General features: G+C 65.9%; 53 protein-coding genes and 1 tRNA gene (2 of these 54 running past the window's edge). 26 read left to right on the top strand and 28 right to left on the bottom strand.

Translation table 11 applies throughout. The features are described from left to right. The 5 genes from ilvA to ACYU98_RS03255 all read right to left on the bottom strand — a co-directional run. On the bottom strand, positions 1-973 hold the 5' portion of the coding sequence (gene ilvA, locus ACYU98_RS03235) for a threonine ammonia-lyase IlvA (RefSeq protein ID WP_460466749.1). Its footprint begins 269 nt before the window's first position; the window shows 973 of its 1,242 coding nt (coding positions 1-973); it begins with the start codon at positions 971-973; its stop codon lies beyond the left edge, outside the window. Between the two features lie 61 nt (positions 974-1,034). Next, positions 1,035-2,189, bottom strand: a complete 1,155-nt coding sequence (locus ACYU98_RS03240) for an alpha/beta hydrolase-fold protein (RefSeq protein ID WP_460466750.1) — start codon at positions 2,187-2,189, stop codon at positions 1,035-1,037. Next, complete coding sequence (locus tag ACYU98_RS03245) at positions 2,158-3,135, bottom strand: type 1 glutamine amidotransferase family protein (RefSeq protein ID WP_460466751.1); 978 nt, start codon at positions 3,133-3,135, stop codon at positions 2,158-2,160. Before ACYU98_RS03245 ends, ACYU98_RS03240 begins: the two co-directional genes overlap by 32 nt. A gap of 4 nt (positions 3,136-3,139) precedes the next feature. After that, positions 3,140-4,354, bottom strand: coding sequence for an ATP-grasp domain-containing protein (locus ACYU98_RS03250; RefSeq protein WP_460466752.1), 1,215 nt, complete (start codon positions 4,352-4,354; stop codon positions 3,140-3,142). Between the two features lie 113 nt (positions 4,355-4,467). After that, on the bottom strand, positions 4,468-5,343 hold the full coding sequence (locus ACYU98_RS03255; RefSeq protein ID WP_460466753.1) for a hypothetical protein: 876 nt from the start codon (positions 5,341-5,343) through the stop codon (positions 4,468-4,470). A 142-nt stretch (positions 5,344-5,485) separates the two neighbouring features. Here ACYU98_RS03255 and ACYU98_RS03260 point away from each other — a divergent pair, with 142 nt between their 5' ends. Both ACYU98_RS03260 and ACYU98_RS03265 read left to right on the top strand, forming a co-directional pair. Continuing rightward, the gene (locus tag ACYU98_RS03260) at positions 5,486-6,004 is read left to right on the top strand and encodes a peptidylprolyl isomerase (RefSeq protein WP_460466754.1); all 519 of its coding nucleotides are present in this window, start codon (positions 5,486-5,488) and stop codon (positions 6,002-6,004) included. Between the two features lie 146 nt (positions 6,005-6,150). Beyond that, positions 6,151-6,846, top strand: coding sequence for a rhomboid family intramembrane serine protease (locus ACYU98_RS03265; RefSeq protein ID WP_460466755.1), 696 nt, complete (start codon positions 6,151-6,153; stop codon positions 6,844-6,846). 149 nt (positions 6,847-6,995) lie between these two features. Here the strand turns inward: ACYU98_RS03265 and ACYU98_RS03270 are convergent, their stop codons facing one another. Then, the gene (locus ACYU98_RS03270; protein ID WP_460466756.1) at positions 6,996-7,400 is read right to left on the bottom strand and encodes a cell division protein CrgA; all 405 of its coding nucleotides are present in this window, start codon (positions 7,398-7,400) and stop codon (positions 6,996-6,998) included. Between the two features lie 79 nt (positions 7,401-7,479). On the opposite strand from ACYU98_RS03270, the gene ACYU98_RS03275 reads away from it, so the two are divergent. Further along, complete coding sequence (locus tag ACYU98_RS03275) at positions 7,480-8,253, top strand: DUF881 domain-containing protein (protein WP_460466757.1); 774 nt, start codon at positions 7,480-7,482, stop codon at positions 8,251-8,253. Positions 8,254-8,260: 7 nt separating this feature from the next. Continuing rightward, positions 8,261-8,896: an aminodeoxychorismate/anthranilate synthase component II gene (locus tag ACYU98_RS03280; RefSeq protein ID WP_460466758.1), complete on the top strand. Its 636-nt coding sequence runs from the start codon at positions 8,261-8,263 to the stop codon at positions 8,894-8,896. A 16-nt stretch (positions 8,897-8,912) separates the two neighbouring features. Here ACYU98_RS03280 and pknB read toward each other — a convergent pair whose 3' ends face one another. From pknB to ACYU98_RS03320, 8 genes are all read right to left on the bottom strand, one after another. Next, the gene (pknB, locus tag ACYU98_RS03285) at positions 8,913-10,799 is read right to left on the bottom strand and encodes a Stk1 family PASTA domain-containing Ser/Thr kinase (protein ID WP_460466759.1); all 1,887 of its coding nucleotides are present in this window, start codon (positions 10,797-10,799) and stop codon (positions 8,913-8,915) included. After that, complete coding sequence (locus tag ACYU98_RS03290; protein WP_460466760.1) at positions 10,799-12,136, bottom strand: protein kinase domain-containing protein; 1,338 nt, start codon at positions 12,134-12,136, stop codon at positions 10,799-10,801. Before ACYU98_RS03290 ends, pknB begins: the two co-directional genes overlap by 1 nt. Then, complete coding sequence (locus ACYU98_RS03295; RefSeq protein ID WP_460466761.1) at positions 12,133-13,587, bottom strand: peptidoglycan D,D-transpeptidase FtsI family protein; 1,455 nt, start codon at positions 13,585-13,587, stop codon at positions 12,133-12,135. Before ACYU98_RS03295 ends, ACYU98_RS03290 begins: the two co-directional genes overlap by 4 nt. Further along, entirely contained in the window at positions 13,584-14,948 is a 1,365-nt protein-coding gene (locus ACYU98_RS03300; RefSeq protein WP_460466762.1) for an FtsW/RodA/SpoVE family cell cycle protein, read from the bottom strand. The genes ACYU98_RS03295 and ACYU98_RS03300 overlap by 4 nt, the downstream gene beginning before the upstream one ends. Continuing rightward, positions 14,945-16,261, bottom strand: coding sequence for a PP2C family protein-serine/threonine phosphatase (locus ACYU98_RS03305; protein WP_460466763.1), 1,317 nt, complete (start codon positions 16,259-16,261; stop codon positions 14,945-14,947). The genes ACYU98_RS03300 and ACYU98_RS03305 overlap by 4 nt, the downstream gene beginning before the upstream one ends. Before the next feature lie 5 nt (positions 16,262-16,266). Beyond that, positions 16,267-16,725, bottom strand: coding sequence for an FHA domain-containing protein FhaB/FipA (locus tag ACYU98_RS03310; protein WP_460466764.1), 459 nt, complete (start codon positions 16,723-16,725; stop codon positions 16,267-16,269). Then, positions 16,722-17,576: an FhaA domain-containing protein gene (locus tag ACYU98_RS03315; RefSeq protein WP_460466765.1), complete on the bottom strand. Its 855-nt coding sequence runs from the start codon at positions 17,574-17,576 to the stop codon at positions 16,722-16,724. Before ACYU98_RS03315 ends, ACYU98_RS03310 begins: the two co-directional genes overlap by 4 nt. Before the next feature lie 131 nt (positions 17,577-17,707). Beyond that, a complete protein-coding gene (locus tag ACYU98_RS03320) occupies positions 17,708-18,823 on the bottom strand; it encodes a DUF2207 domain-containing protein (protein ID WP_460466766.1) in 1,116 nt (371 codons plus the stop codon). Between the two features lie 245 nt (positions 18,824-19,068). On the opposite strand from ACYU98_RS03320, the gene ACYU98_RS03325 reads away from it, so the two are divergent. Continuing rightward, positions 19,069-19,152 (top strand) — tRNA-Leu (locus tag ACYU98_RS03325). 233 nt (positions 19,153-19,385) lie between these two features. Here the strand turns inward: ACYU98_RS03325 and ACYU98_RS03330 are convergent. The 3 genes from ACYU98_RS03330 to ACYU98_RS03340 form a co-directional block, all read right to left on the bottom strand. Then, complete coding sequence (locus ACYU98_RS03330) at positions 19,386-20,753, bottom strand: DUF2079 domain-containing protein (RefSeq protein WP_460466767.1); 1,368 nt, start codon at positions 20,751-20,753, stop codon at positions 19,386-19,388. Between the two features lie 145 nt (positions 20,754-20,898). Further along, complete coding sequence (locus ACYU98_RS03335; RefSeq protein ID WP_460466768.1) at positions 20,899-21,540, bottom strand: hypothetical protein; 642 nt, start codon at positions 21,538-21,540, stop codon at positions 20,899-20,901. Between the two features lie 46 nt (positions 21,541-21,586). After that, positions 21,587-22,498, bottom strand: a complete 912-nt coding sequence (locus ACYU98_RS03340) for a universal stress protein (protein ID WP_460466769.1) — start codon at positions 22,496-22,498, stop codon at positions 21,587-21,589. Positions 22,499-22,627: 129 nt separating this feature from the next. Here ACYU98_RS03340 and ACYU98_RS03345 point away from each other — a divergent pair, with 129 nt between their 5' ends. The 9 genes from ACYU98_RS03345 (at position 22,628) to ACYU98_RS03385 (ending at position 34,296) form a co-directional block, all read left to right on the top strand. Next, entirely contained in the window at positions 22,628-24,394 is a 1,767-nt protein-coding gene (locus tag ACYU98_RS03345) for a sensor histidine kinase (protein WP_460466770.1), read from the top strand. Next, positions 24,391-25,044: a response regulator gene (locus ACYU98_RS03350; RefSeq protein WP_460466771.1), complete on the top strand. Its 654-nt coding sequence runs from the start codon at positions 24,391-24,393 to the stop codon at positions 25,042-25,044. The genes ACYU98_RS03345 and ACYU98_RS03350 overlap by 4 nt, the downstream gene beginning before the upstream one ends. A 39-nt stretch (positions 25,045-25,083) precedes the next feature. Next, positions 25,084-25,527, top strand: a complete 444-nt coding sequence (locus ACYU98_RS03355) for a pyridoxamine 5'-phosphate oxidase family protein (protein WP_460466772.1) — start codon at positions 25,084-25,086, stop codon at positions 25,525-25,527. A 251-nt stretch (positions 25,528-25,778) separates the two neighbouring features. Next, positions 25,779-27,011, top strand: coding sequence for an MFS transporter (locus ACYU98_RS03360; RefSeq protein ID WP_460466773.1), 1,233 nt, complete (start codon positions 25,779-25,781; stop codon positions 27,009-27,011). After that, the gene (locus ACYU98_RS03365; RefSeq protein WP_460466774.1) at positions 27,008-30,688 is read left to right on the top strand and encodes a nitrate reductase subunit alpha; all 3,681 of its coding nucleotides are present in this window, start codon (positions 27,008-27,010) and stop codon (positions 30,686-30,688) included. The genes ACYU98_RS03360 and ACYU98_RS03365 overlap by 4 nt, the downstream gene beginning before the upstream one ends. 22 nt (positions 30,689-30,710) lie before the next feature. Then, positions 30,711-32,396, top strand: coding sequence for a nitrate reductase subunit beta (gene narH / locus ACYU98_RS03370; protein WP_460466775.1), 1,686 nt, complete (start codon positions 30,711-30,713; stop codon positions 32,394-32,396). After that, positions 32,393-33,112, top strand: coding sequence for a nitrate reductase molybdenum cofactor assembly chaperone (gene narJ / locus ACYU98_RS03375; RefSeq protein WP_460466776.1), 720 nt, complete (start codon positions 32,393-32,395; stop codon positions 33,110-33,112). Before narH ends, narJ begins: the two co-directional genes overlap by 4 nt. Beyond that, positions 33,112-33,861: a respiratory nitrate reductase subunit gamma gene (gene narI / locus ACYU98_RS03380; RefSeq protein ID WP_460466777.1), complete on the top strand. Its 750-nt coding sequence runs from the start codon at positions 33,112-33,114 to the stop codon at positions 33,859-33,861. The genes narJ and narI overlap by 1 nt, the downstream gene beginning before the upstream one ends. Positions 33,862-34,008: 147 nt before the next feature. Then, on the top strand, positions 34,009-34,296 hold the full coding sequence (locus ACYU98_RS03385; protein WP_460466778.1) for a DUF1330 domain-containing protein: 288 nt from the start codon (positions 34,009-34,011) through the stop codon (positions 34,294-34,296). Positions 34,297-34,306: 10 nt separating this feature from the next. Here the strand turns inward: ACYU98_RS03385 and ACYU98_RS03390 are convergent, their stop codons facing one another. Both ACYU98_RS03390 and ACYU98_RS03395 read right to left on the bottom strand, forming a co-directional pair. Next, positions 34,307-34,963, bottom strand: coding sequence for a response regulator (locus ACYU98_RS03390; protein ID WP_460466779.1), 657 nt, complete (start codon positions 34,961-34,963; stop codon positions 34,307-34,309). Next, the gene (locus ACYU98_RS03395) at positions 34,963-36,549 is read right to left on the bottom strand and encodes an ATP-binding protein (protein ID WP_460466780.1); all 1,587 of its coding nucleotides are present in this window, start codon (positions 36,547-36,549) and stop codon (positions 34,963-34,965) included. Before ACYU98_RS03395 ends, ACYU98_RS03390 begins: the two co-directional genes overlap by 1 nt. Positions 36,550-36,727: 178 nt before the next feature. Here ACYU98_RS03395 and ACYU98_RS03400 point away from each other — a divergent pair, with 178 nt between their 5' ends. From ACYU98_RS03400 to ACYU98_RS03410, 3 genes are read left to right on the top strand one after another with little or no spacing between them, the layout of a single operon-like run. Then, entirely contained in the window at positions 36,728-37,528 is an 801-nt protein-coding gene (locus ACYU98_RS03400; RefSeq protein ID WP_460466781.1) for an ABC transporter ATP-binding protein, read from the top strand. Between the two features lie 25 nt (positions 37,529-37,553). Continuing rightward, positions 37,554-38,396, top strand: a complete 843-nt coding sequence (locus ACYU98_RS03405; protein ID WP_460466782.1) for an ABC transporter permease — start codon at positions 37,554-37,556, stop codon at positions 38,394-38,396. Between the two features lie 26 nt (positions 38,397-38,422). After that, positions 38,423-39,472, top strand: coding sequence for an ABC transporter substrate-binding protein (locus tag ACYU98_RS03410; RefSeq protein ID WP_460466783.1), 1,050 nt, complete (start codon positions 38,423-38,425; stop codon positions 39,470-39,472). 231 nt (positions 39,473-39,703) lie between these two features. Here the strand turns inward: ACYU98_RS03410 and ACYU98_RS03415 are convergent, their stop codons facing one another. After that, entirely contained in the window at positions 39,704-39,934 is a 231-nt protein-coding gene (locus tag ACYU98_RS03415; protein WP_460466784.1) for a hypothetical protein, read from the bottom strand. On the opposite strand from ACYU98_RS03415, the gene ACYU98_RS03420 reads away from it, so the two are divergent. From ACYU98_RS03420 to ACYU98_RS03430, 3 genes are all read left to right on the top strand, one after another. Next, positions 39,912-40,331 (top strand): DUF6318 family protein, encoded by a 420-nt coding sequence (locus tag ACYU98_RS03420; protein WP_460466785.1) that lies wholly within the window; start codon positions 39,912-39,914, stop codon positions 40,329-40,331. The two genes, ACYU98_RS03415 and ACYU98_RS03420, sit on opposite strands and share 23 nt — an antisense overlap. Positions 40,332-40,489: 158 nt before the next feature. After that, positions 40,490-41,260, top strand: a complete 771-nt coding sequence (locus tag ACYU98_RS03425) for a hypothetical protein (RefSeq protein WP_460466786.1) — start codon at positions 40,490-40,492, stop codon at positions 41,258-41,260. Further along, positions 41,257-41,874, top strand: a complete 618-nt coding sequence (locus ACYU98_RS03430) for a hypothetical protein (RefSeq protein ID WP_460466787.1) — start codon at positions 41,257-41,259, stop codon at positions 41,872-41,874. The genes ACYU98_RS03425 and ACYU98_RS03430 overlap by 4 nt, the downstream gene beginning before the upstream one ends. A gap of 103 nt (positions 41,875-41,977) precedes the next feature. On the opposite strand, the gene ACYU98_RS03435 is transcribed toward ACYU98_RS03430, so the two are convergent. From ACYU98_RS03435 to ACYU98_RS03470, 8 genes are all read right to left on the bottom strand, one after another. Beyond that, positions 41,978-42,442, bottom strand: a complete 465-nt coding sequence (locus tag ACYU98_RS03435; RefSeq protein WP_460466788.1) for a superinfection immunity protein — start codon at positions 42,440-42,442, stop codon at positions 41,978-41,980. Between the two features lie 122 nt (positions 42,443-42,564). After that, positions 42,565-43,065, bottom strand: coding sequence for an FBP domain-containing protein (locus tag ACYU98_RS03440; protein WP_460466789.1), 501 nt, complete (start codon positions 43,063-43,065; stop codon positions 42,565-42,567). 103 nt (positions 43,066-43,168) lie between these two features. Further along, positions 43,169-43,615, bottom strand: coding sequence for a nucleoside deaminase (locus ACYU98_RS03445; RefSeq protein ID WP_460466790.1), 447 nt, complete (start codon positions 43,613-43,615; stop codon positions 43,169-43,171). Continuing rightward, complete coding sequence (locus tag ACYU98_RS03450; RefSeq protein WP_460466791.1) at positions 43,615-44,358, bottom strand: IclR family transcriptional regulator; 744 nt, start codon at positions 44,356-44,358, stop codon at positions 43,615-43,617. Before ACYU98_RS03450 ends, ACYU98_RS03445 begins: the two co-directional genes overlap by 1 nt. A gap of 81 nt (positions 44,359-44,439) precedes the next feature. Then, entirely contained in the window at positions 44,440-45,690 is a 1,251-nt protein-coding gene (locus ACYU98_RS03455) for an aminopeptidase P family protein (RefSeq protein ID WP_460466792.1), read from the bottom strand. A gap of 23 nt (positions 45,691-45,713) precedes the next feature. After that, a complete protein-coding gene (locus ACYU98_RS03460; RefSeq protein WP_460466793.1) occupies positions 45,714-46,652 on the bottom strand; it encodes a polysaccharide deacetylase family protein in 939 nt (312 codons plus the stop codon). Beyond that, positions 46,649-48,178, bottom strand: coding sequence for a purine-cytosine permease family protein (locus ACYU98_RS03465; RefSeq protein ID WP_460466794.1), 1,530 nt, complete (start codon positions 48,176-48,178; stop codon positions 46,649-46,651). The genes ACYU98_RS03460 and ACYU98_RS03465 overlap by 4 nt, the downstream gene beginning before the upstream one ends. Before the next feature lie 251 nt (positions 48,179-48,429). Then, positions 48,430-49,074, bottom strand: a complete 645-nt coding sequence (locus ACYU98_RS03470) for a GntR family transcriptional regulator (RefSeq protein WP_460466795.1) — start codon at positions 49,072-49,074, stop codon at positions 48,430-48,432. 162 nt (positions 49,075-49,236) lie between these two features. Here ACYU98_RS03470 and glyA point away from each other — a divergent pair, with 162 nt between their 5' ends. The 6 genes in view from glyA to ACYU98_RS03500 are tightly spaced (at most 19 nt apart) and all read left to right on the top strand, a layout consistent with a single transcriptional unit that may run on beyond the window. Further along, on the top strand, positions 49,237-50,508 hold the full coding sequence (gene glyA, locus ACYU98_RS03475; protein WP_460467406.1) for a serine hydroxymethyltransferase: 1,272 nt from the start codon (positions 49,237-49,239) through the stop codon (positions 50,506-50,508). After that, positions 50,508-51,728, top strand: coding sequence for a sarcosine oxidase subunit beta family protein (locus tag ACYU98_RS03480; protein ID WP_460466796.1), 1,221 nt, complete (start codon positions 50,508-50,510; stop codon positions 51,726-51,728). Before glyA ends, ACYU98_RS03480 begins: the two co-directional genes overlap by 1 nt. A 19-nt stretch (positions 51,729-51,747) precedes the next feature. Next, positions 51,748-52,071: a sarcosine oxidase subunit delta gene (locus ACYU98_RS03485; RefSeq protein ID WP_460466797.1), complete on the top strand. Its 324-nt coding sequence runs from the start codon at positions 51,748-51,750 to the stop codon at positions 52,069-52,071. Continuing rightward, positions 52,068-54,986, top strand: a complete 2,919-nt coding sequence (locus tag ACYU98_RS03490; RefSeq protein WP_460466798.1) for an FAD-dependent oxidoreductase — start codon at positions 52,068-52,070, stop codon at positions 54,984-54,986. The genes ACYU98_RS03485 and ACYU98_RS03490 overlap by 4 nt, the downstream gene beginning before the upstream one ends. Further along, complete coding sequence (locus ACYU98_RS03495; RefSeq protein WP_460466799.1) at positions 54,979-55,587, top strand: sarcosine oxidase subunit gamma; 609 nt, start codon at positions 54,979-54,981, stop codon at positions 55,585-55,587. The genes ACYU98_RS03490 and ACYU98_RS03495 overlap by 8 nt, the downstream gene beginning before the upstream one ends. Next, a protein-coding gene (locus ACYU98_RS03500; RefSeq protein WP_460466800.1) for an L-serine ammonia-lyase crosses the window boundary here: on the top strand, positions 55,587-56,259 show its start. The gene runs 719 nt beyond the window's last position; 673 of the gene's 1,392 nt are visible here — the first part of the coding sequence; its start codon is at positions 55,587-55,589; the stop codon falls past the right edge of the window. Before ACYU98_RS03495 ends, ACYU98_RS03500 begins: the two co-directional genes overlap by 1 nt.

The raw sequence follows: 56,259 nt of genomic DNA on the forward strand, positions 1-56,259 counted from the left end.
GGATCAGGGCCCGCTCGACCACCTCGCCATAGCGGGAGACGTCGTTGTTGCCGCCGGAGATGATGCAGACGACAGTTTCGCCACTCCGCAGGTCGAGTTCCTTAGCGGCCGCGGAGGCCAGCGCTCCTGAGGGCTCGGCGATGATCCCTTCGGTTTGATAGAGCGCCAGCATCTCCACACAGATCGCGCCCTCTTCGACGGTGCGGACCTCGGTGTCGGACCCCGCGATGATCGGGAACGTACGGTCCCCGACGCGGCGCACCGCGGTTCCATCGGCGAAGCCGTCGATCTCCTCGAGGGTGACCGGTTCGCCCGCAGCGAGCGCCGCGGTCAGCGACGCTGCTCCCGTCGGCTCGACGGCGACGACCCGCACCTTCTCGAGCGAATCACCAAGCGCGGCAAGGATTCCGGCGAGCAGCCCGCCGCCACCGACCGGGACGATGACCACGTCGGGCAGCCCGCCGAGTTGGTCGACGATCTCGCTGACGACGGTGCCCTGACCGGCGATGATCCGTGGGTCATCGAACGCCGGAACGACGGTCGCGCCGGTCCGCTGCGCGTCGGCGTACGCAGCTGCAGCGGCTTCGTCGTAGGTCTCGCCGCCGAGCACCAGTTCGACTCGGTTGTCGCTGAAGGCAACCACCCGGTCGCGCTTCTGCCGCGGGGTGCCGGCCGGCAGGTAGATCCGGGCCGCGACGCCCAGATCGGCGCAGGCGAGAGCGACACCCTGCGCGTGGTTCCCGGCGCTCGCGGCCACCACTCCGGCAGCCTTCTCGACGTCGGTCAGTTGCGCGATCAGGTTGAGCGCGCCACGCAGTTTGTAGGAACGGACAGGCTGCAGATCCTCGCGCTTGAGCAACACGGTCGCGCCGGTCGCGGCCGACAGCCGGTGGCTGTGGGTCAGCGGGGTGCGGATGACCTGCTCACCGATCCGCTCGGCGGCAGCGCGTACGTCGGCGGGAGTCACGGACATGCGCAGCAGCGTACGCCGGGCGTCCGGATGGCGGGACGAGTGCCCACCAACGAACACAAGGTCACTCGTAGTAGTACTGCTGCTCGCCGGGGAACAGCCACGACAATCCCTCGCGCAGCCGGTCGCGCCAGTCCTCCCACGAGTGACCGTCGCGCGCCTCGGAGTAGCGAACCTCCATGCCGGTGCCCCGGAAGACGTTGACCATCGACCGATTCGGCACGATCAGCGGCTCGTAAATGCCGCAGGAGACGTACATCCGATCGACGACTCGGGTGGGGTTGCGGCGATAGCGGTTCATGAACCGTACGACCGGGTCGAACGCCGGCCCGCCGCCGTGATCGTCGCCGATGTCGGTGAAGACGAACGACCCGGACTGCAGCAGCAGCGAGCCGAAATGATCGGGGTATCGGTACGCCGTCGACAGGCTGGCGATCGCGCCGAAACTGGCGCCCATCAGGGCGCGGCCGGCGGGAGTTTCGAGCAGCGGCAGGTCCGCCTCGAGCCGGGGAATCAACTCGGCCACCAGGAAGCGGGCGTGTTGGGCGGAGTTGGCGTATTCGCGGGTCCGATCGCCGGGGTTGGTGAAGGCGACGATCGTCTCGGCCATGTCGCGGCGATGGATCAGGTTGTCGAGCACGTTCTTCATCGCCGCGAAGTTCAGGAAGTCGTCGCCATCGTGGACGACCAGCAGCGGATAGCGGTGGGTGGCTCGATAGCGGGCAGGCAGATAGACGCGGCAATGGGATTCGCGACGGAGCGCACCGCTGGGCAGGCTCATCTCCAGCAACTCACCGGGCCGGGCCTCAGGGTCGTAGCGCGCCCACTCCGGCTCGGTGTATCCGCTGGCCTGACACACCGAGGAGGACCCAACCGGGCTGTGCGCGAGTTTGGGGTTCAACGGATCGTTGAACCGCTCGTACTGCTCGCCGCGGCGCACCTCGATCTGATATTCGACTCGGGAGCCAGCCGGCAGTTCGAAGATCGTGAACCACAAGGTGCTGTTCGGGATGCGCTTCATCGGCACCCGATCCGGCTGCCCCACGATCCGATGACACACCCACACCTCATCGACCGCGTCGTGCGCGCTGCCCCGGAACAGGAAGGTGCACTTCACGCCTTCGACGATCGGCACCGGATGGCGCTGCAGGAAGCGGTCGATCCGCGCGTCGTCCAGCGGCCCGCGATCACGCAGTCGGTTGATTGCCAGCTTGGCCATGCCCACCCCCTGTCGAAACCAGTGCCGCCTCGGAGAGCGGACCCATCGCGCCGGCTACGTCGATCACCGTGGCGTCGGCCGGCGGTCGCCCGTCAGCGCCGAGCTCGACTCGAGTCCCTGGGTCGAGCGGCAAACAGATGGACGGCGCGAACCGTTGCGCCAACCAGCCCAGGTTCTCCCGATCGTTGGTGCGCAGTCGCTGGTGCGCGGCCGGGAAGACGGCAAGCCCAGGCAACACACCAAGGCCCTGGTCGAACACCTCGGCGCAACCCGGGCCTCGTACGGCGTGTTCATCGAAGAGCACCACCGCAGAGGTGAGCGCCATCGCGCCGGCCGACCAAGCGATGATCGGCAGGTGGTCCAGCCCGCCGGCGACGTTGAACAGGTGCAACGCGTCCAGCAGATCGACGACATGCCCACCGGCGATCACCACCGCGGATGCCTCGGCCATCAAGGCGGCGACCTCGATGCGGTGCTGGGCGATCGCCGGGCGTTCGTGCGGTGGATAACTCGCGTAGAACTCGCCTTGGATCTCCCGCACCCGCGAAATGTGTTGCCGGTCCATGCCGCGGAAGACCCCGACCGCGTCCTGCACGGCGGACTCCCGCAGCGCGGGCGAGCCGATCGTACGGTGGCGCAGTTCCTCCAGGAATTGCACGGTGTGGGACAGACCGAGTCGATAGAGCTCCTGCATTTCGAGCAGGCGCGCGCGGCGCACTTGGTGGGCCTGGGCGTAGGCGGGATCGTTGTCAAAGACGTGCTGCATCCGGTGCCAGAGGTGCAGGTTGCGCGAGCGGCCGCCGAGGTGCAGGTCGATCTCACGATCGTCCTTCTCGCGCTCCTGCCAGCCGGCGGTGATGGTGACGAAGGGGCCGTCGAGACCCAGCTCGGCGACAAGACGATCCAGCGACGGCCGGCGTTGCGGGCCGAGGAGAACAACGCTCATGTGGTCAGGATGCGCGCACCTGCACGATGCGGCCGACATCGTCGAGCATCTCGCGCAGGGTGTCGAAGTCGGGGTGGCGCAGGCGGATCCACGCGTTGGCCATGTAGCCGGCCTCGATCGGCTGAGTGCCCTCGCCATAGGGCAGGCGCTCGTCGATCAGGAAGTCGCCGTACTTGTGGTGCACCTCGGCCACCCCATCGATGTCGTAAATGACGCCGTCCTGGTCGGGGCGCAGCGCAATGATGCCGGCGGCGTACGCACGACTGGGGACGTGCCACACCTGCCCGTGGACGATCGCGTCAGCCCACGCGCGGTAGATGTCCATCTCGTTGCCTGCGGCGTAGAGGTCCCAGCAGCCGACGCCCGGCGGGCGGGCGCCGATTTCGCTGAACCGCAGGCCTTTGGGTGAAACGAAGTACTCCATGTGGGTCGCCGAGGTCTCGATCCCCAGCGTGCGGTTGACCGCTTCGCCGAGCTCGCGCAGTTGGCCGTAGAGCTCGCCCTGATCGATCCGGTTCGTCGAGATGTACTGCGGGCTGATCCACCGCGTACGCATGGCTTCAAGGACGCCGGGGTAGTAGTGGCAGGCGAAGTCGAGCGCGATCGAACCGTCGACGCTGATCGTGTCGTAGAACCCCTCGTGACCCTCGATGAACTCCTCGACCGCGACCGAGGCGGCGTCGCCGAGCCCGTCGATCACCGCCTGCAGTTCGGTGTCGTTGCTGACTTTGTGGGTGCCGGCGGCCCCGGCGCCATCGCGCGGCTTGATGATGATCGGGTAGCCCTCGCGGGCCACGAACTCGCGGATCTCATCGGCATCGGATGCCCCGATCGAGGCGGCCGTCGGAATTCCGGCGGCACGCAACGCTTCCTTCATGCTCGGCTTGTCACGGCACAACCACGTCGTTCGTACGGAGGTGCCCGGGATCCCGCAGCGCTCGCGGACGATCGCAGCGGGCAGGGTGTGGGACTCGATGGTGGCTTCGAGCGCGTCTATCCAGCGGCTGTCCTGGAAGTGGCGGACGGCCTGCTCGAGTTGGTCGACGTCGGTCACCGAACCGACCTGGTAGTAGTGGTCGATCCAGCTGCGCAGCTCCTCGTCGAGCCACTCCCACGGGCTTTCACCAATCGCGTGAACAGTGGCACCGACCGCCTTGAGCGCTCGGGGGAATTCACGCTGGTAGTGCGGGAAATTGGGTGCCAGGAAGACAACGTTCACGTCGCGAGCCTAGTGGCGTACGCGCGGGTAGGGCGCTGGGTCGTGGCCCGAACGCATGAGACCCCCGGCGCGATGCGCCGGGGGTCTCAACTGCGAAAGACGGGTTTTGAACGTCAGTGACGCGAAATGCCGTCGGTCTCCGAGGCGATCGGGTTGCGCAGGCTCTCGTCTGCCGCAGCCTCTTGGTTCGCGCGAACCAGCGCCTGGCTCTCCTGCGTCTGCTGCTTCTTCTTCGCGGAGTAGATCAGGTAGCCACCGGCACCGACCCCGGCCAGACCGAGAACGATGAGCAGGCGGCCCTTCTTCTTGCGCTTCTTGGCGGCGGCGGGCACCACCTTGTCAACGACATCCTGCGCCTGCGGCGGCAGGTTCAAGTAGGCCTGCGTGGCGCCCTGCTGGGCCTGAGCACCGGCATTCTGCGCAGCGGCGGAGGCCGACGCGATCGCCGACTGGATGCGCGGCATCCATTCGTCGCTGAACAGGCTGTGGGCCTGTTCGCGGGTCAGCCCGGCGAACTCCTGCACCTTGGGGGCAGCAGCGTCCTTAGCGGCCGACGCCTGAGCGGCAGCGGCTGCGAAGGCCGGAGCCGCCGCTTCACGCGCCTGCTTCACCTGCTTGCGCAGGTCCTTCTTCGAGGGCGCGGCGTTCTTGAGGTCTGTCCTCGAGGGTGCAGCGTCCTTCGCGGCCGACGCGTGGTCAGCGAAGCTGCTCTTGGCAGACGCGACCTTCGGCGCGACGGCCTCCTTGGCGGCGTCGACCTTGGGGGCCGCTGCCTCCTTGACCGCGTCGAACTTCGGCGCTGCAGCCTCCTTGGCCTGATCGATCTTGGGGGCGATGGCTACCTTGGCGGCCTCGACCTTGGGGGCGGCCGCGTCAGCCGCGTCGCTCACGATGCCAGCGGCCGCGGACAGAGCGTCCAGCGCAGCCGACTTGAGGTCGCCAGCATGACCCTTGGCCTTGTCGGCGGGGGAGGGATTAATCCTCAACACGTGCGATCTCCTTTTTTCTGCAGGGTTCATCGACCCCGACTTCCGTCCCCAGCCTAACGACAGCGACGCGGCGGCGAGTTCCTCCCCACAGGTGAATACCTGCACCCCTGCGATCGCGGAACGCGCGTGCGAGACTTGCCCCATGAACGCAACGCTGCACACCAACCACGGTGACATCAACGTCACTCTGTTCGAGAACGATGCCCCGACGACGGTCAAGAACTTCGTCGGTCTGGCCAAGGGCGACATCGACTACAGCGATGACGCAGGCCGCTCGAACCCGGAGCCGTTCTACGACGGTCTCTCCTTCCACCGCATCATCCCGGGCTTCATGATCCAGGGTGGTTGCCCGCTGGGCAGCGGAACCGGTGGCCCCGGCTACACCTTCGACGACGAGATCTCGCCGGACCGCAACTTCAACTCGCCCTACATCCTTGCGATGGCCAACGCCGGCAAGCAGCGCGGCAAGGGCACCAACGGTTCGCAGTTCTTCATCACCGTCGGTGCGACGACCTGGCTGCAGGGCAAGCACACCATCTTCGGTGAGGTCGCCGACCAGGCGAGCCGCGACGTGGTCGACAAGATCGCCGGTGTCCGCACCGGTTCGGGCGACCGCCCGGTCGAGCCCGTCGTGATCGAGAAGGTCACGGTCGGGGAGTAACGCTCCTGACCAACACGACTCCGGACGCGCCCACCTGCCCCAGACATCCGGGGCAGGTGGCCTACGTCCGCTGCCAACGCTGCGACCGACCGACGTGCCCCGCTTGTCAGCGGCCGGCGGCGGTCGGCATTCAGTGTGTCGACTGCGTGAAGGCGCAGGCGAAGGCCACCCCGCGCGCAGCCGTCCGCCGGTCAGCCGGGATGCCGGTGGTCACCTACGGCCTGATCGGGCTGTGCGTGGTGCTCTGGCTCGGGCAGGAGTTCAGCAATGAGCTGACCTACCGGTTGATGTTCGCGCCGGCGCTGGCCCAAGACGAGCCGTGGCGTTTCCTGACCGCCGCGTTCGTCCACGACAACGGCAGCCCGCTGCACCTGCTGTTCAACATGCTGGTGCTGTTCATGCTCGGTCAGATCCTGGAGCCGGCCCTGGGCCGGGCGCGCTATCTGGCGATCTATTTGGTCTGTGCGCTCGGTGGATCAGTGGGTTATGAGGCGGTCACCAGCCTGCAAGGTGGGAACGCCTGGTTCACCGGCACCGTTGGCGCCTCGGGCGCCATCTTCGGGCTCTTCCTGGCCATGCTGCTGGTCAACATCCGGCTGCGCCGCGATGTCAGCAACCTGATCGGCCTGATCGTGATCAACACGATCCTGTCTTTCGTCATCGCCAACGTGGCCTGGCAGGCCCACCTCGGCGGTGCCATCACCGGCGCCCTCTGCGGACTGGTCGTGACCCGGATCGAGGCGCGCCGCAGCCAATGGTTCGCGCTCGGTGCGATCACCGTGGCGCTGGCCGTGGTCGCGTACGTCGTTTTCGCGTCCCACACGCCCGTCGCGCCGTTCTGACTGCGCCGCGCGTTCCTGCCTGACCCGGCTCGTACAGCAGTTCGAAGTTACACGCCTGTAGTTATCCCCAGCTGTGGAAAAGGTTGGGGATAACAAGAGAACCCGCCCCGATCTGCGCGATCGGGGCGGGTTCTCTTGGTCTGCTGGGGCTATTTCCAGCGGGTGGTCATCACGAAGCCGGCCATGATCAGCACGAAGCCGACGCCGAGGTTCCAGTTTTTCAGCGCCGGGACGGGGTAGTAGTTGCCACGCGACAGGTAGGTCACGACCAACCAGACCAGGCCGGCAACCATCAGGCTGAGCATGGTCGGCACCCACCAGCGCGGGTTCTCGCCACTCTCCAACTTCACAGCCTGCGGCGTACGGCGGCGCAGGGCCTCGCGCTGCTCCTCGTCCGCAGCCTCCTGCTTCTCGGCATCGCGCTGGGCCTTCGACTTCTTCTTGATGCCTAGCGTGCCCGCGTCGTCGGCCTCCGCCTGCTCGCTCGAGACGGCTTCGTCGGGTGTGATGCCCTCCGAGTTCTCGTCGGTCGGCTTCTTGCTGGACTTGCTCACGTTTTCTCCCGGTATGTCCCGAATGCGGCGGCGGTTAGGCTAGAGGGTAGTTCACGCCGTACCGCCGAAAGCCGCCCCGATGAAGCGACGCACACCCTGGACCGCGATGGTCACGGTCGTTGCCGTGTCCGCGGGCCTCATGTTCGGTGTCTCCGCGCGGGCCGCGAAGGGCACCGACCTGCGTCCCGGACAGCGCGATTTGGTGCAGGTCGTGCAGGAAGCCGACCGTCGGGTGAAGGAACGGGCCACGACCGTACGCAGTCTGCAGACCGAGGTCGACACGCTCAGCAAGGGCAAGGCCGCCCCGGGTGCTGCTTCGGTTGGAGCCGCCGCCGACGCGCAGGCGCCTGCGGCCGGCTTCACCGCCGTCAAGGGTTCGGTGGTCACCGTCTCGCTCGACGACTCCCACCGCGACCCGTCGACGTTGCCCGCCGGCGGCAACCTCAACTGGATGGTCGTCCACCAGCAGGACGTGCAATCAGTGGTCAACGCGCTGTGGCGCGGCGGGGCCACGTCGATGATGCTGATGGACCAGCGCGTGATCTCGACCTCGGCCGTACGCTGCGTCGGCAACACGCTGATCCTGCAGGGCCGCGTCTACTCGCCACCGTTCACGATCTCCGCGATGGGTGATCCGACGGCGCTCAAGGCTGCGTTGCAAGATGACCCAGACGTGTCGAACTACCGCGACTACGTCGATCTTGTGGGCATCGGCTACGACGTCAAGACCAAGTCCGAGGTAACCTTCCCGGCCTACGAAGGCTCCCCAAAACTGCAATACGCGAAGCCGATTCCGGCGCCCGGGTCCGCTGGTTCGGCCTCAGCGTCGTCCTCATCCACCACCACACCGTGAGGCCCGCATGACTCGCATTCTCGTCGTCGACAACTACGACAGCTTCGTATTCACGATCGTGGGCTACCTCGAGCAGCTCGGTGCGGAATGCGAGGTGCGTCGCAACGACGAGGTCACGACCGAGGACGCCGTCGGCTTCGACGGAGTGCTGATCTCACCCGGCCCCGGAACGCCGGAGGAGGCCGGTGTTTCGATGGAGATGATTCGTGCCTGCGCCGACCGCGCGCAGCCGATGTTCGGGGTTTGCCTCGGCCACCAGGCGCTCGGCGTCGCTTATGGCGCAGTCGTCAGTCGCGCCCCAGAACTGCTGCATGGCAAGACCTCGCAGATCGTCCACGACGGCAGCGGGGTTCTGGCCGGACTGCCCTCCCCGTTCACCGCCACCCGCTATCACTCGCTGGCGATCGAATCGGCCACCATGCCGACCGAACTGGTGGTCACCGGCCGCACCGATTCGGGCGTCATCATGGCCGTACGCCACATCGACCTGCCGCTTCATGGTGTGCAGTTCCACCCCGAGTCGGTGTTGACCGAGGGCGGCCACCGGATGCTGGCGAACTGGCTGGTCGACGCCGGGATGGTCGACGCGGTTGAGCGTTCGGTAGGCCTCGCCCCGCTGGTGCACACCGCCGCTGCGGGCTGACCAACGGGGCCGCGACCTACTGAGCGTTCGGCGGGGACGACGTCGGGGTCGTGGCCAGGGACGGCGTGGTGATCGGCGAGCTCGGCGTGGAGGACGGGGACGTCGAGGTGCTCGATGAACTCGAGGTCGACGATGGCGAGCTCGAGGGTGAGCTCGAGGGTGAGCTACTCGGTGAGCTCGGTTCGACGGTTGTGGTGACTGTCGACTGGTATTCGTACATCGTCAGGGTCACCGTCGAATTGACGTCGACCTTCTCACCGGACCGCGGCGACGCGGACCGAACGTGGCCTGCCAGGTTGCGGTCGGTCGTGAACACCGGGTTCGACGACTGCGCCACCTGCAGGTGGGCGCCGGTCAGCTTCGCGTAGGCCTCCCCATAGGTCAGCCCCTTCAGCCCGTCCGGAACCGTCACCTTGCCACTGCTCACGACCAGGTGGATGACCGTCGTCGGTTTCTGCGTCGTGTTCGCACCAGGTGAGGTGGAGGCCACCTGACCTGCACCAAATTCAGTGTCATCCTGTTGTTTCTGATTCACCTGGACATTCGCAAACCCGCTGTCGGACATCAGCTTCTTTGCCTGATCGACCGTCTTGCCCGACACATCAGGCACGATCTTTGTTCCCGGCCCGGCCGAGATACTCACGGTGACCGTGGATCCCACCTTCGCCTCGGCGCCACCCTTGGGATCCTGATCGATCACGGTGCCCTGGGTCTGATCGCTCACGACCTGGGTGAACTTCGGAACGAAATTGGCATCGCGCAAAGTCTGGTCAGCGGCGGCCTGAGTCTGACTCTGCACCCCGGGGACCCTCGCCAGCTTCGGCCCATTGGAACCGTTCATCAGCAGGTATCCGATGCCGAGAATGGCCAACAAGGCAGCGATCGCGGCGACAACCCACAGCCCGGTGTTGTTCGAGCGGTGGTGACGGTCGTTGATCTCGCGCGTGCTGTCACGGCGAGCAGGTTCGCTGGTGACGGCCTCATTGCGGGCAGCAGCGGCCGCCCCCCCGGCGCCGGCGAGGCTGGCCATCGCCTCCTCGGAGAGCGGGGAGTGCGTACGGGCTGCTTGCACGTCGGCCCGGAAATCAGCCGCGCTCTGATAGCGGGTGTCGCGCGGCTTCTCCAACGCGTGCAGCGCGACGGCGTCCATGTCTTGCGGAACCGACGGCTCATAAACCGACGGCGGAGCGGGTCTGTCACTGATGTGCTGATAGACCAGCGAGACTGGCTCACCGACGAACGGTGTTCGGCCGCAGAGCAATTCGTAGAAGACGCAGCCAGCCGAATAGAGGTCCGTACGGGGGTCGACCGTGTCGCCCTTCGCCTGTTCCGGCGAGAGGTAGCGGGCGGTTCCGACGACCGCCTGGGCCGAGGTCATCGTGGCGCCGACGTCGGCGAGGGCTCGGGCGATGCCGAAGTCCATCACCTTCACCTGGCCGCCGCGAGTCAACATGACGTTCGCCGGCTTGATGTCGCGGTGCACGATCCCGCGTTCGTGCGAATACTCCAGCGCCGACAGGATGCCCTGGGTAATCCGGGCGGCTTCATCTGGCGCGAGGTGACCTTCGGCGTTGAGGATGTCGCGCAGGGTCTCGCCGTCCACGAACTCCATGACGATGTACGGCACCGGCAACTCCGCGCCGCCGGTCTCGATCACCGACTCCTCACCGGAGTCGTAGACCGCGACGATCGCATGGTGGTTCAGGCCAGCGGCCGACTTCGCCTCGCGCCGGAAACGGGTGAGGAAGGTGCTGTCACGGGCCAGGTCGGCGCGCAACATCTTGATCGCGACGGAGCGGCCGAGTCGGGTGTCATGGCCGAGGTGGACCTCGGCCATGCCGCCGCGGCCGATCAGCTCTCCGACTTCGTACCGTCCGCCGAGCAGGCGGGGAACATCTGCCATTAGGTCAGAACCTGCCCGCTGTTGGTCGTCGACTGCGGAGCCATGCTGGTGGGCGCCTCCTTGACGCTGCCGCCGCCGGAGGTCAAGACGATGATCAACACCACGACAATCAGCGCGATCACCCCGCCGATGGCCCACCAGAGGGCCTTGGGGATGCCCGCAAGCGACGACTGCTGCGGTTGCGGACCGGACTGCTGGAAATGCGGACCAGAGATTGGGTGGTTCGGTCCGGAGATGTTCTGCTGAGGTCCAGAAGAACCCGGCGCATTCGGGCCGGTCGGGCGTGGTTCGGACTCACCCTGGAAGGCAGCGGCAGCCGGGTGACTCTGCGGTGGCGCGGCCGGACCGGTGGGGAAGGGGTGACCCTCGACGACGTGGCGACCCGGAAGCGCCGCCCCGGGTTGAGCTTGCTGAAGCTGCTGCGGCGAGTGCGGCCCTGATGTTGCGCTCGGGCCGCTGTTGCCACCGGGTGCGGCGCCGGGCTTCGCCGGACGTGCATGCGGGTCGAAACCCATCGGCCCGCAGTCAATGACAGCCTGGCGCAGCGCACGGGCAAACTCCGCGGCGCTGTCTGGTCGCAGCGCCGGGTCCTTTTCGAGGGTCGCCAGCACCACGGCTCGTACGGGTGGTGGAACCTCATCGGGCATCTGTGGCGGCGGCTGGTTCACGTGGGCCAGCGCGAGCGTGACCGGGGTGTCGGATTCGAACGGACGCCGGCCACACAGCATTTCGTAGGCCACCACGCCGAGGGCGTAGACGTCGGACAGGCCGGTGACCTCCTTGCCGAGGGCGGCTTCGGGCGCGAGGTATTGGGCGGTGCCCATCACCTCACCGGTCTTGGTCATCGCGGAGGCGCCGACCGCGCGGGCAATGCCGAAGTCGGTCAGTTTCACCAAGCCGTCGGCGGTGACCAGCATGTTCGCCGGCTTCACGTCGCGGTGGATGAGTCCGTTGCGGTGGGCGGCGTGCAAGGCCTGCGCGGCCTGGGTAATCAGGCCCGCGGTGTCGGCAGCCGAGATCGGCGCGTTCTCCGCGATGATCTTGCTCAGCGGCATGCCGGGCACGAACTCCATGACCAGGTAGGCGGTGCCTTCGTCCTCGCCGTAGTCGTAGACCTGAGCGATGTTGCCGTGGGTCAGCGCGGCTGAAAGCCGCGCCTCGTTGCGGAACCGCTCGGTGAATCCCACCTCGTCGGTGAGTCCGTCCTTGAGCAGCTTGAGCGCGACCGTACGGCCGAGGATCTGGTCGCGAGATTTCCAGACCTCTCCCATGCCGCCGGCAGCGATGCGCTCGGTGAGTTCATAGCGCCCCCCCAGGGTGTCGCCGGTTCGGTTCATTGGCCAACCACCGCTTCCATGACTTGCTTGGCGATCGGTGCTGCGACCGATCCTCCGGATGCTTCCTGTCCAGCGGTGCCGCCGTTTTCCACGACGACTGCCACTGCGATTTTGGGGTCGTTCGCCGGGGCGAACCCGGTGAACCACACGTCGGCGTTCATGCCCGGGGCGGTCTGCGCTGTCCCGGTCTTGCCCGCCACCTCGATGCCATTGATCTGAGCCTTGCGACCGGTTCCGGTGGCCACGACGGTCTTCATCATCGTCGTCAGCTGCGAGGCGACCTCGGGGCTGATCGCGGTCGAGTAGAGCGACGGATCGGTCGAGGAGATGACGTCAAGGTTCTTGTCCTTGACGTTCTGCACCAGGTAGGGGCGCATCACCTTGCCGTTGTTGGCGATCCCGGCGCTGACCATCGCGACCTGCATCGGGGTGGCCCGCACGTCGAACTGCCCAATCGACGACTGTGCCAGTTGAGGCTGCGAGAGGCTGCTCGGGAAGACCGACGGTGTGACGGTCATCGGGATGGTCAGCGCCTGACCGAAGCCGAACTTCGCCGCCTGCGCGCGCACCTTGTCCTGGCCAAGGTCCATGCCCAGGCTCGCGAACGCGGTGTTGCAGCTGATCTCCAGCGCGTGCGTCATCGTGGTCTTGTCGCCAGGGCCACAGGCCTGCCCGGTGACGTTCGGCAGCGGGGTCCTCACACCTGGCAGCTTCAGCGCGGCCGGCCCGTGGAGCTCGGAGTCGGGGGTGTAGCTCCCGCTGGACAACGCGGCGGCCGCGGTCACCAGCTTGAACGTCGAACCCGGCGGGTAGAGGTCTCCCGCGATGGCCCGGTTGATCAGGGGCTGGTTCTTCTCGGTGGTGAGCGTCTTCCAATTGCTCTGCACCGTGTTGAGGTCGTGACCGGACAACAAATTCGGATCGTACGAAGGGCTGGTCACCAGCGCGAGGATTGCGCCGGTTTTCGGGTCGAGGGCAACGACCGCGCCGCGCTGGTTGCCCAGCGCTTTCGCCGCCGCCTGCTGAACCTTGGCCTGCAGCGTCAGTTCGACGCTGGCGCCCTGGGGCTGCTTGCCGGTGAGCACGTCGGGCAGCTGACGGTAGAACAGCTTGTCGCTGCTGCCGGAGAGCAGGTCGTTGTAGCCCCGCTCGACACCGTTGGTGCCGTAAGTGAACGAGTAGTAGCCGGTCGCTGCGGAGTAAAGCTTTCCCTGCGGATATTTGCGCAGCCACTTCAGGTCGTCATCGGTCGGGGTGGACACCGCGACGGCGGTTCCGCCGACCAGGATCGAACCGCGTTCCTTGGCATAGGTCGCCAGCAGGGTTCGCCGGTTGCCGGGCTTGTTGTTCAACGCGTCGGCCTGGACGAACTGGATCATGGTCGAGGCCACCAGCAGGGCCGCGAACATCATCGCGACCACCAGGGACAGGCGACGGATAGGTGTGTTCATCTGATTTTCACCACCTGGGTGGTCATCTCGTCAGCGGTGTCGTCGAGTTCGGCGACCGGGCGTCGGGCGTTGTCGCTGATCCGCAGCAGCAGCGCCACGATGATCCAGTTGGCCAGCAGCGACGAACCGCCAGCGGACAGGAACGGGGTGGTCAAACCGGTCAGCGGAATCACCCGAGTGACACCACCGACGACGACGAAGCACTGCAGGGCCATCGAGAACGCCAGGCCGGCGGCCAGCAGCTTGCCGAAACCGTCGCGGGCGGCGAGCGCGGTGCGCAAACCCCGCTCCACGAACAGTGCGTAAAGGACCAGGATCCCCATCAGTCCGATGAGGCCGAGTTCCTCGCCGAAGCTGGCGATGATGAAGTCGGAGTTTGCGAAGTAGGTGAATTCGGGATGGCCGGCGCCCAGCCCGGTGCCGGTGAGGCCACCGCTGGCCATGCCCATCAAACCCTTGGCCAGCTGGTCCGAAAGGCCGGGCGTGAACGGGTCGATCCACAGGTCGACGCGCACCCGGAAGTGGGCGAAGAGCAGGTAGGCGACGTAACAGCCGACGAGGAACAGCCCCAGGCCGATGGCGATCCAGGAACGGCGCTCGGTGGCGATGTAGAGCATCGCGACGAAGACCCCGAAGAACAACAGGGAGGTGCCGAGGTCGGACTCGAACACCAGCACAGCCAGCGACGCCAGCCAGGCCACGACGATCGGACCGAGGTCACGGGCGCGCGGCAGCGGGAAGCCGAGGATCCGTTTGCCCACCAGAGAGAGGGCGTCGCGGGTCTGCACCAGGTAGGACGCGAAGAAGATGACGACCAGGATCTTGGCGAGCTCCGAGGGCTGGAAACTGAACGGGCCCAACCGGATCCAGATCCGGGAGCCGTAGTGGCTCGACCCGATGAGCGGCATCAGCGGCAGCATCAGCAGGCAGAAACCGGCCAAGGCAAAGGTGAAGGTGTAACGGCGCAGCCGGCGATGGTCGGCCAGCACGAACAGCAGAGCCACCGCGACGCCTACCGAGATCGCCGACCACATCAACTGGCGTACAGCGGCTCCCTGACCCAGCGACTTGCCGGCCACCAGGTCGAGTCGGTGAATCATCACCAATCCCAGCCCGTTGAGGAGGGTCGCGATCGGCAGCAGCGTCGGGTCGGCGTACGGCGCTCGCCATCGCAGGACGACGTGGAACACCACCGCGATCGCCACAAAGCCGAGGCCCATGGGCAGCAGGTCAGTCGGAACCGAATCCTGCATGACAAGACCGACATCGACATAGGCCAACAGCACCACCGCGATCGCGAAGATCAGCAGCACCAGTTCGGTGCCGCGGCGGGTGCGGGGTGTTGCGGTTGCGGAGGTCACGAGGAGCAGGTGCTCCCGGCGGGGGTGGTGGTCGCGCAGGTTGCGGCCTGCGCGCGCAGGTCGGAGACCACGCGGTCGGCGTCCTGGCGGCTCTTGGCGGTCATCGTGTCGTGGACCTTGTTGCGATAGAAGCTGGGCAGCGAGGTGACCGGAATGTCGGTCGTCGACTTCACACTGTTCAGGCTGATCGGTCCGAGATTCTGCGGCACGCCCTGGTAGATCGCGACCTTGCCGTTGTTCTCACCGACGTAGTACTGCTGCTGGGTCCAGTTCCAGCCGAGGAACGCGGCCACGGCGACCATTCCCACGATGATCAGTCCAAGGAGCCACCAACGCCATTTCCCGCGGCGGGGGGTTTCTTCGGCAAGCGGCGGGTAACCCGGATGATCTCCCTCCTCGGGGTCGACCGCGGCGACCGGCGCTGCGGCGGCTGCGGTGGTCGCGCGGCGCAGGGCGGCGGCCTTCTCGGCGGGGGTGCGCGGGTTCTGCGGTTGTTCCTGGGTCTCGTCGTCGTTGCGACCGATGGCCCGATTGGCGGCGGCCCCGACGATCTGCGGAGTCGTCGGCAGCCGGCCGGTGTGTCGGTCGCCGTCAACGACGTCACAGATGATCACGGTCACGTTGTCGCGGGTGGAGGCCTTGAGGGCGATCTCGATCAGCCGGTCGGCGATGTCACCAGGAGACCCCGGAGAGGTGGCGATCCCCTCGATGGTCGAGCCAGCGACGTAGTCGGACAGGCCGTCTGAGCAGATCAGGATGCGGTCGCCGACCAGCGCTTCGCGCAACGACATGTCGGGCTCGTCGTCCTCCCGCCCGGTCAAGACCCGGGTGACCATCGATCGCTGCGGGTGGTGTTCAGCCTCTTCGGGGGTAATCCGCCCTTCGTCCAGCAGAGCTTGTACGAACGAGTGGTCCTTGGTGATCTGGCTGAACACCCCGTCGCGCACCAGATAGGCGCGACTGTCGCCGATGTTGGCCATGGCCAGTTTGTTACCGCTGCGCAGGAACGCGATGAGGGTAGTTCCCATGCCCTCGGTCTCGGCATGGACCTCCATCTCGGCGCGCAACCTGTCGTTGGCGCGCAACACCGCGTCGTGCAGCCGTTGCGCGGCTTCGTCGACACCCCACGACTCTCCGTCGAGTTGAGTCAGCTCGCCGACAACGGTCGAGCTGGCGGTGTCGCCCGCAGCGTGGCCACCCATGCCATCGGCCAGGACAAGCATGTCCGGCGAGGCATAGGCGGAGTCCTCGTTGCGGTTCTTGGACCCGAGGCCCAAATTGGACCGGGCCGCGAAGTTCAGGGCGATCGGCATGGTGGTTACTTCCTGACTTCCAGCACGGTCGTCCCGATTCTGATCCGGGACCCTTCGTGGAGGGGTACATGTTCGCCGATCCGCTGCGGACCGACGTACGTGCCGTTGGTGGAATCGAGATCGTCGATCCACCACTGGTCGCCCTCGGCGTAGATGCGCGCGTGGCGACCGCTGGCGAACTCGTCGGACAGCACCAGGCTGCACTCGGGGTTGCGCCCGATCAATCCGCCGCTCTCGGTCAGCGGAACCGTCGTTCCGCGCATCGGGCCCTCGATCACCGCGAGGTGAGTGAGGCTGCGCCGGCGCGGCTGCGAGCGAGGAGCCGCACCCGGCAGGCCGCCGCCGCGGACGATCGTACGAGCGCCGTAGAGGTCGCCCTTGAGAACGCCGACGATGCTGAAGACGAACGCCCACAGCAGTGCCAACAGACCCAGCCGGATCGCGGTGACGGTCAGTTCACTCATCCGCGACGTCCTTGGTGGAAGACCATCGAGGTGCGGCCGACGGTGATCCGATCGCCGTCGTTGAGGTGGACGCTGGTTATCCGGTCACCGTTGACGAAGGTGCCATTGGTGGATCCCAGATCGGACAGGCTCGCGACGAGGTGAGGGCCGTCGTTGGTGACCCGAATCTCACTGTGTCGCCGGGAGATTCCGGAATCGTCTAGGACGATGTCGGCGTCGTCGTCGCGGCCGATCACGGTGATCGCGCCGACCAAGGAGCAGCGGGTGCCGTCGAGATCGAGGTAGGGGCGCTGCCGGTAGCTGCGAGGGGCGGCCGGGGTGGGCGCCAACGGAACACGACGTTCCGGCGCCGGCGCCGGCGGCTCGGGTTCGACGTAGTAGTTGGTGCTGTTGTCGTCGACGATCTCCTCGTCAACGGGCTCCGGTTCAGGGCGTCGGCGGACGCGGGCCGGCGGTTCGTACGAGGTCGGGACTGCTTGGCGGGCGACCGACGGACGAAGGCGGAAGACGCCGGTCTCCAGCTCACTGTGGCAGCTGAAGGTGACCGTCAGCGGTCCACCTGGGGTGTAGCGCTGGGTCTCCGCGTGTTCCGCGGCGCTCGCCTTGAGCTCGTCGGCAAGTTGTTCGACGTGGACGGTCAGCTGGTCGTAGTCGGTCTCGGAGAGCTCGACGTCGAAGAGGTTCGGAACAACCTGGCGCTTGTTCTTCCCGGCACTGGTGGCGCGGTCGTCCATAGCGCGGCGGATGGCGCTGGCCACTTCCACCGGCTGCACCTCCGAACGGAATGCGCGCGCGAAGGCGCCGTTAACGCCGCGCTCGAGGCGTTGCTCGAGCTTGTCGAACAAGCCCATCGGTCACCCCTGTCTGCGGTAGGTCGGCGGCAGCGGCGTTGGTGGGGGCACCAACGCAGTCGGGACATCGTAACTACGGGTTCTATGGTCCACGGGTTCTCGGCGGGGCGCGCCGTGGATCGGCGGCTCGATCATGAGGAACCGCAGCCGCCACCTCCACCGCAGCTGGAACCGCAACTGGATCCCGAACCGCCGCAGCTGGAACCACCACCGCAACTGGACGACCCGCAGCTCGATCCGCCGCCGACATCACTGGAGATGTGGTGCATCCCCGACCCGATGTCGCCGATGGAGTCACCGAAACCACCGAGCGAGTCGCCGAAGGCGGCGGCATCGAAGACCCCGACGCCGGCGGCGACACCATGAAAGGAGGACGCATCGAACGATCCGGCGTCGATGCCGACCCCGTCGAACGCCGCGGAGTCGAAGCCGCCCCACCACGCCAGGTCGTTTGACCAGGAAGACAGAACGACGATGTCACTGAAGCTGCCGGATGCCTGCGCCTCGAGGATCACGCCCTGGAAGGTCTTCGCCCAGTGTTCGGCCTCGCCCAGAGCGACCGCCCAAGGCAGGTAGCGGCTGAAGATCCCGGCAGCCTCATCCACCTTGATGCTGCTCACCTCGGCGGTGCTCAGGTATTGCTGGAAGCAGCGCAACTGAACGGTCAGTGCGGTGCGTACGGCTGTCGGGTGCTTGTGGTCGGTGCCGATGGCCTGCCCGGCCTCGAAACCCATCCGGTGCCGGACCGTACGGCCGGCTGGCCCGGATGCGCGGCGCCGCAAGTCGGCGCTGTCGGTCTGCTTCGAGTGGAAGGGAAAGAGCAGGTCGCGCATCTCGGCGACGGCGCCACCTTCCCTGATCCGCTTGTCGGTGCGAGTGAACACGAAGCGCGGATTCTTCTTTCGCCAGTTGGGCGCCTTGTCGATGCGGATGTAGCCGCGGACGGCCAAGTCGATCAGCATCGCGCCCATGTCACGGCCGCTGATTCCGCGGCCGAGGGCTTCGCCGGTCATCCACGGCAGGATGAGCTGGGGCGGTTCGAACCGAGGTGGCGGCGGACTAGGCAACAGGGCCTTGAACGAGGCGTTCACCACCGGGTGACTGTCGGGGTTCGCCGGGATGATTCCGGGGGCGACACCCTCGAAGAGGGGGACCTTGCCGTTTCCGCGGAGGATCCTTCGTAGCAGCGGGACGATCGACACGACGACGACGATCATGATGGCGATGATGATGATGCGGCCCAGCATGGTTGCTTCCCCTGGATCCTTCGGTTGCGATCGTGATGTCAGTGAACCAAGTCTTGCGACGTCGTGGGGGTCGCGTCGGTTCACTGACTTGTGGACGGAAATCTCCACCGACCTGACCTGCGACGATGCCCGGTTTTGCACCATAGTCAACAGGTTCATCCCCAGCTCTCCACAGAGTTGTCCCCATGTTGTGGATAACCCGATTTGTGTCCGTTGCCAGAAACGGGCAGACTAAGGCGGCACTCGCGCGAGTGGCGGAATAGGCAGACGCGCACGGTTCAGGTCCGTGTGCCCGAAAGGGCGTGGGGGTTCAACTCCCCCCTCGCGCACAACGGCAGGTTGCGTTTCTCCTCACCAGAGGGACGACAACCCGGGGATCCGGGTAGACCTGCTGAAACAGCCGGTGACGATCGAATCGTCACCGGCTGTTCGCATGAGTTGGAGAGGGGGCTGTAAGTCCCGAACGCTGGCCCCGGAGCAGTCTCGCCCTTCCGACCGGCCGGGCTGCCGCCAAGCCGCGGCGGTCGTATCGGGGCTCATTGGCAGGACCGGTAGGCGTCCGTCACCGCTCTGCTGTCGCGAAGGTGGACAACCACGTAGCGTCCAACGGTCCAGGTGGCCCAGTTGCCAGCCTTCGCGCGCGCGGTGAGCGCTTGTCGCGCGCAGGGGGGAAGTCCGATGCCCAAGGGCCTGAACTGGCAAAGAATGCGTAGTCGACCGGTTGGCTAAGGCCAGTTCGGAGGTTGAACGTTCGGGTGCGCGCAACAACGTACGGACCCAGCGAGTTGATCGCGGCGACTCGCGAGCCGTCCGGAATTCGGGAGGCCGCTTGCTCGAGATCCCTGACGTGGGTTGAGGAATTGACGAGAGCGCTGGGCCCGCCCCACCGATCTCCGATGGTGATGACCCCGAGGGCGGCGGTGACAACGCCGCAGGCGATGAGGGCCCTCCGTGCGCGCGGTGTCAGCGCATGGCGTCGGTGGGTGAGGCCATCCGTGGCAGCGACCACAGCGACTGCCCAAGGGACAACGTCGTAGTGGTAACCGGTATCCCAATAGTTGGGGTTGTTCGCTAGGACGCGCCACGCGAGCGTGGGCAGGGCGATCAATGCAACCGGGGAGCGTAGGCCAATGAACAAAGCGGTGACCGCAAACAAGGCGACGGGCGCAAGGCGTGCGGTCAGATCGATGGGCGAGTAACCGCCAGCAGAGAAGTAGTGTGTGTACTCGCTACCCCCGTTCACCGCGCTGATCACGACCTTTGCCACGGCTAGAGAAGCAGCACCCACGACGCCCAGAGTGACAGCGTGCATGCGGCACCGTGGGTCACTTCCGCGATGCATCGCCCACCAGCTCAGACCTGCCATCGCAACCGTCAGACCCATGTCCTCCTTCGTGAGCCCGAGGACGATGGACGCGGCCACGGCTGTGCGGAATCGTGCATCCCGCACTGCGATGCACAGGAGCACGACTGCTGGGGCAGCGATAGTCACCTCGTGGACGTCGAATAGCGCGCCGCTGAGAACGCCACGCGAGAGGAGGCCCACCATCGCGAGAAGCAGAGCCGAACGTGCCCCGAGGTTGACTCGCGCGAAGCGGTACGCCATCGCAACGGCTGCTCCCAGGCAGACGCCCTGGAACAGAAGAAGGCCCCGCGGGTCGGGCCAGATGCGCCAAAGGGGACCTAGAACGGCCAGCATTGGGCTGAAGTGATCACCGAGAAGGTGCAACTGTCGCAGGTCTGAGTACGGCAGGTGTCCTCTGGACCATGAACGCGCGGACTGGCTGAAGATGCCGAGGTCGTAGTTTGTTACCCGGCCCGCGTTCCAACGGCTGAGCGCAAGAACGAAGAAGAAGGCGGCCGCAACGACGCCGATTCCTGCCGTCCAGATCGTGCCGGGTGCGGTCCTGCGGTCAGTCTCGGAGCTCATCGCGTCCAATCACAGAGGTGGGGGCGCCCTGGCCAAGGCGCCCCCTTCGTACGAGTCAAGGAGGTGGTCAGATGTCCCACTTCTGGAAACTGCCCCCGTTGCAGAGGAGAGTGTAAATCGACTTGGATGTGTGGGTCTTGCTGACTTATTCACCGTCGTGCGTTCGTGAATCCTCCGTCAGAGACAGTCCTCCCGAGGACTGTTTGGTCTTGGCTTCGTCGGCGGGGGACTCGGTCCGCAGATGTTTGCTCCAGTCGAACTGGCTGAGCACCACCAGGCCGCCCAGCATCACCATCTCCAGCAGTAGCCCGACAGGCGACGTCATCGAGGAGGTGATCACGTCGGCGACACCGGTGTCTTTGACCGCGTACGCGCCACCCAGGTAGAGGCTGTAGCTCACCAACCGACCCGCGAAGAAAGACGCGGTCAGCGGGAGAAGCCGCACCTGCGTCAGTCCGGCGGCCTCGAAAAGTTGCGCTGACGGGAGCGGGGAGAGAGCGAAGAGCGCAAGCCCCGCGGCCGCTCCGGCACGCCGCCCCTTCAGCGCAGAACCAGCGGCAGTGAGGTTGTGCCTCTGCCTGGCAGGTAGGTACCGGCCAAGAGCGCGGGTCGCTCGCGCGAGCGTGAGGCGTCCGGCCGCAGCCGCCACTGCGCCCGTCGACACCAACAGGACCTCGTTGAGGTCGCCGTGCAGGTAGCAGAGGACCAGCACGGCCCAGGTCGGCGGCCCGAAAACCGGGATCAGGTTGATGCCGAACACCACGGCGAGCACGATCAGGTAGGTCACGGCGGGTCCTCTCGCCGAGAACCTGTTCCCGTTCTCGGGCTTTCCCTCATACCGAGGTGTGTGTCTTGCCGCTGTCGCCCTTGGCGTCTTCGGTGCGCGTATGAGCCACCACCGCAACCGGGCACAACGCTCGGCGCATCACGCTTTGGCTGACCGATCCCAGGACGAGGCCGGCGACCTCCCGGTGCCCTCGGGTCCCGACGACCAGCAGCGACGCGTTGCTGCTCTGTTCGACCAGTGTTGCGGCGGTGGGGGCGCACTTGACGTGAGTGGTGACCGCGACTCCCGGATAGCGTCCGGAGGGCCCGGCGAGTGCCTCGTTCAACAACGTCCGATGGTCCTGCGCAACCGCCGCCATGTCCCCTCCGGGCATCGGGATTCCGCTGGCGAAGTCCCATCGGTCCAGTTGCCAGCAGAGGACCACGAGCAGTCCGACCCCCCGCCGATCAGCCTCGCCGAAGGCGAAGTCGAGGGCTGCGAGACTGTCGGGGCGCAGATCGACCCCCACGACGACGGGCCCCTTGACTTGGCGGTCTGTGACAGGCCCCCGCACAACCAGAACAGGGCACTGGGCGGTTGTCGAGACCTGGACTGTCACCGAGCCGAGAACGGCACCGCGGACGGCGCCGGAACCCCTAGTGCCCAGCACCAGTTCGCTGGCGACGGTGGACGCATCGATGAGCGCGAGAACCGGCGATTCAGCTGGCTCCGACCACGTCACCCGCAGTTCCGGTTTGAGCTGGGCGACGAGGCCAATCGCTTCGGCACAGATGTTGTCGTTCGGGGCGACCTTCAGCGCCGGGCTGTACGTCGCGATCGGCGCCCCCTCGGCGTGAAGGACGTGTAGCGGCCGTTTCGCCTGTTCGGCCCGGTTGGCGGCCCACCTCAGAGCACCACGACTTTCCAGCGATCCATCAACACCGACAACAACGGCATCGCTGGGGATGTGCTTCTGCATGGAACGCCTCCTGGATCGGGCACCCGATGGTGCTTCAGGAATCAGGATCGAACGCCCGGTCCGCGCGAGCGAGGGGCAAAGGTCCCGAAACCTTTCGCACCGTCCCCCCCCCGGCCCTAGCGTGGACATATGCCGAACCCCGACGACAACGTCGCTGACCATGGCCGATTGTTGGTCGGGCCGTCGACACTCGACCTCGATGACCTGATCGGCGAGCTTCGTGCACGAGCGCAGGCCTCAACCCGGTCGCACGAGCGCCTAGTGCATCTGCTGGATGCCGTCGTCGCTGTCACCGCCGATCTGGAGTTGAGTGACGTCCTGTCGCGCATCGTGCGCGCCGCGTGTGAATTGGTCGATGCCAAATATGGAGCCCTGGGCGTTCTGGACCGCGACCGGGAGCACCTGGTCGAGTTCATCACCCGAGGTCTCACCGATGAAGAAAGGGCAGCGATCGGTGACCTACCGCACGGCAAGGGTGTGCTTGGCCTGTTGATCCACGAGCCGCTTCCGCTGCGGCTGGCGGACCTGTCCACCCATGCTGCGAGTTACGGCTTTCCCGCGAATCACCCACCCATGCACACCTTTCTGGGCGCGCCGGTGCGGATCCGCAACGAAGTGTTCGGCAACATCTACCTGACTGAGAAGTCCGACGGCGGCGAGTTCACCGACGACGACGAATCGATCCTGGTCGCGCTGGCCAGCGCCGCCGGCGTGGCCATCGACAACGCGCGACTCTACGAACGCACACGCCGACAGCGCGCCTGGGTCGAGACCAGCAGCGAGCTCAGCCAGCGGCTGCTGGAGGGATCGACCGAACGCAGCGCGATGCGATTCCTCGTGGCAGCGGCGGTGGAGCACGCGTACGCACGCAACGGCTTCGTGGCGTTGCATGACGAACTCGGCCAACTCCACGTCGCGACCTGCGATCTCGCGCACGGGGAGGAACCGTGCGACATCGTGTTGTCCGCGCCCGATTGGCAGCGGTTCGTGCAGCATGGCGAGCCCGTCCTACTCGGAGACGCCAGCGCCCAAGGAAGCGACTCGGACGACGAGTTGAGGAAGGAGTTGAGCTCGGTCCTGGGAGAGGGGCACGGCGACGTCGCCATCCTTCCGGTTGTCGTCGGAACCGAAGATGTCGGAGTGCTGGTCGTGGTCTGGAATACCGACAGTCCGTCCCTGGCCTCGGAGATGCTCGACCTCCTCGGGTCGCTCGCGGCCCAAGCCGGTTTGGCCATGACCGCATCCAGGGCGCAGCGTGACAAATCCCGACTGGTCCTTCTGGAGGACCGTGATCGGATCGCTCGTGACATGCACGACAACGTCATCCAGCGGCTGTTCGGCACCGGGCTGTCATTACAGGCTGCAAGCCATCTGGCGACCCATCCGACGGTGCGTGCCCGGCTCGATGAAGCGGTGGACGACCTGGACCGCGCGATCAAGGACATCCGGCATGCCATCTTCGAACTGCACGATGTCGCAGCATCGACGGTGCAACAAGCAGTGCAGGCGGTGGCGATCAACCTTGCGCCCACACTCGGGTTCCACCCCGAGGTCGGCATCGAGGGACCCGTCGACCGGCTCCCGGCGGGAATCGTGGGCGACCTGCTGGCGGTTGTGCGTGAGGCGCTGACGAACATCGCCCGGCACGCCGGCGCGGATCAAGCCTCCGTACGTGTCGAATGCGCGCGGGACCTGGTCGTGACTGTCCGCGACAACGGCCGCGGCATCGTGGCCACCGATCGCCGCAGCGGGTTGGACAACCTCGCTCAACGGGCGAGGATGCGCGGGGGTTCTTTCGACGTCCGCTCCGTCATCCCGTCAGGGACCGAGCTCGTTTGGCGCATCCCGCTCACCGCCGCACCGACCGCACCGTCCGAACAGGCTGACAACTCATGACGATCCGAATCTTTCTGCTGGACGATCACGAGGTGGTGCGCCGCGGTATCCGTGACCTGCTGACTGCCGAGCCCGATTTCGACGTCGTGGGCGAGGCTGGCACTGCGGCGGAAGCACTGCGCGAAATCGTTCTGTCGGCGCCCGATGTTGCCTTGCTCGATGTCCGGCTTCCCGACGGGTCCGGTATCGACGTATGCCGAGACGCCCGGTCGGCGCTGCCGACCATGAAGGCGCTGATGTTCACCTCGTATGACGACGCCCGCGCTTTGCGGGCGGCAGTGCTCGCCGGTGCGGCCGGCTACCTGCTCAAGGACATCAAGGGTCCGAGCCTGACCGATGCGATCCGGGCAGTGGCCAGCGGAAGGGACCTGCTGCACGACCGGGAAGTGGACGAGTTGCGCCGGTCCTGGCAACAGCCCGATACGACGGACCCTCGGTTGCAGTCGCTGACGCCGCAAGAGCGTCGCGTCCTGGACCACATCGCCCAGGGGATGACCAACAAGCAGATCGCCGACACGCTGCACCTAGCCGAGAAGACGGTGAAGAACTACGTGACCTCGCTGCTTGCCAAGCTCGGCATGGAACGCCGCACTCAAGCGGCTGTCTTTGCAGCCACGCACCCCGACGAGCGACGGCGTCGGGACCAATGACCCTGGGATGACGCTCCTCTGCCGAGGAGCGTCGACGTCATGGATACGAGCAATGACACCCACACAATCAACCTGTCGGTCTCCGAATGCTGGGCGCTAGTTCGGTCCAGCCCAGTGGGGCGCCTGGCGGTCACCGTTGACGGCCGCCCGGATATCTTCCCGGTCAATCACGTCGTCGACCACGGAACGATCGTGGTGCGCACCGGGATTGGCACGAAACTATCGGCCGCGGACCGGCACCCCGTGGCCTTCGAAGTCGACGGTTATGACGCCGCGGACGCAACTGCCTGGAGCGTCGTGATCAAGGGCCCTGCCCGGTCGGTCGAGCGCCTGCACGAGGTCGTCGACGCGTTGCAACTTTCGGTCTTTCCGTGGCAGGACGGGCCCAAGCCTGCCTTCCTGCGCATCGAACCGGACTCGATCACTGGTCGCCGCTTCGAGGTGCGCGGCGGACATCTGTCCGACCCGAATGCGGTCGGCTGACGCTCCCGCTCACGGCAACGTCTGACGGTTTCCACTTCGGCAAGGTCGGGACTTCAGTCCCTGTCGGACGCGCCGAGAAGCCGAGAGAGTAGACCGACCGCACATCCGCTTGTTCGGTCGGCCATCTCAGGGGGATGGCTGACCGGGCATTGACCTCATCGGAGCCCATAGTGTCCATGCCCAAAGCGTCAACCAGGATCACTGATCCGCAGGCGACGTCCACTCCCGCCGGCGCCTGGTTGCAACTTGCAATGGTGACAGTCGGATTTGCGGTGAACTTCTGGGCATGGGCGTTGATCAGCCCGTTGGGTCCCCTCTTCAGCCCGGACAAGGCCAAGCTCGGAGCGGCGGCGTACGACAAGCAGTTGAGCTTCCTGCCCTTCTCCGACGGGCACGCGCTGACCGCTAGTCAGGCCACTTTGATGGTCGCCGTGCCGGTTGTTGTCGGGTCGCTCGGGCGTATCCCAGTCGGTGCGCTGACCGACAGGTTCGGTGGTCGAGTGATGTTCCCGCTGGTCTCGGCGGCGACGATCGTCCCCGTCCTGGTGATCGGTCTCTGGGCGCAGAGTTCGTTCCCCGCACTGCTCGTCACCGCAGTGTTCCTCGGCATCGGCGGAACGTCGTTCGCTGTCGGTGTGCCGTTCGTGAACGGCTGGTTCCCGCCGGAGAAGCGCGGCCTGGCGATCGGCATCTTCGGTGCGGGCATGGGTGGCACCGCGATCAGTGCATTGACGACGGTGAAGCTCTTCAAGACGCACGGTCAAGCGGTGCCGTTCGTGCTCGTCGCGATCGTGCTTGCGGTCTATGCGGTGGTCGCGTGGTTCGTGATGCGTGACGCACCGGGTCGTGTCGCGCCCACCACACCGCTGGCGCAGCGGTTGGTGTCGACGGCGAAGTTGCCGATCACCTGGCAGGCGGGAGTGCTCTACACGATCGGATTCGGTGGCTATGTCGCCTTCTCGGTGTTCCTGCCGCTGTATCTGAAGAACGCCTACGCGCTCAGCGCGGCCGACGCGGCGAACAAGATGGCCGGCTTTGTCATCATCGCGGTGATCATGCGCCCGGTGGGTGGCGCTCTGGCCGACAAGATCGGGTCTGTCCTTGTCCTCGCGACCTGTTTCGCGGTCGTCGCGATTTGTGCGGTTGTCGCCGCGGGCGAGCCGCCGCTTCGTGGATACGGCACGCCCGTGTTCCTGATTTTGGCCGCCGCATTGGGTGCCTCCTCGGGGGCTACGTTCGCCCTCATCGCGCAGTCCACCGCCCCGGCGCGCGTGGGTGGAGTCAGTGGATTGGTCGGGGCCGCAGGCGGACTCGGCGGTTTTGTGCCACCTTTGGTCATGGCATACATCTACAGCGCGACGCGGTCGTATGCCATCGGAATGTGGTTGCTGGCGATCTGTTCGGCGCTCACGCTCTGTCTGACACTGACCGTCGTACGACGCACCGCACTTGCCTCATCGAGCGTGCAGGAGATTCCAGCATGAGCGCCGGACTGGACGACAAGCTGACCGATGCATTGGTCGGGACCCGCAGATTCTTCACCCGGGCGCAGGTCTCGGAGGATCACCGATCGATGTACGCCGAGGGTGGTCGGCAGGGGGACTCCTTCTACCGGGACCGCTGGAGCCACGACAAGGTCGTGCGGTCCACCCACGGCGTCAACTGCACCGGCTCCTGCTCGTGGAAGGTCTACGTCAAGGACGGGATCATCACGTGGGAGGCGCAGCAGACCGACTACCCGACGACCGGACCCGATAAGCCGGAGTACGAGCCTCGTGGCTGCCCGCGCGGAGCGGCGTTCAGCTGGTACACCTACTCGCCGACCCGGGTGCGTTATCCCTACGTACGCGCGACCTTGTTGACGATGTTTCAGGAGGCACGGGCGGAGTACGGCGACCCGGTCGTTGCCTGGGCGTCGATCGTCCAGGACCCCGAAAAGGCGGCTCGCTACAAGAAAGCGCGGGGCAAGGGCGGACTCGTACGAGCCTCGTGGGCAGACGCCGTCGAGATGATCGCGGCCGCTCACGTCTACACCATCAAGCGGTACGGCCCCGACCGGATTGCTGGCTTTTCGCCGATCCCGGCCATGTCCCAGGTCAGCTATGTCTCGGGCGCGCGGTTCAACGAGCTGATCGGTGCGCCGATGCTCAGCTTCTACGACTGGTACGCCGACCTGCCGGTCGCCAGCCCGCAGATCTTCGGTGACCAGACGGACGTGCCCGAGTCGGGGGACTGGTGGGACGCCGCCTACCTGATCATGTGGGGAAGCAACGTGCCGCTGACCCGCACACCAGACGCGCACTGGATGACCGAAGCGCGCTACCGCGGCCAGAAGGTCGTGGTGATGAGCCCCGACTACGCCGAGAACGTCAAGTTCGCCGACGAATGGCTGGCACCCGCGCCGGGCACCGATGCAGCACTCGCCATGGCGATGGGACACGTTGTGCTGCGGGAGTTCTTCGTCGACGGACATGTCGACTTCTTCGACGACTACGTCAAGAAGTACACCGACCTACCGTTCCTGGTCACGCTCGAGCAGCAGGCCGACGGCGGCTGGTTGCCCGGCAAGAACCTGGTGGCCGCCGATTTCGAAAATCCCGCAAAGACGAGCGAGAACGCGCTCTTCAAACCGGTCGTGTTCGACGAGGTGACCGGTGTGCCGGTCGTGCCGAACGGCACGTTGGGTGACCGCTTCGGTGATGAGGGCATGGGCAAGTGGAACCTGGACCTGGAGGACGTGCGCCCCAAGCTGTCCTTCTGGTCCGAGGAGAGCGAGTCGCTGGCGGTTCGGCTGCCACGCTTCGACGCGCCCGATGGTCAGGCAGTGATGGAGGAGCGCGGCGTACCGGTCGTACGCGTGGGCGAATACCTGGTCACGACGGTCTTCGACCTGATGCTGGCGCAGTACGGCGTCGGCCGGCCTGGCCTGCCCGGGGTCTGGCCGAACGGCTACGACGACCCCAGCGCGCCGTACACACCGGCCTGGCAGGAGGAGATCACCTCCGTCCCGGCCGAGGCGTGTGCGCGCATCGCGCGTGAGTTCGCACGCAATTCTGTTGACACTCAAGGTCGTTCGATGATCCTGATGGGTGCGGGCACCAACCACTGGTATCACTCCGACCTGGTCTATCGAGCCATGCTGATGCTCACCACGATCACCGGTTGTCAGGGGCGCAACGGCGGCGGCTGGGCGCACTATGTCGGTCAAGAGAAGGTGCGCCCACTGATGGGCTTCCAGCACGCGGCGTTCGCGCTCGACTGGTCGCGTCCACCACGGCACATGAACCAGACCGCCTACTGGTACGTCCACACCGGGCAATACCGCTATGACACCTTCCTCGCCGACACCGTCGGTGCCGGGATGGGCGCCTTCCCCGAGCAGACGATCATGGATCTGCTGCTGAAGTCGGTGCGGATGGGCTGGTCGCCGTCATACCCGACCTTCGACAAGAGCTCGCTCGAGATTCCCGAGCTCGCCGCGAAGGACGGCGTCGACGTCAAGGACTGGGTGGTCGAGAAGCTGCAGAGCGGCGAGCTGAAGTTCGCGCTCGAAGAGCCGGAGAACCCCGAGAACTACCCCCGTGTCCTGACGCTGTGGCGCTCCAACCTGTTGGGCTCCAGCGCCAAGGGCGACGAATATTTCCTCAAACACCTCCTCGGCGCGGACGGTGCGGTGACCGCTGCCGAGGCGAGCCCGGAGCACCGCCCGCGCGACATCGCCTGGGCGGACGAGATCGTCGACGGCAAGCTCGACCTGCTGATGACGATCGACTTCCGGATGACGAGTTCCACGCTGTTCTCCGACATCGTCCTGCCGGCCGCGACGTGGTACGAGAAGCACGACATCAACACCACCGACATGCACCCCTTCATCCACTCGTTCAACCCCGCGATCAATCCGCCGTGGCAGAGCAAGACCGACTGGGATGCGTGGAAGGAGATCGCGAAACGCTTCTCGGAGTTGGCGGTTGATCACCTCGGCACGCGCACGGACCTGGTCGCCAAGCCGTTGTGGCACGACACCCCGGATGCCATGGCTACTCCGCACGGGGTGGTGCGTGACTGGAAACTCGGCGAGTGTGACCCGATACCCGGTAAGACCATGCCGGCGCTGATCCCGGTCGAACGCGATTACCCCGCGGTCTACGACAAGATGACCGCCGTTGGGCCCCTGCTCGACACGTTGGGCACCTCCTGCAAGGGCATCACCTACGACGTCACGGCGGAGGTGGAACAGCTGCGCAAGGAGCACGGCGTCGTCGCCACCGGTCCGGCAGCTGGCCGGCCCCGACTGGACACCGACATCCAGGTCGCTCAGATGATCATGATGCTGTCCGGTGCCACCAACGGGCACCTGGCAACGCAGGGATTCCGCACCCAGGAGAAGCGGACGGGCCAGCAGATGCACGACCTCGCCGCCGAGAGTGAAGGCAAGCGAATCACTTTCGCGGATACGCAGCTGGCGCCGCAGCCGGTGATCACCACACCGGAATGGTCCGGCTCGGAGACCGGGGGCCGGCGCTACAGCCCGTTCACGGTGAACATCGAACGGCTCAAGCCCTTCCACACCCTCACCGGTCGGCAGCACTTCTACCTCGATCACGACTGGATCCTGCGGATGGGTGAGGCGCTGCCGACGTTCCGGCCACCGCTGGACATGACCCGTCTCTTCGGCGAGCAGGAGATCGGCGCGACCGGCGAATTGGGTGTGTCGGTGCGCTATTTGACGCCCCACAACAAGTGGTCGATCCACTCCGAATACCAGGACAACCTATTCATGCTGTCGCTTTCCCGCGGCGGTCAGACGGTCTGGATCTCGGACCAAGACGCAGCGAAGGTCGGCATCGCCGACAACGACTGGGTGGAGATGGTCAACCGCAACGGTGTCGTCGCCTGTCGGGCGATCGTCTCGCACCGGATGCCTGAGGGCACCGTATACATGCACCACGCTCAGGACCGGCTGATCGATGTGCCGCTTACTCAGCGCGACAAGAAGCGCGGCGGTATTCACAACTCGATGACCCGCATCATGATGAAACCGAGTCACCTCATCGGGGGCTACGCGCAACTGTCCTACTTCTTCAACTACATCGGTCCCACCGGCAGCAACCGCGACGAGGTCACGATGATCCGCAAGCGGACCACTGCGGTCGAGTACTGAGCAGGGCGAGGGGTATTCGAATATGCGAGTAATGGCGCAAATGTCCATGGTGATGAACCTCGACAAGTGCATCGGCTGCCACACCTGCTCGGTCACGTGCAAACAGGCGTGGACCAACCGGGCCGGCATGGAATACGTGTGGTTCAACAACGTCGAGACGCGGCCGGGTCTCGGCTACCCACGCACCTGGCAGGACCAGGAGAAGTGGAAGGGCGGCTGGAAGGTGCAGCCGAACGGTCGGTTGACGTTGAAGTCAGGGAACCGGCTGAAGAAGCTCGCGACGATCTTCAGTAACCCGAAGCTGCCCAGCATCGGCGACTACTACGAGCCGTGGACCTACGACTACGAGACGTTGCTGGAATCGCCGGTCACCAAGAACTACCCGGTCGCCCGGCCCTACTCACTGCTGTCCGGCAAGCCGATGAACGTCGAGTGGTCCGGCAACTGGGACGACGACCTCGCCGGCTCCGGCGAGCATGCAGCCAAGGACCCGATGCTCAAGGGCATCGAGGACAAGGTGAAGTTCGAGTTCGACCAGACTTTCATGTTCTACCTACCGCGTATCTGCGAGCACTGCCTCAACCCGGCGTGCGCGGCGTCCTGCCCGAGCGGTGCGATCTACAAGCGTGCGGAAGACGGCATCGTCCTGGTCGACCAGGACAAATGTCGCGGATGGCGCATGTGCATCAGCGGATGCCCGTACAAGAAGGTGTATTTCAACCACAAGACCGGCAAGGCCGAGAAGTGCACGTTCTGCTACCCGCGCATCGAGGTCGGCATCCCGACCGTGTGCGCCGAGACGTGTGTCGGCCGGCTGCGCTACATCGGGCTCATGCTGTACGACGCCGATCGCGTCTTGGAGGCCGCGTCGGTCCAGAACGATCAGGACCTCTACCAGGCTCAACTCGGGTGCTTCCTCGACCCCTTCGACCCGGAGGTGCAGCAGGCCGCGCAGCGCGACGGCATCCCCGAGGACTGGATCGAGGCGGCCAAGAAGTCACCCGTCCGAAGGCTGATCATGGACTACCAGGTCGCGTTGCCGCTGCACCCGGAATACCGCACCATGCCGATGGTCTGGTACATCCCGCCGCTGTCGCCGGTCGTCGACGTGGTCAGGGAAACCGGCTACGACGCCGAGGATAAGGGCAACCTGTTCGCTGCGATCGACACGCTGCGGATCCCGATCGAATACCTCGCAAACCTTTTCACCGCGGGGGACGTGCCCACGATCGACCGGGTGCTGAAGCGGATGGCCGCGATGCGGTCGTTCATGCGCGACATCAACCTCGGCGGCGATCCCGACGAGGAGATCGCCGCGTCGGTGGGGATGAGCGCCGAGGACATGTACGAGATGTTCCGACTGATGGCGATCGCAAAGTACGACGAGCGCTACGTCATCCCGACCGCCCATGCCGAACAAGCCCACGGGCTGGAGGAATTGGCGACCGACTGCGCGGTGAGCGGGTACGACGATCCCGAGCCCGCCTCCTCACCGTTCGGTGAGGGATCGGGCACCGGAGCGCTGACGCCGGTCGCGGTCGAGAATTTCCGAATGCTGCAGGAGCGACAGACCTCCGACGGCGACACGCTGGTCAGCGGCGGTTCGAAGGCGGGACGGGTGAATCTGCTCAATTGGGACGGCCGGGGTGTGCCCGAGGGCATGTTCCCGCGCCGCGACAAGCAGCAGCACGACGGGGAGCAGCGATGAAGACGCTCCGCTGGAAGCGACATCGTCGTGCGGCGGCGCAGCTGCCGGACGACGTGTTGGCGGCTGCGTGGCAGTCAGTTTCGCTACTGCTCGAATACCCTGATGATGATGCGCCGCAACGGTTCTCGGTCGTTCGTGACGTGGCAGAACGGCTGCCCGCGGCTATCAGCGCCCCGTTGACCGCGTTCGTTGACGAGGCCTCCGCGATCCCGCTCGCCGACCTCCAGATCGACTACGTCGACACCTTCGACGTGACGCGGAAATGCAGCCTGCACCTGACCTACTTCAGCAGTGGCGATACCCGTCGACGCGGAGTTGAACTGGTGGAGTTCAAGCAGGCCTACCGGAACGCTGGAGTCGAGCTCGCCGATGACAGCAGTGAGCTGCCCGACTTCCTGCCGGTGTTGTTGGAATTCGGGGCCTTCACCAGCCGGGACGCTGCGTGGAAGCTGCTCAACGACTATCGCGTAGGGGTCGAACTGCTGCATCGGGCGCTGGTCCGCCGCGAATCCCGTTGGCTACCAGTGATCGCGGCGCTTCGGGCGACCCTGCCGTCGTTGGGAGAAGACGACGAGATCGCGCTCGCTGAGTTGATCGCCGCGGGTCCGCCCTCGGAGGACGTAGGCATCGACACCTCGCCGTACAGCGTTGATCCGCGCCTCAACCCGCGACCTGCCCCGATCAACATCGGAATGCCGACGACAGGAGTGTCCTGATGGCCCTCTTCCTTTGGGTGATCGTGCCCTACGTGTGCTTCGCGGTGTTCATCGTCGGGCACTTCTGGCGTTACCGCTACGACAAGTTCGGCTGGACGACCCGTAGCTCGCAGCTCTACGAGAACAACCTGCTCCGCTGGGGTAGCCCGATGTTCCACTTCGGCATGCTGGGCGTGCTGGGCGGTCACATCATCGGGTTGGTCATCCCCAAGGTCTGGACCGACGCGCTTGGCATCTCCGAGCACTGGTACCACGTGATCGCCCTCGCTGGCGGCATCCCGGCAGGGCTCGTAGCGCTGGCCGGACTGGTCATCCTGATCTATCGTCGCCGCGTCACCGGGCCGGTCTTCTCGGCGACCACGAACATGGACAAGGTCATGTACGTCTTCCTCGCCGCCGCCATCGTGCTCGGGGTGTGGAACACCTTGGCGTCCGGTCTGTTCCACGTGGGGGGCGACTACAACTATCGCGATGGAGTGAGCCTGTGGTTCCGCGGTGTCTGGACCTTCCGACCGGACGCCGACCTGATGGCAAACGCACCGCTGACCTTCCAACTGCACGCGTTCGTGGCGATGATACTCTTTGCGCTGTGGCCGTTCACTCGATTGGTCCACGTGTTCAGCGCACCCATCGGCTACCTGACCCGTCCGTACATCGTCTACCGCTCCCGTGAGCAGCGGCCGGGACAAGGCACCGGGTCCCGTGCACCGCAACGTGGTTGGGACAAGCCGACTCTGCAGAAGAAATAAAGTCGCGGGCGCGCGGCCACTGCGATCGGCTCGGCACCGACTACGACGCGATCCAGCAGACGATGCTGTTCCCTGGCACGGCGCTCGATGATCCCGACAGCTTCCTGGCCGAGATGAACGTCAGCGCAGGTTCGCTAGCGTCACACCATGACTGCTTACTGGATCAGCACCTACTTCGAGATCCGCGACCCGGCGAAGATGGCCGCGTACGCCGAATTGTCCCCAGCCGCGATCACCGCGGGCGGGGGCCGGTTCCTGTCCCGCAGCAAGGCGGAGGCCGCTTTCGAGGAGGGCCGCCTGGAGCGCTCGGTGTTGATCGAGTTCGACTCGGTCGAAGCCGCCGTCTCCTGCCATGACAGCGAGCTCTACCAGCAGGCGCTCGCGGCGCTGGGTGACGGTGCGTTGCGCGACATTCGGATCGTTCCCGGAGTCTGAGCGGGACGGCCTAGCGCCAGGAGTATTGGTGCTCCGGTCGGCCGGTCGACCCGTAGCGCATCGCCACCTCGACCTTGCCATCTTCGGCGAGCGCGGCGAGGTAGCGCTGTGCTGTTGCGCGCGATACACCCACGAGATCGGCGATCTCCACCGCGGTACGAGGTTCGCCGGCTTGTTGCATCGCCTCCCGGATCAGCCGCGCGGTCACCGGTGACTGACCCTTCGGCGTCTGTGGCCGGTCGCCTTCGTGGAGGGCGACGAAGGCGGTGTCGATTCGGTCCTGGGTGAGTGTGCCCTTCCCGATCCGGGAGACGTAGCGTTCGTACGCCTTCAGTCGGGCGTGCAGTGATTCCCGGGCGAACGGTTTGACGACGTAGTTGAGCGCGCCGCGACGCAGCGCCGTACGGATGGATTCGGCAGAGGAGTCGGCGGTCACCATGATCACGTCGGCGTGTTTGATCAGGTCGGTGATGACGTCGGTGCCGAGGCGGTCGGGCAGATAGGTGTCGAGCAGCACCAGATCGACGGCGTTGGCGCCGACGGCGGCGAGCGCATCGGCTGCGTCGTGGGCAACGCCGGCGACCGCGAAACCGGTCAGCGCGTCGACGTAGGCGGCGTGCACCTGGGCCACCCGGAAGTCGTCGTCAACGACGAGCACCTTGATCATCAGTCATCCTCCGGATCGGTGATTGAGTCCGCGAGGACTCCGGGTAGGCGCGCCACGAAAACGGTCATCGAGTCGCCGTCGCCGGGGGAGACGAGCTCGAGGGTTCCGTCGAGGCGGCGCGCCGTCTGCCGGGCGATCGCCAGCCCCATGCCCCGGTCGTCGCCCTTGGTTGAGAAGCCGTCGGTGAAGATCGTCGCCACGTGGTCGGGCTGGATGCCGCTGCCGGTGTTGGCCACCGAGATCACCAGGTCGCTGCGGTCGGTGAGCAGGTCGACGACGACCTCGCCGCCCGCGGGCGTGGCGTCGATCGCGTTGTCGACCAGATTCCCCAGCACAGTGACGACCTCGACTGGCGCCACCATCTTCCGCGGCACGTAGCTCTCCTGCGACAGGCTCAGGTGCACGCCGCGTTCGGCCGCATGGGCGCTCTTGCCACCGAAGAATGCGCGAATCGTGTTGGACCGCACCGCATCCGGGCTGATCGTCGATTCGACGAGGGGCCCGACGGAGCCGTGCAGGTAGTCCAGCGCGTCGTCCGGTGATCCGGTTTGCAGCAGCCCGAGGATGGTGTGCATCCGGTTGGCGAACTCGTGTCGTTGGGCGCGCAGCGCACCGGTCATATTGCGCACCGACGCCAGTTCCGAGGTCAGCTGTTCGATGTCCGTCTGATCGCGCAGGGTGAGCACGCTGCCCAGGGAGCGGTTGCCTTGGCTCACCGTACGGTGTCGGGCGATGAGCACCCGCGAACCGGACACGGCCGTCAGCTGAGCATCGCTGCGCTCGACGAACACCCGTTCCAGCCGAGCCGGCAGCCCGAGATCGGTGATTGCCGTTCCACGTTCGATGGGTAGGCCAAGTAGTTGCTTGGCCTCGTCGTTGGCCATCGTCACCTGGCATTGCGGGTCGACCGCGAGGACACCCTCACTGATGCCGAAAAGCACCGCGTCGTGTTCCCGCAGCAGGTCGGCCACCGCATCCGGCTCGAGACCGAACAGGCCGCGTTTCAGCCGCCGAGCGAGCAGCGCGGTGAGGAGCGCGCCGACTGCGATCGCGACCAACCCAACCGGGATCGCAGTGGTCAGCAGGGCGGTGAGCGCGTGGTTGATATCGGTCGCCGCGAACCCGACGCTGACCTCTCCGACGATCCTTCCGGCCGAGTTGCGCAGCGGCACCTTCCCGCGCGCCGAAAAGCCGAGCGTTCCTTGCTCGATGGAGGCAACTTCTTTGCCGCTCAATGCTTCCCGTGGGTCGGTGGAGACCACTTTGCCGATCTCTGCCGGCGTCGGGTGAGCCAACCGGATGCCGTTGCGGTCGGTGATCACCACGAACAGGGCACCGGTCGCGTTGCTGTCGCGCAGCGCGATCTGCTGCACCTCGGATTGCTTCTCCGCAGAGACCAGGTCGCCGAGTGACGGGGTGGCGGCGACGGACCGGGCGACGGCGAGCGCGCGCTGTTCGTACTGGTGGTTGAGGCTGGAGCGGAGCATCAGGGTGACCGCGACCAACGACACCAGACCCAGGGTCAGCAGAACGCCGACCTGGAGCAGCATCATCTGCCGGGTGAAGGGCAGCCGTCGGCGGGTCACGGGCGTTGAGTCTAGGTCCGCAACCCATGATCCAGACCGCAGAGCAGAATGCGCAAAACACGAAGTACGTGCTGATTCCGGCTATCGCTCACAAGCACGACAGCGCGCTGCGTCGACTCCTAGCGTCCTCTCCAGTTGATCGAACGTGACCCACGTCACGCAACGGAAGGAGGTCGCGATGAGTCTTGTCGAACTCGCTCACGCCACCAAACGATTCATGAATTCCTCGGGTGGTCTGCACACCGCCGTCTCCGACATCTCGATGTCCGTCGAAGCCGGTGAGTTTGTCGCCGTCGTCGGACCGACCGGTTGTGGAAAGTCCACGACCTTGTCGCTGGTGTCGGGTCTCGAGCCAGCCTCGGAAGGAACCGTCACCGTCGCCGGCAAACCGGTGCAGGGCATCCCGGACGGGGTCGGCTACATGTTCCAGGCCGACGCGATGCTGCCTTGGCGCAGCGTTCTGGGCAACGTCGCAGCCGGACCGATCTGGCGCGGCGTCGACACCAAGAAGGCCCAGGGTCAGGCGCGTGAATGGATCGAACGCGTCGGTCTCAAAGGCTTCGAGAACTACTACATGCACCAGCTGTCCGGCGGCATGCGCAAGCGCGTCGCGCTGGCTCAAACGTTGGTGAACAACCCTTCGATCCTGCTCATGGACGAGCCGTTCTCGGCGCTGGACGTTCAGACCCGCGCGCTCATGCAGAACGAACTGCTGAACCTGTGGTCCGACACAAACGCCGCGGTCATCTTCGTCACCCACGACCTCGAAGAAGCCATCACGCTCGCCGACCGAGTGATCGTGATGACCGCCAGCCCGGCCCGGGTCAAGGCCGTCTTCCCGATTGACCTGCCACGCCCGCGCAACGTCGAGGAGATCCGAATGACACCGGAGTTCATCACCACTTACCGCGAGATCTGGAAGTCGCTGTCCTCCGAAGTGGAAATCGCGCGTACGACGGGAGCCGGCCGTGTCGCTTGATACTGCACCTGCCGATCGGACGGTCGTGGACCCCAGCATCGAGGAGAAGGTCGGCCTCTCGGCTCGGCAGCGCGTGCGCCGCCACAAGACCGTGGTCTACATCCTCCGCGTAGTCCTGCTGGTCGCGGTCCTCGGCCTCTGGGAGTTCTCGGTCAATCAGTGGCTGGACGCCTTCACCTACTCCAAGCCCTCGCTGATCTGGGACAAGCTCGTCACCTGGTTCACCGACGGCACAGCGAACGGGTCGATCTGGCTCAACATGTCCTTCACGCTGCGCGAGGCGGTCTACGGCTTCATCCTCGGCTCGCTGCTCGGCATCATCTGCGGGATCGTCCTCGGCCGTTCGCGGCTGCTGGCCGAGGTGCTGCAGCCGTACATCCAGGGCATGAACGCCGTTCCGCGCGTGGTGCTGGCCGCCCTGTTCGTCATCTGGTTCGGCCTCGGCATGACCAGCAAGGTCGCGACCGCGCTAGTGCTGGTGTTCTTCCCGGTGTTCTTCAACGCCTACCAGGGCGCTCGCGAGGTCGACGGAAACCTGGTGAACAACGCCCGGATCCTCGGTGCATCGCGCTGGAACGTCATGCGCTCGATCGTGGTTCCGAGCGCGACCTCGTGGATCCTCGCCTCGCTACACACCGCGTTCGGATTCGCTCTGATCGGCGCGATCGTCGGTGAATACACCGGGTCGACACACGGCATCGGACTGCTGATCAACACCGCGCAGAACTCGTTCGACTCCGCCGGTGTGTTCGCCGGGATGCTCATCTCCACCGTGATGGCGCTGGTCGCCGAGATCTTGCTGGGGGCCGTCGAGAAGCGGCTGCTCAAGTGGCGCCCCACCACCGGGCAAACCGCCCTTCAGGTCTGAAAACCATTCTGAGACAAGGAAAAACCATGAACAAAACTGCCCGTACGCTCGCCGTCGCCCTCGTCGGCTCCACCCTCGCCCTCAGCGGCTGCGCCACCAAGAAGGACTCGTCCTCGGGCACCTCCGGTGGGTCCAGCCCGAAGGTGACGATCATGGTCGGCGGTGCCGCCAAGGTCATCTACATGCCGGCGAAGCTGACCGAACAGCTCGGCTACTTCAAGGAACAAGGCCTCAACGTCGAGCTCGTCGACACTCCGGCCGGGGTGACCGCCGAGACCGCGCTGCTGGCCGACCAGGCGCAGGGGGTCGTGGGTTTCTACGACCACACGATCGACATCCAGGCCAAGGACTCCAACAAGTGTCTGGAATCGGTCGTGCAGTTCGCGAACGTGCCGGGTGAGGTCGAGGTCGTCTCCAAGAAGGCCAAGTCGTCGATCACGACGCCCGCCGACTTCAAGGGCAAGAAGCTGGGTGTCACCAGCCAGGGTTCGTCGACCGACTTCCTGACCCAGTACCTCGCCGGGAAGTCCGGTGTCACCACCGCGAACTACACCACCGTCAAGGCCGGCGCCGACTCCACCTTCATCGGTGCGATGAACTCCGGCGGCATCGACGCCGGCATGACGACCGACCCGACGGTGGCGCGCCTCACGCAGAAGGGTGACGCCTCGGTGTTGCTCGACATGCGCACCGTCGAGGGAACCAAGAAGGCGCTCGGTGGCCTCTACCCCGCGTCGTCGCTCTACATGTCCTGCGACTGGGTGAACTCCCACAAGGACGTGGTGCAGAAGTTGGCCAACGCGTTCGTGAAGACGCTGAAGTACATCAACACCAACAGCGCCGACACCATCGCCGAGAAGATGCCCGCCGACTATGCGGGATCCGACAAGAAGCTCTACATCCAGGGCATCAAGGACTCCAAGGGCATGTTCACCCAGGATGGTGTGATGGATCCGGAGGGTGCCAAGAACGCCCTCCAGGTGCTGGGTTCGTTCAGCGTGAACGTGAAGCCGAAGAAGGACTCCATCGACCTGTCGAAGACCTACACGACTGAGTTCGCCAAGGCCGCCAAGTAGGACGGTTGCTCTCGCAGGCTCATCCCTGCTGAAGTTCGCGACCTGACGACCAGGGAGCCCCGGTTTTCGGGGCTCCCTAGTCGTCGTTGGGCTGACCTTCAGCGAGTGGGGAAGTTCCGGCTGGGGTTTCTTTGCCAAGTCCTTACCTTGTGAAATCGGGGTGCGGTCGCTCGAAGTGGGCACGATGCGTGGAGCTTCAGCGCGAGAGGGAGGTCGCGAAGTGTCCATTCGTCACCCCAGATTGATCCTGTCCACCGTCGGCCTGCTGGCGTCGGCCGCCATCACCAGCGGCTGTTCGGGCGGCTCGACAGGCGGGTCGAGTTCATCGAGCTCGCCCGCCACATCAAGTGCAAGCACGACCACCACGACGTCCGCAGCGCCGTCGACATCGACCAGCAGCCCGGCGACGAGCAATGCGACGTACGCGGGTGCGCCCAGCGTGCCTGAGCCGGCGAAGTTCAAGACGGATGCGGGGGCGATTGCGTTCGCGAAGTACTACTTGGAAACCGTCAACAAGGTCGGCCAGTCGCCGAAGGTTGGGGTGCTTGAGGCGCTGGCTTTGCCGTCGTGCAAGACGTGTGCGAACCAGCAGGGAAGCGTTAAAGACTGGGCGGCAAACAAAGAGCGAGTAAGTGGACCGCAGTTCCAGGTCGTGTCCGCGCACCGGGTTGAGGGCCGGGCGGGGACTGTTGTGAACGTGATTTGCAAGCAGCCGCTCACCTACATAGTTAGCGGGGATGGCGCATCGGCCAGCCCGGAGCCCGTGGCGGGTCCGTTCGGCGAGGTATTCGACCTTGCATGGACGACAGCCGGATGGCGTGTGCAGACGCTCAAGTTCGACGCCTCGGCGAGCCATTGATGCCGAACTGGCGACGACACCAAGCAGCTGGGATGGTCCTGGCCATTGGCGCATTCACCGTCTGGGGAAGCCAATCAACGGCGGGTGCGGCCGTGCGTTCCACGGGATGCCGCGGAGCAACCTGCGGCTCCATTGGGGGTGACGGCGGAGATTTCGGGATGACGGAACGCGAGACCAAGTCCCTCCCCAAGTACAAAAAGGCCACCGCCGCACCGGCGCCGGGCAAACCGGTCGTACAGATCCCGTACAAGTACACGACCCGGATGGCATGCCCCGCCAACGACCCCGCGAAGACTGAAGAGTTCTCCTGCATCGCCGCACTGACCATCTGTGAGAACGCCGGGCGGCCGGGGCCATTGAGTCGGATCTATCGCCGGGAGGAGGAGCCGGGCAAGCCGCCGACGGGCTGGGTGGTGGCCGGAACGACCTGCTATCCGAGCGACGTTCCGAACTCCGACCGGCGACCGCAGCTGACGATGGCGATGATCCGCAGCGAATGGGCCCGCACTCCGTTCGCCAAGCCGACGGTCTCGATGCAGCCGGTGGGAAACCGTACGCTGGTGACGCTCCCGACCTATTTCGCGCTCGGCTATCCGGCCGTGGGGTTCGAGCCGGGGGAGGTCCGGGCCGTGACGATGCTCGGTCACCAGGTGCGGATCAAGCCGACCTTCAAATCGAACGCGTTCAGCTTCGGCGATGGCGCAGGCAGTGGCGCGACACCGTCGGCCGGCGGCGTCTACCCGACCGGGGACATCACCCATGCCTATAAGAAGGCGGGCAGTTACTCGGTCAGCGTTTCAACGACGTACGGCGGGCAGTTCAGCGTCGACGGTGGCGCGTTCGCCGACATCCCCGGAACCACCACGATCACCGGACCGGTCGCCACCTTGCAGGTCGTCACCACGCGCAACGAGCTGGTCAACGAGTGACCCGCACGGTCGATCGTTTCGAGGGGCGCATCCTTGGCGCAGGCTCCACCAGCGGCGTACGGGTGGTCGTTGGGCTGTGGGACCACTCGCCACTCGGGTCGTTCGCGGACGTGATGCTGGCCGATGCGAACCACCGGCGACTGCTCCTCGCGCCCAACCCTGAGGTCGCCGACTACGTCGCGCTCACCTACCAGTTCGACGAGGTCGTCATCGGCCACGTGGCGGTCGATGCGGGGGAGCAGAAGTGGCGGGTGCAGGCACCCGATCTGGATGTCGTGTTCGATCTCGGCGGCCGCACCCCGACGGGACGTTTCCTCGGCCTGCTGCCTCGTTCGGTCGCGACCAGCCGGGCGCTTGCGATCGTCGCCGATCCGGTGGCGCGGCGTATCCACCCTGGGGTTCGCACGGTCGGTTCCGCCGGCAACGGCAGGCGCGAGTTCTATGGGGCCATCGATCAGCGCGCCGTGGTCGGCCTGCGCGGCAGCTGGCATGGCGCCGACCTGGGACAGCTCGCCAAGGTCTGGCCGCCACCGGACTTCGGATTCAGTTCCACCCCGGCCAGCCCTTCGGTGACGACGGTGACGACCACGGTGACCGTTGATGGAAATTCGTGACCGCGCGTCTGCCCGAGAAAGCTAGCGTCGCGGCCGTTTTGCTGGCGCTCGTGCGTGGGCATGAGGAAGGCCCCGCCGGGCCCGCACCTCGCGAAGGACGCGCTCAGCGGTAGTAGTTCGGCGGCCCGTTGAATTGGTTGACGACCACGGTGTGTCGTGACCGCTCGGTGCCGCAGGCCATCACCAGCGCGATGATCCAGCCGATCACCGACCAGCCGAGGAAGAAGTTGAGCAGGCCGATCGTGGCCTGGTCGGACTTGTTGCGGGTCACGGCGACCGCCCACGGAACCATGTAGAGACCGCTGAACAGGGCGACGATCCAGGCCACCGCGATCAGCCCGCCCGAGGCGGGTGGTGCTGTGGTCATGAAGTAGGACTGCGGCTGGGCGTAGCCCGGTTGAAACGCCGGCGCGTAGGGCTGCTGGCTCGAATAACCCTGCGGCGCGTACCCGCCCGGAGCGTAGGACTGCACCGGTTCTGGGTAGTAGGGCTGCTGCGGGATCGGCGATGTTGGGTTGTGCGTGCGACCCTCGATCGGCTGGGTGTAATAGCCGTCGTTCATGGACATGTGTGACCTCCCCTTGTCTGCCTGAACGGTAGCGGGAACCTGTGGGATCGGCAGGGGTTTCGACGCTGATCCTGGGCTCCTGCCTCGCTACGGATCCGGCTCAACCAACGGGGGTGGGGCTGTCAGTCGGTCAAAACTTCGCCGATGAAGTGGCGGGAGCGTTCGAGCAGGACGTCGATCCGGCGCGTCATCCAGCGCTCGCGGTCCGTGGGGTCGTCGCTGCCGACCTCGGAGACGGTCGGGGTTCGACGTACGTTCGCCGAGCAGCCGAAGTTGGTGCAGATCGAGGTGCCGATCGTGTTTCCCTTGCGGCCAGCGGCTCCGGCCCGCCGCGCGACATAGAGCAGGGCGTCGTCAGCGGTCACGGTGTCCTGACACCACGAACACAGCATCCGGCGGCGCAGCTTCGTTGGCGGCGCGGTTCGCAACAGCACCCCGACCGGCCCGTCGTCGGTCTCCACCACGACATAGGCGAGCTGTGGCCGCTTCTCGTCCCGCCACCCGAGCAATTCGATGCGGTCCCACGGGACTTCGTCGAGTCGGGGGAGGGTCGCCTGGCTTACCTCGCGCTTGGAGGTGTTGACGAAACTGGCCCGGATCTCGGCCTCGGTGAGCGGCTGCATGCCCCGAGACCATCACATCGGCTCGCTGCCATCAACCTGATTAGTGCGGCGATCGCTGTGGCCCTGACGACGCCGAAGCCCGGCGCGCGAATACCGGCCGACGTCAGTCGCCTTCGCCGATGTCTTCGGCCCACACCCGCGGGAAGTCCCGCTGGAAGTTGCTCATCAGCTGCCGACAGCGCGGGTCGTCGACCAGCGTGACCTCGACCCCGCGCGATCGCAGCCAGTCGAGCTCGCCGGGGAAGGTGGTGTTCTCGCCGACCACGACGTGGGGGATCCCGAACTGCACGATCGCTCCGGAGCACATCGCGCAGGGCGCCAAGGTCGTATAGATCGTCATCCGCCCATACGCCGTCGAGCGGCCGGCCGCGCGCAACGCGTCGATCTCGCCGTGAGCGGTCGGGTCGCCTTGCTGGACCCGCTGGTTGTGGCCGACGGCGATCACCTTGCCGTTCAAGGTCAGGCAGGACCCAACGGGCACTCCACCCACCGCGGCAGATGCGGCCGCTGCGTCGACGGCCCGGTCCAAAGCTTCGGCTGACCAGTCCATCAGCCGGCCGTCCGAACGAATCCGCCGAGGCTGGTGGTCAGGTCGTCCGCCGCCGTACGGCAAGCCTTGACCAACGCTTCAACATCGGCGCGGTAGCGCGGGGCGGAGATCAATACCGCTGCGACGACCTCGTCGCGATGATCGCGCACACCGGCGCAGACGCCGATTTCGTCGGGTCTGGACTGTCCGACGTTGACCGATACACAGTCCTTGTCGTCGGCGCGCAGTTCGTCGAACTGGCGGCGGGACGTTTTCATGGTGGAGAGCAAGTCGGAGACTTGGTCGTCGGGCAACTCGGCCAGGAACACCCGTACGCAGGATGATTCCGGGTCGTCATAGCGGGTGCCGAGCTCGGCGGAGTGTTTGATCGGCAGCGGCGACGCAACCTGCTCGACCGAGACCGCAGCGGTTCCGTCCCAGAGCATCAGCGAACTGGTCTCCTGAGTGTCGGCGGTCAGCTCGCGCAGAATCGGCAGCGCGGCGCGGCGGACATCGAGGTGGCTGAGCAGCGAACCGGCAACGCTCAGCAGACCAAGCGCGAGCCGGTATTTCTTCGACAGTGGATCCTGCTCAACCAATCCCTCGGTTTCGAGCGTGACCATCAGCCGCGACACCGACGACTTGTGAAGTCCGACCAAGTCGGCGATCTCGACAACGCCCAGCACCGGCCGATCCGGACTGAAACAGCGCAGCACCGTCATCGCTGTGGCGATCGGCGATGATCCCCGCCCGTTCGACGTCATTGTCGTTCCCCTTTTTCAGTGAAGCGAAGTGCGGGGCGGGTTCGGACAGAACCCACCCCGCACGCGACTTTAGTGCGCTGGTCAGGCCGTGATGATGTTCTTTTCCGGGCCGAACGGGAACTTGGTGATGTTCTCCGCGCCGTCCTCACCCACGACAAGAATGTCGTGTTCGCGGTAGCCACCCGCGCCCGGCTGACCGTCCGCAACAGTGATCATCGGCTCCATCGAGACGACCATGCCCGGCTCGATCACGGTGTCGATGTCCTCGCGCAGTTCCAGGCCGGCTTCGCGACCGTAGTAGTGCGACAGGACGCCGAACGAGTGGCCGTAGCCGAACGTACGGTTGGCCAGCAGGCCGTAGCCGACGTAGATCTCGTTGAGCTGCGCGGCGATGTCCTTGCAGACAGCGCCCGGCTTGATCAGCTCCAAGCCGGCGCGGTGCACCTCTACGTTGATGTTCCACAGCTCCAGCGAGCGGGCGTCCGGCTCCCCGAGGAACAGGGTGCGCTCCAGAGCGGTGTAGTAACCGGAGGTCATCGGGAAGCAGTTGAGCGACAGGATGTCGCCGTCCTGCAGCTTGCGCGTGGTCGCCCAGTTGTGCGCGCCATCGGTGTTGATGCCCGACTGGAACCACACCCAAGTGTCACGAATTTCGCTGTCCGGGAACGTCTTTGCGATCTCGTGGACCATCGCCTCGGTGCCCGCCAACGCCACCTCGTATTCGGTGATGCCGACCTTGATGGCGTTGCGGATGGCTTCGCCGCCCAGGTCGCCGATGCGAGCGCCATGCTTGATGACCTCGATCTCCTCGGCCGACTTGATCATCCGCTGGCGCATCGCCGCCTGCGAGACATCGACCAGGGCAGCGCCGTCGAGCGCGTCGGCCAGGCGCTGACGCAACATGACCGGCAGGGTGTCGTCCTCCACACCAACCCGGGTGGCCTTGATCTTGCGCTCCTTCAGCGCCTCCTGGATCGCGTAGTAGTAGTTGTCGCGTCGCCAGTCGGTGTAGACGATGTTCTCCCCGTACGACCGACGCCACGGCATGCCGGCGTCGATGTTCGCGGTGATCGTGACGGTGTCGTCGGGGGTGACGACCATCGCGTACGACCGCCCGAAGTAGGTGAACAAGAAGTCGCTGTAGTACTTGATCGAGTGGTACGACGTCAGCACCACGGCATCGAGCTTCAGGTCCTGCATGATCGAGCGAAGGCCGGTCAGGCGACGCTCCAGTTCCGCATCGCTGAAGGTGAGCGGCACCTTCGCGCCGTTGTGCAGGACCTTCAGGCGTTCGAGGTCGGCAACCGTGGTGGGGCTGGCAGTGGTGGACATGGTGTGGCTCCTTGCGTGTTGATTCAGAGGTTGTCGCGGGTGGGTGACTGCGGGTGGCCGTCCGGCCCCTGTCCGGGCTGAGGCCCGGGGTCAGGGATCTGGCGGTGCACGCGAGCGTCCGTCACGACGGTTCGGGTATGTGCGGCGATCTCCGCCAAGGTGGTGATCCACCCGCCGGGCAGGTCCTTGAGGTGATCGATCAGCTCGGAAAGCGCTGCGATCCGGGTCGGCCGGCCGGAGATGAACGGGTGGTTGGTCAACACCCAGCAGTTGCCAGCCGCGGCGGCGACATCCGCTTCGTACGACCACATCTCCAGCGCCTTGTGGGGCGACTCGATGATTCCGCTGCCGGTCCACTCGGGGTAGAAGGCGAACTGTTCCCAGTCATCCATGGCCCAGTCGACCGGGATCTCCACCAGGTCGCCGGGGGCGTCCGCGGCTGACCGGAAGCGGTAGGGAACATCGCCATCGAGCAGGCTCGAGTCGTAGGTGAAACCGCGTTCGAGCAGCAGTTCGGTGGTGCGGTAGTTGTATTCCCACCACGGCGCCCGATAACCGACCGGTGTGACACCGACCTTGGCCAGACTCTCCAAGCCGCGGTCGAGCATCTCCGCTTCTTGGGCGTCGGTGAGCGCGGTGGTCTTCTCGTGCATCCACCCGTGGTGGGCGATCTCGTGGCCACCATCGACCAGGCTGCGCACCATGTCCGGATAGAGGTCGGCGGTGTAGCCCGGCACGAAGAACGTGGCGCGAATGTCGTGGTGGGCCAGCAGAGCGAGCAGCTTGGGCACAGCGACGGTCGGACCGTAGTGCTGGTGAGTCATCAGCGACATCCGCTTGTGGAACGTGGAGTCGAAGGCCAACGCCCCGGATTCAGCATCGACGTCGAAGCTGAGCGTCGCGGAGAACTTCTTGCCCTCCGGCCAGGCGAACCCGGACTGCGGGTGGAAGGGGGCCGTCATGCAACGACCTCATCGCGGGTGGCCTGGTTCAGCTCGCAGGACTCGAGCTCGGCGACGGCCTCGTGGTCCGGGATGCCGTCGCGCAAACCCAGCGGTATGCCGGCGTGGATCCGGGCCTTGAAGCGGCGGTAGCCGGCGAAGAAGTAGATCGTGCCGGAGGTCAGCGAGCCGGCCAACCAGGAAAAGTCTGCGCCGCCCATGGCGCGGGCCGCCGGTCCCTGCAGGGCCGAGATGCCGCCGTACATGAACATCCAGGTCATGAACAGACCGCAGACGAACGCGATGATGGCGTATTTGTTGACCGCCTTGAGATGGGTGTCCTTCGGGTCGGTGAACAGGTAGTCGAAGTTGCGGTGGTGGCGTTCGAAGATGAAGTAGTGGACCGCCATGATGCCGCCCCACGTCGCAACCCAACCGGCGATGGCGACGAGCCAGGTGTCGACGACGGTGGCGAAGTTGCCGGCGAACATGAACCCGATGACCGCGATCATCGACAGGGCACCGACCAGTAGCGACAGCTTGCGGCGGGAGATCTTGATGTCCAGGGCCTGGCTGGCAACGCTGAACGTGTACATGTTGATGATGTTCGTGGCGACCGGGCCGTGCAGAACCAGCAGGATGATGGGGATCGCCATGGTGCCGAAGTTGCCCGCGATCAGCTCGCCGGGGTCGGCCTTGGGGTTGGTGGTGGCCAGCGATGCGCCGAGCGCGCCCAGCCAGATGACCGGGATGAACTGACCCAGAACGCTGGCGAAGTAGAGCTTGCCGCGCGGAACGGTGCGGCTGACGAAGCGGGAGTAGTCGGGGGCGTAGGTGTACCACCCGATGCCCCAGCCGATACCGATCGCGGTCATGATCGCCGACATAGTGGCGAACCGTTCGGAGCCGTGCAGGTTGGCGCCGGCATAGCTCCAGTTCACGTCGACCTTGGTCCACGCGAGGATCGTCATGATCGTCAACACGACCATCGTCGGGGGCATCGACCAGCGCTCGAAGGCGGCGATGGCGCGGTAGCCCATGAAGCAGATCGTGACCTGCACGACCATGATCACCGCAGCAACCGCGATCCGAGCGGCGTAGTTGTGGGCGTGCGGGTCGACCCAGCCCAGCAGGCCGAACAGGCTCATCACCAGGTCGAGGATGATCCAGGTGTTCACCGCCGCCCACCCGATGGCCACGGTCGCCTGGACCGCTGCGGGCAGATAGGCACCCTTGCGACCGAAGGCGCCGCGCGAGAGCAGCATCCCGGTGGCTCCGGAGCGTTGGCCGAGCAATACGAAGAAGCCGAAGCCGAGCATGCCGATCAGGTTTCCGAGTACCAACACGATCATCGTGTCGCTCATGCTCAGGCCCAGTTGGATGCCGAGAGCACCAAGGATCCAGTTGATCGGAGCGACGTTCGCGCCGAGCCAGATCCAGAACTGGCCGGAAACCTTGGTGGTGCGTTTGGATTCTGGAATCGGCTGCAGGACGTCTTCGACGTCCGCGGTCGATGCCTCCCCCTGTGGAGTGGTGTCAATCTGCATGCGGGGGTTCGCCTTTCGTGAGGGCGGGAGCAAACGCTCCCCGTCCCGGGGGCGGGCCGACAACTTCTCGCGACGTTGCGAGGAAGGCCCGGGACGCGATCGGTTCAAGTGTGAGTTGCAACACATGCAACCGCGTTGCAAAGAAAGGTACGAGGGGCGCCCGGCGCGGGTCAAGGGTTACCGGTAGGTAATTTGCCCGACGGGTGTTTCGGGTGGAGGACGACCGATCAACTTCGGTTCGCCCTGAATCGTCAGAGAACGGTGCGGATCCGCTGTTCGAAGTCGTCCATGTGGGCAACCATCAGCGATTCCGCGACCGCCGCGTCGCCGACCACCACTGCGTCGAGCAGCTCGACATGTTCGGTGACGTGACTGTCGACGTGGGTCAGTCGCGGCGCGGCCACCGACCAAATCCGGGTGGCCAGGTTGCCGTAGCGCTCCAGGGCCGTCCGCAGGTGGTGATTGTGCGTGGCGCGATAGATCGCGTGGTGCACCTGCAGGTCCAGATTCATCGCGTCGCGGGCGGGGATGTCGGGTCGCACCTTGCTCAGCTGGGCGCGCATCTTCTTCGCCGCCGCACGGTCGTCGGCGTCAGCGCGTTGCGCAGCGAGCCGAGCTGCGAGCGGTTCGAGGGAGCGGCGGATCTCGGAAATTTCGGTGAGGGCGGTGATGTCTACCGGGCTGGCGAAGGTGCCGCGCCGGGGATAGGTCACCACCAAATGATCGGACTCCAGGCGCTTGAGGGCTTCCCGCAACGGGGTGCGCCCGATGCCGAGGCTGCCCATCAGGTCTTGCTCGTTAATCGGGCTACCGGGGGCGATGTCGAGCAGCACGAGTCGCTCGGTGAGCGATTCGTACGCCGTCCTGCTCAGCGATGTGCCGGTGGAGTTCGCCATCGGAAGTTACTCCTGCGTCGGGGTTGACAGTGATCCAGACCACACCTAGCTTAGCCGACAACTGATATATCAGTGTGCAGATCAGCGATCACTTCGTACGGAGGGAGAACCCGCGTGGTTCCCGAGCAGACGGCGTTGCGCCACACCGCATTCGATGCGGACATCCAGCAGTTCGACCCGCAGGTCGCAGCCGCTCTTGGCCAGGAACTCATCCGCCAGCAGACCACGCTGGAGATGATCGCTTCGGAGAACTTCGCCCCGGTGGCGGTGCTCCAGGCGCAGGGTTCGGTTCTGACCAACAAATACGCCGAGGGTTATCCCGGCCGGCGCTACTACGGCGGCTGCGAGAACGTCGACGTCATCGAGTCGCTGGCGATCGAGCGGATCAAGTTGCTGTTCGGCGCTCAGTTCGCCAACGTGCAGCCGCACTCGGGCGCCCAGGCCAACACTGCCGTCTACTTCGCGCTGCTTCAGCCGGGCGACACCATCCTCGGGCTCGACCTGGCCAACGGCGGCCACCTGACCCACGGGATGAAGATCAACTACAGCGGCAAGATGTTCGACGTCGTGCCCTATCACGTCGACGAGCAGGGCCTGGTCGACATGGCCGAGGTCGCCCGCCTGGCTCGCGAACACCGGCCCAAGCTGATCGTGGCGGGCTGGTCGGCCTATCCGCGGATCCTCGACTTCGCCGCCTTCCGTGAGATCGCCGACGAGGTCGGCGCCCTGCTGATGGTCGACATGGCCCACTTCGCCGGGCTGGTCGCGGCCGGGCTGCACCCCAACCCGGTGCCTCACGCTCACGTCACCACCAGCACCACCCACAAGACGCTCGGCGGCCCGCGCGGCGGCATCATCCTCACCGACGACGCGGCGATCGCCAAGAAGATCAACTCCGCAGTGTTCCCCGGGATGCAAGGCGGTCCTTTGGAACATGTCATCGCCGCCAAGGCGGTCAGCTTCAAGGCTGCGGCCGCCCCCGAGTTCCGCGAGCGACAGGAACGCACCCTCGCGGGGGCCCGCATCCTGGCCGAGCGGTTACTGCAAGCCGACGCGGCATCTCACGGCATCCGGGTGTTGTCCGGTGGCACCGACGTGCACCTCGTGCTGGTCGACCTGCGGGACTGCCCCCTGGATGGCAAGCAGGCCGAAGACCGACTCCACTCGGTCGGTATCACGGTGAACCGCAACGCTATTCCCAACGACCCCCGGCCCCCGATGGTCACCTCGGGGCTGCGGATCGGAACGCCGGCACTGGCCACCCGCGGCTTCGGCGAAGCTGAATTCGTCGAGGTTGCCGACATCATCGCCGAGGCGCTCTGCATCGATGACATTGACACAGTTGCTGCGCAGCTCACGGCCCGTGTCACGGCGCTCGCCGAACGCTTCCCGCTCTACCCGAACCTGACCCCAACCGCTGTTAAGGAGGCGTGATGAGCCAGCGCGAACTTCCGCCGCACCCCAGCTTTTTGTGGCGTAACCCCGATCCGAGTGACCAGTACGACGCGGTCATCGTCGGTGGTGGCGGCCACGGCCTGGCCACCGCCTACTACCTCGCCAAGAACCACGGCATCACCCGCGTGGCGGTGCTCGAGCGCGGCTGGTTGGCGGGCGGCAACATGGCCCGCAACACCACGATCATCCGCAGTAACTACCTGTGGGACGAGTCGGCCGCGATCTACGAGCACTCTCTCAAACTGTGGGAGGGCCTGCAGGAAGAGCTCGGTTACGACGTCTTCTTCTCCCAGCGCGGAGTGTTGAACCTAGCCCACACACTGCAAGACCAGCGCGACTCCGTACGCCGGGTGGAAGCCAACCGGCTCAACGGCGTCGACGCCGAATGGGTCGACCCGCAGCAGGTCAAGGAACTCTGCCCGATCATCAACATCAACGACGACATCCGTTATCCGGTGATGGGCGGCACCTACCAAGCTCGGGCCGGCATCGCCAAGCACGACTGGGTGGCCTGGGCGTATGCCCGCCGCGCCAGCGAGATGGGCGTCGACATCATCCAGAACTGCGAGGTCACCGGCTTCATCAAGGAAGGCAACAAGGTGGTCGGGGTGCGCACCAATCGTGGTGACATCAAGGCCGGCCGGGTCGCCCTGGCAGCGGCCGGACACACCTCGACGCTGACTGAAATGGCCGGCTTCCGGGTTCCCATCCAGTCGCATCCCCTACAGGCGCTGGTCTCTGAACTGCACGAGATCATTCATCCCACCGTCGTGATGTCGAACCACGTGCACGTGTATGTGTCGCAGGCACACAAGGGTGAGCTGGTCATGGGAGCCGGGGTCGACACGTACAACGGCTACGGCCAGCGTGGTTCGTTCCACGTGATCGAGGAGCAGATGTCGGCTGCGGTCGAACTGTTCCCGGCGTTCTCCCGGGCTCACCTGCTGCGCACCTGGGGCGGCATCGTCGACGTGACATTGGACGCCTCGCCGATCATGGGGCTGACCCCGGTCGACAACCTCTACGTCAACTGCGGCTGGGGCACCGGCGGCTTCAAGGCGGTTCCCGGCGCGGGCACCGCGTTCGCCCACACCATCGCCCACGACAAGCCACACGATCTCAACCGACCCTTCGCCCTCGAACGCTTCGAGACCGGCGCCCTTATCGACGAGCACGGCGCCGCTGCCGTGGCCCACTGACGGACAAGGAGGCATAACGATGCTGTTCATCAACTGCCCGCATTGCGGCTCACGCCCCGAGGACGAGTTCGGCTACGGCGGCCAGGCTCACGTGGCCTACCCCGAGGACCCCTACGCCCTGAGCGACCGCGAATGGGCCGAATTCCTGTTCTACCGCGACAACCCCAAGGGCAGCTACCGCGAGCGGTGGGTCCACTCGGCGGGCTGCCGCAAGTGGTTCAACGCCGTACGCGACACGCGAACCTACGAAATCGCCGAGACCTATCTCGGCCCAGCTCCCACCACCTCCGACCCCGCGTCCGACTCGCAGTCGGCCGTCATCTCCCAAGGAGCGTCGTCATGACCGCGCGCCGCCTCGACTCCCGCTCCGGCCCCGCCGTCCGGTTCACCCTCGACGGCCAGCCGCTCGACGGGCGGGTGGGCGACACTGTCGCCTCTGCCGCGCTCGCCAATGGTGTTGTCCGCGTGGGAAACTCGATCTATCTCGGCCGCCCGCGTGGTGTCTTCAGCTGCGGCGTCGAGGAGCCGAACGCGTTCGTTCGGTCTGAGGGCGCGTACGGCGAATCGATGCTCCCGGCGACCACGCTGGAACTCGTCGACGGCCTCGACCTGACCTGGGAAGACGGCATCGGCACCCTCGATCAGAATGTCGATCCAGCCGAGTACGACCACCTGCACGTTCACACCGACGTCGCCGTGATTGGCGCCGGTCCGGCCGGTCTGGCCGCGGCGCGCGCCGCAGTCGCGACCGGAGTGCGAGTCACCCTGCTGGAGCAGGACTTCGCGCTGGGCGGCTCGCTGCTCGGACGTCCCCAGGAGATCGTCGAAGGCAAGCCGGGCGCTCAGTGGGTGGCCGAGGTCAGCGCGCAGTTGGCGGCCGCCGAGAACTGCCGGATCTTGACCCGCAGTGGCGTGTTCGGCAGTTACGACAACAACTACCTGCTCGCGCTGGAGAAGCGCGTCACCGACCAGGGGCGCCCGGGAGTCTCCCGGCAGCGGGTCTGGCACATCACCGCAGGTCGAGTGGTTCTGGCCACCGGCGCCTTCGAGCGACCGCTGCTGTTTGCCGCCAACGACCTGCCCGGCGTGATGATCGCCTCCGCGGGCCAGAACTACCTGGGTCGCCACGGCGTCTTGGCCGGTCAGCAGGTCGTGGTGTTCACCACCAACGACTCGGCGTACGGCGTCGCGGCGGATTTCGCCGCGGCCGGTGCGCAGGTGACCTTGATCGATTCCCGCGATCAGGCCGGAGCAGAAGCGCCGGCCGGTGTCGACGTACGCCGTGGTCAGCATGTGGTGCAGGCCCTCGGTGACGATGCCGTCACCGGAGTTCTTGTCGCAGCGGCCGGTTCGGTCGATGGCGCCCAGGAACTCCCGGCCGACCTGCTGTTGGTCAGCGGAGGGTGGTCGCCCAACGTGGCACTGCACTCCCAGCGCCAGGGTGCGATCCGTTGGGACGACGACCTGGTCGGCTTCCTGCCTGGTGATGCAGTTCGTAACCAGGCGCTCGCCGGGTCCCTGACCGGCTCCTACGACACCGACCTCTGTGTTGCCGAAGGCACTACAGCTGGCGTCGGTGAAGCGGTCTCGACGACCGCCGAGCAGCGCCAAGCCATGGCCGGGGTCACCGACAGCCTGTGGCTGATCCGCAACCCCGACGACACCCTGGAGACCCACTTCGTCGACCCGCAGCGGGACGAGACCGCTGCCGGCGTGGTGCGCGCAGTCGGCGCCGGAATGCGGTCGGTGGAACACGTCAAGCGCTACACCTCGATCAGCACCGGGCTCGACCAAGGCAAGGTCGGCGGGGTGCTGACCATCGGGCTGCTCAGCCAGTTGCTCGACGAGGACGACATGGCCTCGATGCCGGCCGGCCAGCCGGGTCAGGACGTCGGCGACGGTGCCGAGGACGGCGAGCTGAATGAGGGTGGCCACGCCACTACCGCGAAGCGACGCCCCAGCCCCGGGTCGATCGGCACCACCACCTTCCGTGCCCCGTTCACCCCGGTCGCCTTCGCGGCGCTGGCCGGTCGGGCCCGCGGTGAGTTGTATGACCCCGCCCGAATCAGCCCGGTGCAGCAGCGTCACGTTGAGGCGGGTGCCGCGTTCGAGGACGTCGGCCAGTGGAAGCGTCCGTGGTTCTTCGCTCAGGACGGCGAGGACATGGATGCTGCGGTCGCCCGTGAATGCAGTGCCGCGCGAACCGGGGTCGCCTACATGGATGGCACCACCCTGGGCAAGATCGAGGTGCGCGGACAGGACGCCGCGGAGTTCCTCAACCGGATCTACACCAACGCCTTCGCCAAGCTCGCCGTCGGCAAGCAACGTTACGGCGTGATGTGTAGCCCGGACGGCATGGTCTTCGATGATGGCGTGAGCTTCCGACTCGCCGACGACCGCTTCCTGATGACCACGACCACCGGTGGCGCCGCGAAGGTGCTCGACTGGTTGGAGGAATGGCACCAGACCGAGTGGCCCGGGCTGGACGTCTGCTTCACCTCGGTGACCGAGCAGTGGACCACCATCCCAGTGGTCGGGCCCAAGTCTCGTGAAGTCATCGCGGCGATTGCCCCGGACCTTGACGTGTCTAAGGAAGGCTTTGAGTTCATGGCCTTCCGTGACACGACGCTCGCGAACGGGATCCCGGCGCGCATCGCCCGGGTGACGTTCTCCGGTGAGCTGGCCTACGAGGTGAACGTCTCTGGCTGGTTCGGTGAGGCAGCCTGGGACGCGATCACTGCGGCCGGCCAGCCGTTCGGGATCACGCCCTATGGCACCGAGACGATGCACGTACTGCGCGCCGAGAAGGCCTACCCGATTGTTGGGCAGGACACCGACGGCACAGTCACCCCGCAGGACCTCGGGATGGGCTGGGTGATCTCCAAGACCAAGGACTTCATCGGCAAGCGGTCCTACGCCAGAGCCGGTCACGTGCAGGAGGGGCGCAAGCAGTTGGTGGCACTCTTCCCGGCCGACAAGAGCCTGCGACTGCCGGAGGGCAGCCAGGTCGTCGAGACCCAACACGCGCCCGCCGAGCCGCTGAAGGGGGTTGCGCCACAACCGATCCCGATGCTCGGTCACGTCACCTCCAGCTATCACAGCGAGGCGCTGGAGCGCACTTTCGCCCTCGCGTTGGTGCGTGATGGTCGATCCCGAATCGGGCAGCAAGTCATGGCGTCGTTCGGTGGGCAGTTCGTGCCCGTCGAGATCGCAGATGCCGTCGTCTACGACAAGGAAGGAGCGCGTCGCGATGGTTGATCGACGCAGTGTTCTGGAGTTCCGCCGCAGCCCGTTGGGTCGGCTGGAGCAGGAGTTGGTGCAGGGCAGCAACGCCGCGGTGAGTCTGCGGGAGATCCCGTTCCTGGCGCAGATCGGGTTGCGGGCGGTGCCCGGCAGCGCGACGTACGACGGTCTGGCCGCCAGCTTGGGCGGCCCGCTGCCGAGCGCGGTCGGTCAGGTCACCCACGTCGGCGAAGACCGTGACGTGCTGTGGCTCGGCCCGGACGAGTTCTTGCTGATCGCCCCGGACGAAGCCGATGGTGGGCCCAACCCGACCTCGTTGGCTAGTGAGTTGGAGCGCTCGCTGGGTAACCTCCCCGGCCAGGTCGTCGACCTGTCCGCGAACCGAACCACACTGGAGCTCAAGGGTTCTCACGCGCAGCAGGTGCTCGACAAGTCCTGCCGGCTGGACCTCGACCTGGTGTCCTTCCCGGCCGGAACTGCGGTCGTGACATTGCTCGGCGCGGTGGGCGTGATCCTCTGGCGCAGTAGCGCTGACACCTGGCGGATCCTGCCGCGCTCGTCATTCGCGGTTCACGTCGCGCGCTGGCTACTGGACGGGATGAGGGAGTTCAGCTGATGGCGCTGTCGGCTCTCGACCTCTTTTCGGTCGGCATCGGCCCCTCCTCCTCCCACACGGTGGGGCCGATGCGGGCCGGCGCCCGGTTCGTCCGCGGACTGCGTGAGCGCGGTCTGCTGTCGTCTGTCTCGTGCGTACGAGTGCAGTTGTTCGGCTCCCTTGCCGCGACCGGAATTGGTCACGGAACCGACCGCGCCGTCGTTCTCGGGCTCACCGGAGCCGACCCCGAGACCGTCGACGTGGAAGGCGCTTTCGCCGATTTCGAGCGGATTTCCCACTCGGGACGCCTGTTGCTCGGCGGGGAGAAAGAGATTGCCTTCGACACGCAACAGGACCTCGAGTTCAATCTCAAGGCGCTCCCGCGCCACCCGAACGGGATGCGCTTCCTGGCTCGGAACGCGGCCGGTGAGCAGATTGGCGCCGCCGAGTTCTATTCGGTCGGCGGGGGATTCGTCGTCGCGGCCGACGACGGCCCGGAGCTGGGCGACCAGGGACCGAGCGTGCCCTTCGCGTTCACCAGCGGTGATGAGCTGCTGCGCCGGTGTGCCCAGCTGAATGGTTCGATCGCCGACGTGATGCTGGCAAACGAGGCGGCGTTCCGGCCGGAGGCGGAGACCCGCGAGCGGCTGCTGCATCTGTGGGCTGTGATGCAGGAGTGCGTCGAGAACGGCT

It is taken from the genome of Calidifontibacter terrae (genome assembly GCF_054778835.1).

Excerpts from the sequence above, each read along its gene's own strand:
- narI (WP_460466777.1), top strand. The coding sequence starts at position 33,112 with ATGGCCCTCTTCCTTTGGGTGATCGTGCCCTACGTGTGCTTCGCGGTG.
- ACYU98_RS03390 (WP_460466779.1), bottom strand. The coding sequence starts at position 34,963 with ATGATCAAGGTGCTCGTCGTTGACGACGACTTCCGGGTGGCCCAGGTG.
- ACYU98_RS03440 (WP_460466789.1), bottom strand. The coding sequence starts at position 43,065 with ATGCAGCCGCTCACCGAGGCCGAGATCCGGGCCAGTTTCGTCAACACC.
- narJ (WP_460466776.1), top strand. The coding sequence starts at position 32,393 with ATGAAGACGCTCCGCTGGAAGCGACATCGTCGTGCGGCGGCGCAGCTG.
- ACYU98_RS03450 (WP_460466791.1), bottom strand. The coding sequence starts at position 44,358 with ATGACGTCGAACGGGCGGGGATCATCGCCGATCGCCACAGCGATGACG.
- ACYU98_RS03465 (WP_460466794.1), bottom strand. The coding sequence starts at position 48,178 with ATGCAGATTGACACCACTCCACAGGGGGAGGCATCGACCGCGGACGTC.
- ACYU98_RS03310 (WP_460466764.1), bottom strand. The coding sequence starts at position 16,725 with ATGAGTGAACTGACCGTCACCGCGATCCGGCTGGGTCTGTTGGCACTG.
- ACYU98_RS03495 (WP_460466799.1), top strand. The coding sequence starts at position 54,979 with ATGGTTGATCGACGCAGTGTTCTGGAGTTCCGCCGCAGCCCGTTGGGT.
- ACYU98_RS03480 (WP_460466796.1), top strand. The coding sequence starts at position 50,508 with ATGAGCCAGCGCGAACTTCCGCCGCACCCCAGCTTTTTGTGGCGTAAC.
- ACYU98_RS03340 (WP_460466769.1), bottom strand. The coding sequence starts at position 22,498 with ATGCAGAAGCACATCCCCAGCGATGCCGTTGTTGTCGGTGTTGATGGA.
- ACYU98_RS03400 (WP_460466781.1), top strand. The coding sequence starts at position 36,728 with ATGAGTCTTGTCGAACTCGCTCACGCCACCAAACGATTCATGAATTCC.
- ACYU98_RS03260 (WP_460466754.1), top strand. The coding sequence starts at position 5,486 with ATGAACGCAACGCTGCACACCAACCACGGTGACATCAACGTCACTCTG.
- ACYU98_RS03290 (WP_460466760.1), bottom strand. The coding sequence starts at position 12,136 with ATGAACCGAACCGGCGACACCCTGGGGGGGCGCTATGAACTCACCGAG.
- ACYU98_RS03295 (WP_460466761.1), bottom strand. The coding sequence starts at position 13,587 with ATGAACACACCTATCCGTCGCCTGTCCCTGGTGGTCGCGATGATGTTC.
- ACYU98_RS03355 (WP_460466772.1), top strand. The coding sequence starts at position 25,084 with ATGGATACGAGCAATGACACCCACACAATCAACCTGTCGGTCTCCGAA.
- ACYU98_RS03485 (WP_460466797.1), top strand. The coding sequence starts at position 51,748 with ATGCTGTTCATCAACTGCCCGCATTGCGGCTCACGCCCCGAGGACGAG.
- ACYU98_RS03490 (WP_460466798.1), top strand. The coding sequence starts at position 52,068 with ATGACCGCGCGCCGCCTCGACTCCCGCTCCGGCCCCGCCGTCCGGTTC.
- ACYU98_RS03345 (WP_460466770.1), top strand. The coding sequence starts at position 22,628 with ATGCCGAACCCCGACGACAACGTCGCTGACCATGGCCGATTGTTGGTC.
- ACYU98_RS03245 (WP_460466751.1), bottom strand. The coding sequence starts at position 3,135 with ATGAGCGTTGTTCTCCTCGGCCCGCAACGCCGGCCGTCGCTGGATCGT.
- ACYU98_RS03410 (WP_460466783.1), top strand. The coding sequence starts at position 38,423 with ATGAACAAAACTGCCCGTACGCTCGCCGTCGCCCTCGTCGGCTCCACC.
- ACYU98_RS03320 (WP_460466766.1), bottom strand. The coding sequence starts at position 18,823 with ATGCTGGGCCGCATCATCATCATCGCCATCATGATCGTCGTCGTCGTG.
- ACYU98_RS03360 (WP_460466773.1), top strand. The coding sequence starts at position 25,779 with ATGGTGACAGTCGGATTTGCGGTGAACTTCTGGGCATGGGCGTTGATC.
- ACYU98_RS03315 (WP_460466765.1), bottom strand. The coding sequence starts at position 17,576 with ATGGGCTTGTTCGACAAGCTCGAGCAACGCCTCGAGCGCGGCGTTAAC.
- ACYU98_RS03470 (WP_460466795.1), bottom strand. The coding sequence starts at position 49,074 with ATGGCGAACTCCACCGGCACATCGCTGAGCAGGACGGCGTACGAATCG.
- ACYU98_RS03365 (WP_460466774.1), top strand. The coding sequence starts at position 27,008 with ATGAGCGCCGGACTGGACGACAAGCTGACCGATGCATTGGTCGGGACC.
- ACYU98_RS03385 (WP_460466778.1), top strand. The coding sequence starts at position 34,009 with ATGACTGCTTACTGGATCAGCACCTACTTCGAGATCCGCGACCCGGCG.
- narH (WP_460466775.1), top strand. The coding sequence starts at position 30,711 with ATGCGAGTAATGGCGCAAATGTCCATGGTGATGAACCTCGACAAGTGC.
- ACYU98_RS03455 (WP_460466792.1), bottom strand. The coding sequence starts at position 45,690 with ATGTCCACCACTGCCAGCCCCACCACGGTTGCCGACCTCGAACGCCTG.
- ACYU98_RS03330 (WP_460466767.1), bottom strand. The coding sequence starts at position 20,753 with ATGAGCTCCGAGACTGACCGCAGGACCGCACCCGGCACGATCTGGACG.
- ACYU98_RS03305 (WP_460466763.1), bottom strand. The coding sequence starts at position 16,261 with ATGCCGATCGCCCTGAACTTCGCGGCCCGGTCCAATTTGGGCCTCGGG.
- ACYU98_RS03435 (WP_460466788.1), bottom strand. The coding sequence starts at position 42,442 with ATGTCCATGAACGACGGCTATTACACCCAGCCGATCGAGGGTCGCACG.
- ACYU98_RS03460 (WP_460466793.1), bottom strand. The coding sequence starts at position 46,652 with ATGACGGCCCCCTTCCACCCGCAGTCCGGGTTCGCCTGGCCGGAGGGC.
- pknB (WP_460466759.1), bottom strand. The coding sequence starts at position 10,799 with ATGGCAGATGTTCCCCGCCTGCTCGGCGGACGGTACGAAGTCGGAGAG.
- ACYU98_RS03280 (WP_460466758.1), top strand. The coding sequence starts at position 8,261 with ATGACTCGCATTCTCGTCGTCGACAACTACGACAGCTTCGTATTCACG.
- ACYU98_RS03350 (WP_460466771.1), top strand. The coding sequence starts at position 24,391 with ATGACGATCCGAATCTTTCTGCTGGACGATCACGAGGTGGTGCGCCGC.
- ACYU98_RS03275 (WP_460466757.1), top strand. The coding sequence starts at position 7,480 with ATGAAGCGACGCACACCCTGGACCGCGATGGTCACGGTCGTTGCCGTG.
- ACYU98_RS03445 (WP_460466790.1), bottom strand. The coding sequence starts at position 43,615 with ATGGACTGGTCAGCCGAAGCTTTGGACCGGGCCGTCGACGCAGCGGCC.
- ACYU98_RS03240 (WP_460466750.1), bottom strand. The coding sequence starts at position 2,189 with ATGGCCAAGCTGGCAATCAACCGACTGCGTGATCGCGGGCCGCTGGAC.
- ACYU98_RS03425 (WP_460466786.1), top strand. The coding sequence starts at position 40,490 with ATGACGGAACGCGAGACCAAGTCCCTCCCCAAGTACAAAAAGGCCACC.